Source organism: Methylobacterium iners, assembly GCF_022179305.1.
Lineage (GTDB): Bacteria > Pseudomonadota > Alphaproteobacteria > Rhizobiales > Beijerinckiaceae > Methylobacterium > Methylobacterium iners.
On record NZ_BPQP01000006.1, the window covers coordinates 114236 to 168908 of the forward strand.

At 69.4% G+C, this 54673-nt stretch carries 59 protein-coding genes, 1 tRNA gene, 1 pseudogene and 1 riboswitch (1 of these 62 only partly in view); of the genes and pseudogenes, 33 read left to right on the plus strand and 28 right to left on the minus strand.

Annotated elements, in window-relative coordinates; translation table 11 throughout:
* The 6 genes in view from ureG to MFF55_RS02370 are tightly spaced (at most 32 nt apart) and all read right to left on the minus strand, a layout consistent with a single transcriptional unit that may run on beyond the window.
* Positions 1-94, minus strand: partial view of an urease accessory protein UreG gene (gene ureG / locus MFF55_RS02345; protein ID WP_238242466.1) — the 5' end (the start) only. It extends 521 nt beyond the left edge of the window; only the first 94 of its 615 coding nucleotides appear in the window; the start codon lies at positions 92-94; its stop codon lies off the left edge, out of view.
* A gap of 13 nt (positions 95-107) precedes the next feature.
* On the minus strand, positions 108-836 hold the full coding sequence (locus MFF55_RS02350; RefSeq protein ID WP_373874696.1) for an urease accessory protein UreF: 729 nt from the start codon (positions 834-836) through the stop codon (positions 108-110).
* Positions 775-1260 carry an urease accessory protein UreE gene (locus MFF55_RS02355; RefSeq protein ID WP_238242467.1) on the minus strand — a complete coding sequence of 162 codons (486 nt, stop codon included), beginning with the start codon at positions 1258-1260 and terminating at the stop codon, positions 775-777. The genes MFF55_RS02350 and MFF55_RS02355 overlap by 62 nt, the downstream gene beginning before the upstream one ends.
* Before the next feature lie 19 nt (positions 1261-1279).
* Positions 1280-1765, minus strand: a complete 486-nt coding sequence (locus MFF55_RS02360) for a DUF29 domain-containing protein (protein ID WP_238242468.1) — start codon at positions 1763-1765, stop codon at positions 1280-1282.
* Between the two features lie 32 nt (positions 1766-1797).
* On the minus strand, positions 1798-3525 hold the full coding sequence (gene ureC, locus MFF55_RS02365; protein WP_238242469.1) for an urease subunit alpha: 1728 nt from the start codon (positions 3523-3525) through the stop codon (positions 1798-1800).
* A 3-nt stretch (positions 3526-3528) separates the two neighbouring features.
* Positions 3529-4149: an urease subunit gamma gene (locus MFF55_RS02370; protein WP_238242470.1), complete on the minus strand. Its 621-nt coding sequence runs from the start codon at positions 4147-4149 to the stop codon at positions 3529-3531.
* A 195-nt stretch (positions 4150-4344) separates the two neighbouring features.
* On the opposite strand from MFF55_RS02370, the pseudogene puuE reads away from it, so the two are divergent.
* From puuE to MFF55_RS02410, 8 genes and pseudogenes are all read left to right on the plus strand, one after another.
* Positions 4345-5247 (plus strand): annotated as a pseudogene (puuE, locus tag MFF55_RS02375) (allantoinase PuuE); the annotation flags it as partial.
* Positions 5248-5298: 51 nt separating this feature from the next.
* Positions 5299-6933 carry an HAL/PAL/TAL family ammonia-lyase gene (locus MFF55_RS02380; RefSeq protein WP_238242471.1) on the plus strand — a complete coding sequence of 545 codons (1635 nt, stop codon included), beginning with the start codon at positions 5299-5301 and terminating at the stop codon, positions 6931-6933.
* Between the two features lie 130 nt (positions 6934-7063).
* On the plus strand, positions 7064-7711 hold the full coding sequence (gene rutR, locus MFF55_RS02385) for an HTH-type transcriptional regulator RutR (RefSeq protein ID WP_238242472.1): 648 nt from the start codon (positions 7064-7066) through the stop codon (positions 7709-7711).
* 184 nt (positions 7712-7895) lie between these two features.
* Positions 7896-8990: a pyrimidine utilization protein A gene (gene rutA / locus MFF55_RS02390; protein WP_238242473.1), complete on the plus strand. Its 1095-nt coding sequence runs from the start codon at positions 7896-7898 to the stop codon at positions 8988-8990.
* 138 nt (positions 8991-9128) lie between these two features.
* Positions 9129-9866, plus strand: coding sequence for a pyrimidine utilization protein B (gene rutB, locus MFF55_RS02395; RefSeq protein WP_238242474.1), 738 nt, complete (start codon positions 9129-9131; stop codon positions 9864-9866).
* Between the two features lie 166 nt (positions 9867-10032).
* Entirely contained in the window at positions 10033-10422 is a 390-nt protein-coding gene (gene rutC, locus MFF55_RS02400; RefSeq protein WP_238242475.1) for a pyrimidine utilization protein C, read from the plus strand.
* A 9-nt stretch (positions 10423-10431) separates the two neighbouring features.
* On the plus strand, positions 10432-11217 hold the full coding sequence (rutD, locus tag MFF55_RS02405) for a pyrimidine utilization protein D (protein WP_238242476.1): 786 nt from the start codon (positions 10432-10434) through the stop codon (positions 11215-11217).
* Entirely contained in the window at positions 11218-11766 is a 549-nt protein-coding gene (locus MFF55_RS02410; RefSeq protein WP_238242477.1) for a flavin reductase, read from the plus strand. It begins immediately after the preceding gene.
* Positions 11767-11785: 19 nt separating this feature from the next.
* On the opposite strand, the gene pucL is transcribed toward MFF55_RS02410, so the two are convergent.
* Positions 11786-12625, minus strand: a complete 840-nt coding sequence (pucL, locus tag MFF55_RS02415; RefSeq protein ID WP_238242478.1) for a factor-independent urate hydroxylase — start codon at positions 12623-12625, stop codon at positions 11786-11788.
* A 133-nt stretch (positions 12626-12758) separates the two neighbouring features.
* Between pucL and uraD the strand changes: the two genes are divergently transcribed.
* On the plus strand, positions 12759-13643 hold the full coding sequence (gene uraD / locus MFF55_RS02420) for a 2-oxo-4-hydroxy-4-carboxy-5-ureidoimidazoline decarboxylase (RefSeq protein ID WP_238242479.1): 885 nt from the start codon (positions 12759-12761) through the stop codon (positions 13641-13643).
* A gap of 8 nt (positions 13644-13651) precedes the next feature.
* The gene (locus MFF55_RS02425; RefSeq protein WP_238242480.1) at positions 13652-14905 is read left to right on the plus strand and encodes an allantoate amidohydrolase; all 1254 of its coding nucleotides are present in this window, start codon (positions 13652-13654) and stop codon (positions 14903-14905) included.
* 48 nt (positions 14906-14953) lie between these two features.
* On the opposite strand, the gene MFF55_RS02430 is transcribed toward MFF55_RS02425, so the two are convergent.
* The 5 genes from MFF55_RS02430 to MFF55_RS02450 form a co-directional block, all read right to left on the minus strand.
* Positions 14954-15655, minus strand: coding sequence for a TerC family protein (locus MFF55_RS02430; RefSeq protein WP_238242481.1), 702 nt, complete (start codon positions 15653-15655; stop codon positions 14954-14956).
* A gap of 140 nt (positions 15656-15795) precedes the next feature.
* Complete coding sequence (locus MFF55_RS02435; protein WP_238242482.1) at positions 15796-17049, minus strand: molybdopterin molybdotransferase MoeA; 1254 nt, start codon at positions 17047-17049, stop codon at positions 15796-15798.
* Positions 17033-17572, minus strand: coding sequence for a molybdopterin-guanine dinucleotide biosynthesis protein B (gene mobB / locus MFF55_RS02440; protein ID WP_373874702.1), 540 nt, complete (start codon positions 17570-17572; stop codon positions 17033-17035). Before mobB ends, MFF55_RS02435 begins: the two co-directional genes overlap by 17 nt.
* Positions 17573-17577: 5 nt before the next feature.
* Positions 17578-19545, minus strand: a complete 1968-nt coding sequence (locus MFF55_RS02445) for a molybdopterin biosynthesis protein (RefSeq protein WP_238242484.1) — start codon at positions 19543-19545, stop codon at positions 17578-17580.
* Complete coding sequence (locus tag MFF55_RS02450; RefSeq protein WP_238242485.1) at positions 19542-20657, minus strand: molybdopterin-binding protein; 1116 nt, start codon at positions 20655-20657, stop codon at positions 19542-19544. Before MFF55_RS02450 ends, MFF55_RS02445 begins: the two co-directional genes overlap by 4 nt.
* A 133-nt stretch (positions 20658-20790) precedes the next feature.
* On the opposite strand from MFF55_RS02450, the gene MFF55_RS02455 reads away from it, so the two are divergent.
* Positions 20791-22074 carry a c-type cytochrome gene (locus MFF55_RS02455; RefSeq protein ID WP_238242486.1) on the plus strand — a complete coding sequence of 428 codons (1284 nt, stop codon included), beginning with the start codon at positions 20791-20793 and terminating at the stop codon, positions 22072-22074.
* A gap of 37 nt (positions 22075-22111) precedes the next feature.
* Here the strand turns inward: MFF55_RS02455 and MFF55_RS02460 are convergent, their stop codons facing one another.
* A complete protein-coding gene (locus MFF55_RS02460) occupies positions 22112-24109 on the minus strand; it encodes a 4Fe-4S binding protein (protein ID WP_238242487.1) in 1998 nt (665 codons plus the stop codon).
* 130 nt (positions 24110-24239) lie between these two features.
* Between MFF55_RS02460 and MFF55_RS02465 the strand changes: the two genes are divergently transcribed.
* Positions 24240-25010, plus strand: coding sequence for a biotin/lipoate--protein ligase family protein (locus MFF55_RS02465; protein WP_238242488.1), 771 nt, complete (start codon positions 24240-24242; stop codon positions 25008-25010).
* Between the two features lie 7 nt (positions 25011-25017).
* On the opposite strand, the gene MFF55_RS02470 is transcribed toward MFF55_RS02465, so the two are convergent.
* Positions 25018-27180 carry a transglycosylase domain-containing protein gene (locus MFF55_RS02470; protein WP_238242489.1) on the minus strand — a complete coding sequence of 721 codons (2163 nt, stop codon included), beginning with the start codon at positions 27178-27180 and terminating at the stop codon, positions 25018-25020.
* 239 nt (positions 27181-27419) lie between these two features.
* On the opposite strand from MFF55_RS02470, the gene MFF55_RS02475 reads away from it, so the two are divergent.
* Positions 27420-28277 (plus strand): type 1 glutamine amidotransferase, encoded by an 858-nt coding sequence (locus MFF55_RS02475; protein WP_238242490.1) that lies wholly within the window; start codon positions 27420-27422, stop codon positions 28275-28277.
* Between the two features lie 6 nt (positions 28278-28283).
* Here the strand turns inward: MFF55_RS02475 and MFF55_RS02480 are convergent, their stop codons facing one another.
* The 3 genes from MFF55_RS02480 to MFF55_RS02490 all read right to left on the minus strand — a co-directional run bounded on the left by MFF55_RS02480 (position 28284) and on the right by MFF55_RS02490 (position 30774).
* Complete coding sequence (locus tag MFF55_RS02480; protein ID WP_238242491.1) at positions 28284-29372, minus strand: acyltransferase family protein; 1089 nt, start codon at positions 29370-29372, stop codon at positions 28284-28286.
* Positions 29373-29505: 133 nt separating this feature from the next.
* Positions 29506-29880, minus strand: coding sequence for a restriction endonuclease (locus MFF55_RS02485; protein WP_238242492.1), 375 nt, complete (start codon positions 29878-29880; stop codon positions 29506-29508).
* A 57-nt stretch (positions 29881-29937) separates the two neighbouring features.
* Positions 29938-30774 (minus strand): alpha/beta hydrolase, encoded by an 837-nt coding sequence (locus tag MFF55_RS02490; protein WP_238242493.1) that lies wholly within the window; start codon positions 30772-30774, stop codon positions 29938-29940.
* Between the two features lie 143 nt (positions 30775-30917).
* Between MFF55_RS02490 and MFF55_RS02495 the strand changes: the two genes are divergently transcribed.
* Together MFF55_RS02495 and MFF55_RS02500 are read left to right on the plus strand one after the other, a co-directional pair.
* Positions 30918-31688 carry a site-2 protease family protein gene (locus tag MFF55_RS02495; protein WP_238242494.1) on the plus strand — a complete coding sequence of 257 codons (771 nt, stop codon included), beginning with the start codon at positions 30918-30920 and terminating at the stop codon, positions 31686-31688.
* Between the two features lie 150 nt (positions 31689-31838).
* Positions 31839-32048: a hypothetical protein gene (locus tag MFF55_RS02500; protein WP_238242495.1), complete on the plus strand. Its 210-nt coding sequence runs from the start codon at positions 31839-31841 to the stop codon at positions 32046-32048.
* 273 nt (positions 32049-32321) lie between these two features.
* Here the strand turns inward: MFF55_RS02500 and MFF55_RS27060 are convergent, their stop codons facing one another.
* Complete coding sequence (locus MFF55_RS27060) at positions 32322-32456, minus strand: hypothetical protein (RefSeq protein ID WP_373874697.1); 135 nt, start codon at positions 32454-32456, stop codon at positions 32322-32324.
* A 23-nt stretch (positions 32457-32479) separates the two neighbouring features.
* Between MFF55_RS27060 and MFF55_RS02510 the strand changes: the two genes are divergently transcribed.
* The 3 genes from MFF55_RS02510 (at position 32480) to MFF55_RS02520 (ending at position 35368) form a co-directional block, all read left to right on the plus strand.
* Positions 32480-32779, plus strand: coding sequence for a hypothetical protein (locus MFF55_RS02510; protein WP_238242496.1), 300 nt, complete (start codon positions 32480-32482; stop codon positions 32777-32779).
* Positions 32780-32806: 27 nt separating this feature from the next.
* Positions 32807-32914: riboswitch (TPP riboswitch) on the plus strand.
* Positions 32915-32981: 67 nt separating this feature from the next.
* The gene (gene thiC / locus MFF55_RS02515) at positions 32982-34874 is read left to right on the plus strand and encodes a phosphomethylpyrimidine synthase ThiC (protein ID WP_238242497.1); all 1893 of its coding nucleotides are present in this window, start codon (positions 32982-32984) and stop codon (positions 34872-34874) included.
* A 17-nt stretch (positions 34875-34891) separates the two neighbouring features.
* Entirely contained in the window at positions 34892-35368 is a 477-nt protein-coding gene (locus tag MFF55_RS02520; RefSeq protein ID WP_238242498.1) for a VOC family protein, read from the plus strand.
* A 243-nt stretch (positions 35369-35611) separates the two neighbouring features.
* Here MFF55_RS02520 and infC read toward each other — a convergent pair whose 3' ends face one another.
* On the minus strand, positions 35612-36133 hold the full coding sequence (infC, locus tag MFF55_RS02525; RefSeq protein ID WP_238242499.1) for a translation initiation factor IF-3: 522 nt from the start codon (positions 36131-36133) through the stop codon (positions 35612-35614).
* Positions 36134-36321: 188 nt separating this feature from the next.
* Complete coding sequence (locus tag MFF55_RS02530) at positions 36322-37551, minus strand: glycosyltransferase family 4 protein (protein WP_238242500.1); 1230 nt, start codon at positions 37549-37551, stop codon at positions 36322-36324.
* A gap of 158 nt (positions 37552-37709) precedes the next feature.
* Here MFF55_RS02530 and MFF55_RS02535 point away from each other — a divergent pair, with 158 nt between their 5' ends.
* Positions 37710-38483, plus strand: a complete 774-nt coding sequence (locus MFF55_RS02535) for an alpha/beta hydrolase (RefSeq protein ID WP_238242501.1) — start codon at positions 37710-37712, stop codon at positions 38481-38483.
* On the opposite strand, the gene MFF55_RS02540 is transcribed toward MFF55_RS02535, so the two are convergent.
* A complete protein-coding gene (locus tag MFF55_RS02540; protein WP_238242502.1) occupies positions 38470-38754 on the minus strand; it encodes a BQ00720 family protein in 285 nt (94 codons plus the stop codon). The genes MFF55_RS02535 and MFF55_RS02540 overlap by 14 nt on opposite strands.
* A gap of 79 nt (positions 38755-38833) precedes the next feature.
* Positions 38834-39268, minus strand: coding sequence for an Hsp20 family protein (locus MFF55_RS02545; protein ID WP_238242503.1), 435 nt, complete (start codon positions 39266-39268; stop codon positions 38834-38836).
* Positions 39269-39749: 481 nt separating this feature from the next.
* Here MFF55_RS02545 and MFF55_RS02550 point away from each other — a divergent pair, with 481 nt between their 5' ends.
* From MFF55_RS02550 to MFF55_RS02595, 10 genes are all read left to right on the plus strand, one after another.
* Entirely contained in the window at positions 39750-40208 is a 459-nt protein-coding gene (locus tag MFF55_RS02550; protein ID WP_373874698.1) for a Tat pathway signal protein, read from the plus strand.
* A gap of 32 nt (positions 40209-40240) precedes the next feature.
* Positions 40241-40933 (plus strand): MotA/TolQ/ExbB proton channel family protein, encoded by a 693-nt coding sequence (locus MFF55_RS02555; RefSeq protein ID WP_238242504.1) that lies wholly within the window; start codon positions 40241-40243, stop codon positions 40931-40933.
* 69 nt (positions 40934-41002) lie between these two features.
* Positions 41003-41470 carry a protein TolR gene (tolR, locus tag MFF55_RS02560; RefSeq protein WP_238242505.1) on the plus strand — a complete coding sequence of 156 codons (468 nt, stop codon included), beginning with the start codon at positions 41003-41005 and terminating at the stop codon, positions 41468-41470.
* Between the two features lie 4 nt (positions 41471-41474).
* Positions 41475-42608: a cell envelope integrity protein TolA gene (gene tolA, locus MFF55_RS02565; RefSeq protein WP_238242506.1), complete on the plus strand. Its 1134-nt coding sequence runs from the start codon at positions 41475-41477 to the stop codon at positions 42606-42608.
* Positions 42609-42657: 49 nt separating this feature from the next.
* On the plus strand, positions 42658-43188 hold the full coding sequence (locus MFF55_RS02570) for a metallophosphoesterase (RefSeq protein WP_238242507.1): 531 nt from the start codon (positions 42658-42660) through the stop codon (positions 43186-43188).
* A gap of 108 nt (positions 43189-43296) precedes the next feature.
* Entirely contained in the window at positions 43297-43608 is a 312-nt protein-coding gene (locus tag MFF55_RS02575; protein ID WP_238242531.1) for a hypothetical protein, read from the plus strand.
* Between the two features lie 94 nt (positions 43609-43702).
* Positions 43703-43861 (plus strand): hypothetical protein, encoded by a 159-nt coding sequence (locus MFF55_RS02580; RefSeq protein ID WP_238242508.1) that lies wholly within the window; start codon positions 43703-43705, stop codon positions 43859-43861.
* A gap of 266 nt (positions 43862-44127) precedes the next feature.
* Entirely contained in the window at positions 44128-44604 is a 477-nt protein-coding gene (locus MFF55_RS02585; protein ID WP_238242509.1) for a MarR family winged helix-turn-helix transcriptional regulator, read from the plus strand.
* Between the two features lie 355 nt (positions 44605-44959).
* Positions 44960-45418, plus strand: coding sequence for an NUDIX hydrolase (locus MFF55_RS02590; protein ID WP_238242510.1), 459 nt, complete (start codon positions 44960-44962; stop codon positions 45416-45418).
* A 104-nt stretch (positions 45419-45522) separates the two neighbouring features.
* Positions 45523-45597: transfer RNA gene (locus MFF55_RS02595), tRNA-Thr, on the plus strand.
* A gap of 99 nt (positions 45598-45696) precedes the next feature.
* Here MFF55_RS02595 and MFF55_RS02600 read toward each other — a convergent pair.
* A complete protein-coding gene (locus MFF55_RS02600; RefSeq protein WP_238242511.1) occupies positions 45697-46206 on the minus strand; it encodes a hypothetical protein in 510 nt (169 codons plus the stop codon).
* A 208-nt stretch (positions 46207-46414) separates the two neighbouring features.
* Entirely contained in the window at positions 46415-47203 is a 789-nt protein-coding gene (locus MFF55_RS02605) for a hypothetical protein (protein WP_238242512.1), read from the minus strand.
* Between the two features lie 91 nt (positions 47204-47294).
* Between MFF55_RS02605 and MFF55_RS02610 the strand changes: the two genes are divergently transcribed.
* Both MFF55_RS02610 and MFF55_RS02615 read left to right on the plus strand, forming a co-directional pair.
* Positions 47295-47504, plus strand: a complete 210-nt coding sequence (locus MFF55_RS02610) for a YlcI/YnfO family protein (RefSeq protein ID WP_238242513.1) — start codon at positions 47295-47297, stop codon at positions 47502-47504.
* A 3-nt stretch (positions 47505-47507) separates the two neighbouring features.
* Positions 47508-47720, plus strand: coding sequence for a hypothetical protein (locus MFF55_RS02615; RefSeq protein ID WP_238242514.1), 213 nt, complete (start codon positions 47508-47510; stop codon positions 47718-47720).
* A gap of 211 nt (positions 47721-47931) precedes the next feature.
* Here the strand turns inward: MFF55_RS02615 and MFF55_RS02620 are convergent, their stop codons facing one another.
* The 4 genes from MFF55_RS02620 to pedF all read right to left on the minus strand — a co-directional run bounded on the left by MFF55_RS02620 (position 47932) and on the right by pedF (position 52013).
* Positions 47932-48573: a response regulator gene (locus MFF55_RS02620; protein WP_238242515.1), complete on the minus strand. Its 642-nt coding sequence runs from the start codon at positions 48571-48573 to the stop codon at positions 47932-47934.
* Between the two features lie 112 nt (positions 48574-48685).
* Positions 48686-50455, minus strand: a complete 1770-nt coding sequence (locus MFF55_RS02625; RefSeq protein WP_238242516.1) for a PQQ-dependent methanol/ethanol family dehydrogenase — start codon at positions 50453-50455, stop codon at positions 48686-48688.
* A gap of 263 nt (positions 50456-50718) precedes the next feature.
* Complete coding sequence (locus tag MFF55_RS02630) at positions 50719-51561, minus strand: substrate-binding periplasmic protein (protein ID WP_238242532.1); 843 nt, start codon at positions 51559-51561, stop codon at positions 50719-50721.
* A gap of 23 nt (positions 51562-51584) precedes the next feature.
* Positions 51585-52013 (minus strand): cytochrome c-550 PedF, encoded by a 429-nt coding sequence (pedF, locus tag MFF55_RS02635; protein ID WP_238242517.1) that lies wholly within the window; start codon positions 52011-52013, stop codon positions 51585-51587.
* A gap of 367 nt (positions 52014-52380) precedes the next feature.
* On the opposite strand from pedF, the gene pedA1 reads away from it, so the two are divergent.
* Complete coding sequence (gene pedA1 / locus MFF55_RS02640; RefSeq protein WP_238242533.1) at positions 52381-53514, plus strand: lanthanide ABC transporter ABC transporter substrate-binding protein PedA1; 1134 nt, start codon at positions 52381-52383, stop codon at positions 53512-53514.
* Entirely contained in the window at positions 53514-54557 is a 1044-nt protein-coding gene (locus MFF55_RS02645; RefSeq protein WP_373874701.1) for a YVTN family beta-propeller repeat protein, read from the plus strand. Before pedA1 ends, MFF55_RS02645 begins: the two co-directional genes overlap by 1 nt.
* Positions 54558-54673: the final 116 nt, after the last annotated feature.

The window sequence follows — 54673 nt, forward strand, 5'->3', positions numbered from 1 at the left end:
GAAACCGCTTGCAGAGCTGCTCCATCAGCGCGGTCTTGCCGGAGCCCACGGGACCCCCGATGCCGACGCGAAGCGGGCCGTTGCGCTGTGTCATGCGGGTCTCCGGATCATGAGCGGAAGATGCGCGAGTACTGGGTCTCGTGCCGGAACGAGCCGAGGTCGAGCCGCAGGGTGGCGCTGCCGACATCGTCGAGGCTGAGGCCCGGAATGGTCGCGGCGAGCGCCGTCACCCGCGGCGCAAGGGACGCGATAAGCCGGGTGCCGGCGCTCTGGCCCACCGGCGCGAGCCGCAGGGCCGCCGAGACGAGGTTCTGCACGAAGGCGAGGCCGAAGCCGGATAGCGCCGGGGCGAGCGCCATCCCATGCGCCCCGGCCGCGAGCCCGAAGGCGACCGGATAGGCGAGCTCGCCGGGCAGGCCTTCCGCGAGGCAGGCGAGCCGCGGATGAGGCCAGGCGTTCAGCGTGGCGTCGAGGAAGCTGCGGCCCTGCTGCGTCGTCTCCAGGCGCAGCTCGCGCGAGGGCGCCAGCGCCAGGGCGAGCTCGTTCGCCGCCGCGAGTTCCGCCGCGTCGTCGCGCATCGCGGCGGCGTGGGCCGCCGCCGCCAGGATCAGGTCGTTGCGGCCCGACCCGTTCTCCAGCACGTCGGCAAGCCATTCGGCGAGGCCGCCCTCGTCGCGGACGTCGCCGGCTTCCACCGCGGCCTCGAGCCCGTGCGAATAGGCATAGGCACCGACCGGGTAGGTCGGCGACAGCCAGGCGAGCAGCCGCGCCGCCTCAATCATGGCTGTGCGAATGGGAATGGCCGTGGTGATGGTGGCCCGCCGCCTCGCCGGCATAGGCGCCGCCCTCGGGCCGGAACGGGCGCTCGACGGGCTCTGCCGTTCCGCCCAGACCCCGCACCATGTCGGCGAGCACGTGGTCGAAGCCGATATAGACCGCGTCCTCGCCGATCTCCGCCGGGATGTGGCGATTGCCGATGTGCCAGATCAGGCGCTTGAGGGCGATCGGACTCGCCGCTCGCACTTCCAGCAACGGCTCGGCCGCGGCCTCGACCCAGACCAAGCGCCCGTCCTCCAGCGCCAGCGCATCGCCGTCGTCGAGGACGGTCGCTGCGGGCAGGTCGAGCAGGAAGGCGAGCCCGCCCACACCCTTCATGGCCATGCGCCGGCGGTGCCGGTCGCCGGAATCGAGGACGATGCGGTCGACGATCTCGCCGGTTTGGAGGGCGTCACGCCGGATGACGCGGGTGGCGCGTATCATGAAGAGATACCGACCCCACTCACGATGGATTCAGAAGGTCTGGATCGCTGGGTAGGAAATTCGTGTCGAGTGCCTCGTCGAGGCTGAACGGCGGTGTTTCAGGAAAGGCGACGAGGGCGATGCCGGTCTCTCGTGAGGCCAGCAACCGGCCGGCATGGTAGCACTCGTCGAACACCTCGGCCGGATACCGCTTCAAGCTGGGGCTCGCCTTCAGAAGGCGGGCGATGCGTCGGCGTTGCTCGATGATTGTCCCAGTCCAATGGCTGTTTCGTTGTCCAGGCTGGTACATCCACTTCAGGAGATGGCCGAGCAGGATATCGAGGCGGCTCTCGATCTGCTGCTTGTCGCTCCCGCCCACGCTCGCCACCTCATCGATCAGATTCTCCAGGTCGAGTTCGTCGAACCTGCGCGCCCGCAGCAATTCCGCCTGGGCTTGGGTCCAGGCATAAAAATCCGTCGTGTAAAGATCGGCGGCCTGCGGCGGCTTCAACGCGACCTTCGACATGGAGGGCCTCCTCTGATCAGCCTCATCCTACCTCAAAACAGAAAATACCGCTGCGCCATCGGCAGCACCTCGGCCGGCTCGCAGACCAGCAATTCGCCGTCGGCGCGCACGTCGTAGGTCTCGGGGTCGATCTCGATGTCGGGCGTCGCGTCGTTGAGGATCATGCTCTTCTTCGAGATGCCGCCGCGCACGTTCTCCACCGCCACGAGCTGCTTCTGGACGCCGAGCTTTTCGCGAAGGCCATCCTCGATCGCCGCCTTCGAGACGAAGGTCAGCGCGGTCGCGAAGGGCACGCGCCCGTGCGCGCCGAACATCGGGCGGTAATGCACCGGCTGGGGCGTCGGGATCGAGGCGTTGGGGTCGCCCATCGGCGCGGTGGCGATGGCGCCGCCCTTGATGACGAGGTCGGGCTTCACGCCGAAGAAGGCCGGCGACCACAGGACCAGGTCGGCGAGCTTGCCCGCCTCGACCGAGCCGACATGGGCCGAGATGCCGTGGGCGATGGCCGGGTTGATCGTGTATTTCGCGACGTAGCGCCGGGCGCGCAGGTTGTCGTTGCCCGACGCATCGCCCGGCAGGCTGCCGCGCTGGCGCTTCATCTTATCGGCGGTCTGCCAGGTGCGGATGACGACCTCGCCGACCCGGCCCATGGCCTGGCTGTCGGACGACATCATCGAGAGCGCGCCGATGTCGTGCAGGATGTCCTCGGCCGCGATGGTCTCCTTGCGGATGCGGCTCTCGGCGAAGGCGAGGTCTTCGGGAATCGACGGGTCGAGGTGGTGGCAGACCATGAGCATGTCGAGATGCTCGTCGATGGTGTTCTTCGTGTAGGGCCGGGTCGGATTCGTCGACGACGGCAGCACGTTGGCCAAACCGGCGACCTTCATGATGTCCGGGGCGTGGCCCCCGCCTGCGCCCTCCGTGTGGAAGGCGTGGATGGTGCGGCCCTTGAAGGCGGCGATCGTGTCCTCGACGAAGCCCGATTCATTGAGCGTGTCGGAGTGGATCATCACCTGCACGTCGTGGAGGTCGGCGACGCTGAGGCAGGTATCGGTCGCCTGAGGCGTCGTCCCCCAATCCTCATGGAGCTTGAGCGCGCAGGCACCGGCCCTGATCATCTCGACGAGGCTCTCGGGCCGCGAGGCATTGCCCTTGCCGGCGAAGGCGAGGTTCATCGGGAAGCTGTCCGCGGCCTCGATCATCCGGGCGAGGTGCCAGGGGCCGGGGGTGCAGGTCGTGGCGAAGGTGCCGTGAGCCGGGCCGGTGCCGCCGCCCAGCATCGTCGTGACGCCGGAGCACAGGGCCTCCTCGATCTGCTGCGGGCAGATGTAGTGGATGTGGCTGTCGAAGCCACCGGCCGTGAGGATCTTGCCCTCGCCCGCGATCACCTCCGTTCCCGGCCCGACGACGATGTCGACGCCGGGCTGGATGTCCGGGTTGCCGGCCTTGCCGAGCTTGTGGATGCGTCCGCGCACGATGCCGACGTCGCATTTCACGACGCCCCAATGGTCGAGGATCACGGCATTGGTGATCACTGTGTCAACGGCGCCCTCGGCGTTCGTGGCCTGGGACTGCCCCATCCCATCGCGAATAACTTTGCCGCCGCCGAACTTCACCTCCTCGCCGTGGATCGTGTGGTCGCGCTCGACCTCGATCACGAGGGACGTGTCGGCCAGCCGGATACGGTCGCCGGTGGTCGGCCCGAACATGTCGGCGTAAGCGGCGCGAGGGAGGGAGGCGGGGCGCGGGCTACCGGACATGACCTACAGATTCCCCATCACTTCACCGCGAAAGCCATACACCTCCCGCCGCCCGCCGAGCGGAACCAGCACCACGTCACGCGTCGCGCCGGGCTCGAACCGCACCGCCGTGCCGGGCGCGATGTCGAGGCGGCGTCCGCGGGCCTTCTCCCGCTCGAAGACGAGGCCGGCATTGACCTCGTAGAAATGGTAATGCGAGCCGACCTGGATCGGGCGGTCGCCGGTATTGGCCACCGTGATCACGGTGCGCTCGGCGCCGTCGTTGAAGACGATGTCGCCGGGCAGCGTCGTCACCGCGCCCGGCACCTCCCTCGAGGCCGCACCGCGGATTGGGTGGTGCACGGTCACGAGCTTCGTGCCATCGGGAAACGTCGCCTCGACCTGGATGTCGTGGATCATCTCGGGGATGCCCTCCATCACCTGGGCGGCGGTCAGCACATGGGCGCCGGCCTGCATCAGCTCGGAGACCGAGCGGCCGTCCCGGGCGCCTTCGACCACGAAGTCGGTGATCAGCGCCACCGCCTCCGGATGGTTGAGCTTGACGCCGCGCGCGAGGCGGTTGCGGGCGACCTGGGCGGCCATGGCGATGAGGAGCTTGTCCTTTTCGCGCGGGGTCAGGAGCACGGGAAACCTCAGGGTTCTTTCGCTGGCGCAACCCGGCGCAGGCAAGGAGCGTGCGCGGCTCTGCCGCCCAACCCTGACAGAGTCGCCGGCGCCGCGCATCCCGTCGCATGGCTCGGGCTCGACGAACCGATTTGACAGACGGCCGATGCAGTCCGACAGGGCGGCCCCATCGGCCCTTCACCTCTACCGCCCGAGATCAATCCCGTGACCTACCCCCGCGACCTCCTCGGCTACGGCCGCAACCCGCCGCAGGCGAACTGGCCCGGTGGCGCCCGCATCGCGGTGCAGATCGTCCTCAACTACGAGGAGGGCGGCGAGAACTGCATCCTGCACGGAGATCCGGCCTCCGAGGCCTTCCTTTCGGAGCTGATCGGCGCGCAGCCCTGGCCGGGCCTCCGGCACATGAGCATGGAATCCAACTTCGAGTACGGCTCGCGCGTCGGCTTCTGGCGGCTCTGGCGCCTGTTTCAATCCCGGGGCGTGCCGGTCACCGTGTTCGGCGTCGCTACCGCGCTCGCCCGCAACCCGGAGGCGGTGGCGGCCATGCGCGAGGCGGAGTGGGAGATCGCCTGCCACGGCCTCAGGTGGATCGATTACGGCCGCTTCTCCCGCGAGGACGAGGCCGCCCACATGGCCGAGGCGATCCGCATCCACGCGGAGGTCACGGGCGAGCGCCCGCTCGGCTGGTACACGGGCCGCTCGTCGGTCCACACCCTCGACCTCGGCATCGCGGCCGGCATGACCTACCTCGCCGATTCCTACGCCGACGATCTGCCCTACTGGATCACGGAACCCAGCGGCCGCGGCCTCGTCGTGCCCTACACCCTCGACGCCAACGACATGCGCTGCGTCGCGGCCCAGGGCTTCAACACGGGCGAGCAGTTCTTCACCTACCTGCGCGACAGCTTCGACGCGCTCTACGCCGAGGGCGCCGAGAGCCCGAAGATGCTATCGGTCGGCCTGCATTGCCGCCTGGTCGGGCGGCCGGGGCGGATCGGGGCGCTGATCCGCTTCCTCGACCACGTCGCGGCCCACGACCGGGTCTGGATGGCCCGGCGCATCGACATCGCCCGGCACTGGATCGCCACCCACCCGGCCCCTTGAGCGGCCCGAATCCTGCTCGGCGCCCGCCCTTCCGGAGACCTTGAGATGACGACGATTTCCATCGACGGCCGCACGCTGCAAGCCGGCCAGGTCCTCGCGGTCGCCAGGGCCGACGCCTCCGGCACCCGCGCGCAGGCCGCGGTCGAGCCCGAGGCGCGGGCCAGGATGCAGGCGGCGCGCGACTACATCGACGCGCATTTCATGACCGACGACGCGCCGCTGATGTACTCCTTCAACACCGGCGTCGGCCTGTTCAAGGACCAGCGCGTGCGCATGGCCGAGATGCAGGAGTACCAGCGGCGCACGGTCTATGCCCACGCCACCGGTGTCGGCGAGCCCTTCGACGTCGACGTGGTGCGCGCGACGATGCTCTTGCGTGCCAATGCCTTCGCCTCGAACTATTCCGGGCCCCGCGTCGCGGTGGTCGATCGCCTGCTCGACTGCCTCAACGCCGGCCTCGTGCCGATGATCCCGCAGAAGGGATCGGTCGGGGCGTCGGGCGACCTCGCCCCGCTCGCCCACCTTGCCGGTGCGGTCTGCGGCTTCGCGGAGGCCGAGATGCTGTTCGAGGGACGGCGCATGCCCGCCCGCGAGGCGCTGCAACGCGCCGGCCTCGCGCCCGATTTCCCGCTCGAGGCCAAGGACGCCTCGGCGCTGATCAACGGCTCCACCGTCTCGCTCGCGCTCGGCGTGCTGGCGTTGGAGGACGCGACGGCGCTCCTGAAGCACGCCGACATCGCCCTCGGCCTGACCCTCGAATGCCTGCGCGCCGAGACGGCGGCCTTCGATCCGCGGCTCCACGCCGCGCGTCCTCACCAGGGACAGGCCGCGAGCGCCCGCAACGTCCTGCGCCTCCTCGAAGGCTCGCGCCGCTGCACGGAAGCGGCCCGGCTCACGATCTTCCCGGAGGAGAGCCGCGCTGCCGGCGTCGCCCCGCCGCCCCGCGTGCAGGACGTCTATTCCCTGCGCTGCGCCCCTCAGGTCCATGGGCCGGTGCGCGAGGCGCTCGCCTATATCGGCGGCATCATCGGCACCGAGATCAACGCGGCGACCGACAATCCGCTGATCTTCGACGACGGGGAGGGCGGCTATGCCTGCATCTCGGGCGGCCATTTCCATGGGCAATACGTGGCCCAGGCCATGGATCTGCTCGCCATCGCGGTGACGGATCTCGGCTCGATCAGCGAGCGCCGCCTGTTCCGGCTCATCGACCCCACGCTCAGCTACGGCCTGCCGCGCAACCTGCTGGCGGGCAAGAAGGGTCTGAACACGGGCTTCGCCACCGTACAATGCACGCTCTCGGCGCTGGTCATGGAGAACCGGACCCTCTCGATGCCGGGCTCGGTCGATTCGATTCCGGGGAAGTCGAACGCCGAGGACCATGTCTCGAACTCGACCTGGTGCGGGCGCAAAGCGCGGACGATCGTCGAGAACGCCGAGCAGATCGTGGCCGGCGAAATGCTGATGGCGGCCCAGGCCCTGACGCTCGTGGCCGATCTCGCCAAGGACCATCCGATCGGCAAGGGCACCCAGGCGGCGCTCGACGCGATCCGCGAGGTCATCCCCCCGGCGCTGGACGGCGACCGTTGGTATCATACGGAGATGGTCGATGCCCTGGCCCTGCTGCGCTCGGGCGCGGTGGTGAAGGCCGTCGAGGCGGCGGTCGGCTCCCTCGAATAGCGACGCTTCGCTTCAACGGCCCTGCCACTCGAGGAGGTGGTCCGGCGGGATTGATGCCAGCGGAGGGCCGGGAATCCATGTAGAACCGTCGCGGACGGGGCGTCGGGTCCGGCGGTAGGGGAGCAGGCAAGTGGCTGGCGCGACGAGACCCGAGCGCCGCCGCCGCAGCGACGGCGAAACCCGCCGCGCGGCGATCCTCGATGCCGCGCTCGAGATCTTCTCCACGCGGGGCCTGCACGGGGCCAGCGTCGACGAGATCGCGGAGCGGGCCGGGCTCTCGAAAACCAACCTGCTCTACTACTTCGCATCGAAGGAGGAGCTCTACGTCGCCGTGCTCCGACGAGTCCTCGACATCTGGCTCGACCCTCTTGAGGCCCTCGACGCCGAGGCCGAGCCGGCGGACGCCGTCCGGCGCTACATCCGCGCTAAGCTCGCCCTCTCGCGCGACGCGCCGCAGGCCTCGCGGCTGTTCTGCCTCGAGATCGTCCAGGGCGCGCCCTTGCTCCGGGCGGAGCTCGAAGGCCCCCTTCGCAGCCTGGTCGAAGCCAAGGCCGCGGTCATCGGCGGCTGGATCGCGCGGGGGCGGATCGCCCCGGTCGACCCGCATCACCTCATCTTCTCGATCTGGGCGATCACCCAGCACTACGCGGATTTCGCGATCCAGGTCGACGCGATCACCGGGCGCGGGCTCCAAGACCCCGACTTCTTCGCCCGCACCGTCGCGAGCACGGAGGCGCTGATCCTGGCCGGTCTCGGTCTGCGCCAAACCGACGCCTGATTCGGCGCGATCGGGCCGGTCCCGGCCGGTCGATCGCATCGCCGTTGAGCAAATCCCGCCGCTTCTTCGCGCAGAACGAAGAGAGTTTGTGCAGAGGGTCGAAAACCTTCGCCTCAGAGTTTGACCGTTTGGTCCGAAAGCATCAGCCTCGTCCTATCAAGCACCCTGGCACGGCGAGGCGGCCATGAATGTCGGCGTTTTCATCCCGATCGGGAACAACGGCTGGCTCCTCTCGGAGAACGCGCCGCAATACAAGCCGAGCTTCGAACTGAACAAGCAGATCGTCCTGAAGGCCGAAACCTACGGGCTCGATTTCGCCCTCTCGATGATCAAGCTGCGTGGCTTCGGCGGCAAGACCGAGTTCTGGGACCACAACCTCGAATCCTTCACGCTGATGGCGGGGCTCGCCGCCGTGACGAGCCGGATCAGGCTCTACGCCACCGCCGCGACGCTCTGCATGCCGCCGGCGATCACGGCGCGGATGGCCTCCACCATCGATTCCATCTCCAACGGCCGCTTCGGGCTCAACCTCGTCACCGGCTGGCAGAAGCCGGAATACTCGCAGATGGGGCTCTGGCCCGGCGACGAGTATTTTGGCCGCCGCTACGAGTACCTTTCGGAATACGCCCAGGTGCTCCGCGATCTCTGGGAGACGGGAGTCTGCGACCGCAAGGGCGAGTTCTTCCAGATGGACGATTGCCGCCTCTCGCCCCGGCCCCAGGCGCCGATGAAGCTGATCTGCGCCGGCCAGTCCGGAGCCGGCATGGAATTCACCGCGAAATACGCCGATTACAATTTCTGCTTCGGCAAGGGGGTGAACACGCCCAAGGCCTTCGCGCCCACCGTCGCGCGGCTGGAAGCCGCCAAGGCCGAGACGGGGCGCAACGTCACCTCCTACGCCCTGTTCATGATCATCGCCGACGAGACGGACGAGGCCGCTCGCGCCACCTGGGAGCACTACAAGGCCGGCGCCGATCAGGAGGCGATCGCCTGGCTCGGGGTCCAGGGCGCGGCCGACACGAAGTCGGGGGCCGACACCAACGTCCGTCAGATGGTCGACCCGACCTCGGCCGTGAACATCAACATGGGCACGCTCATCGGCTCCTACGCCGAAGTCGCCCGCATGCTCGACGAGGTGGCCACCGTACCCGGCACCGAGGGCGTCCTGCTGGTCTTCGACGATTTCCTCAAGGGGGTCGAGGATTTCGGCACCCGCATTCAGCCGCTGATGGAATCGAGGCGGCACGTGGCGGCGGAGAATATGGCGAAGGTGGCGTGAGGCGATCTTCCCTCCCCCTTGTGGGGAGGGATCGAGGGTGGGGGTGGCTGGGCGACCCTGCCGCTCACCAGGCGGAACCACCCCCACCCCTAACCCCTCCCCACAAGGGGGAGGGGACATGCTCGATCAGAGGCCGGAATGGATAAACCCGCAGGATATCGCGACGCGCAAGGCCGACACGGCGCCATCATCCTTCCCGCTCGTCCGGAGCCGATCGCCTTCGACCACGACGCCACGGCGCTCATCGTCGTCGACATGCAGAACGCCTACGCGACGAGAGGTGGCTACCTCGATCTCGCCGGGTTCGACGTCTCGACGACTGGGCCGGTCATCGAGCGGATCGCCGGAGCCGTCGCGGCGGCGCGGGCGGCGGGCATCCTTGTGGTCTGGTTCCAGAACGGCTGGGACCCGGACTACGTCGAGGCCGGCGGCCCCGGCTCGCCGAACTGGCACAAGTCGAACGCCCTCAAGACCATGCGCAGCCGCCCCGAGAAGAACGAGCGCCTGCTCGCCAAGGGGAGTTGGGATTACGCCCTGGTCGACGCCCTCAAGCCCGAACCCGGCGACATCGTGCTGCCGAAGCCCCGCTACAGCGGCTTCTACAACACGCCGCTCGACAGCATGCTGCGCTCGCGCGGCATCCGCACCTTGGTCTTCACCGGCATCGCCACGAATGTCTGCGTGGAATCGACCCTGCGGGACGGCTTCTTCCTCGAATATTTCGGCATCGTGCTGGCCGACGCCACGCACCAGGCCGGCCCGCCGAGCCTACAGGAGGGCGCGCTCGCCAACATCGAGACGTTCTTCGGTTGGGTCTCGGACGTGGCAGCGTTCGAGGCGGCGCTGGCCGGGTCGGCGGCGATGGCGGCCGAGTAGCACTTCCATCCCTATTCGCATCCGAGGCGCGCGGCGAAACTCTCGAAACCTCTAGAACCCATTGCGACCGCCGGAGCCCTCCCTCGAGGCCCGCTTTGGCGGGCACCTCAGGATCATGGGCTGGGAGATCGCACCGGTTTCACTTTGATTGGAGCACCCGAAGCCAATGCCCAAGACCGTCATCATCCCGCCCGGCACCGGCAAGCCGCTCGCGCCCTACGTGCCCGGCACCCTCGCCGACGGGGTGCTCTACGTCTCGGGCACGCTGCCGCTCGACGCCGAGGCGAATGTCGTCCATGTCGGCGACGCGGCCGCGCAGACCCGGCACGTCCTGGAGACCATCCAGAGCGTGGTCGCGGCCGCGGGCGGCAGCATGGAGGACGTCACCTTCAACCACATCTTCCTGAAGGACTGGGCCGATTACGCCGCGATCAACGCCGTCTATGCCGAGTACTTTCCGGGCGAGAAGCCGGCTCGCTACTGCATCCAGTGCGGCCTCGTGAAACCCGACGCCCTCGTCGAGATCGCCTCGATCGCCCATCTCGGCGGGCGCTGACGGCCGGGCATGGCATCGCTCCATCACGAGGTTCACGGGCGCGGCGAGCGGACGGTCCTGCTCTCGCCGGGGCTCGGCGGCTCGGCCGCTTATTTCGCACCGCAGATCCCGGCCTTGTCCGAGACGATGCGGGTCGTTGCCTACGATCATCGCGGCACCGGCCGCTCGCCCGATACACTGGAGCCTGGTCATGACATCGCGGCCATGGCCCGTGATGCGCTCTCCGTCCTCGATGCCCTCGACATCGCTTGCTGCGACGTCGTCGGGCATGCGCTGGGCGGCCTCATCGGACTTCAGATGGCACTGCTCGCTCCGGAGCGGATCGACCGCCTCGTCGTCGTCAACGGCTGGGCGAAGGCCGATCCGGCCACCCGGCGCTGCTTTGCCGCGCGCAAGGCCCTGCTGACGAAGGCAGGGCCCGAGGCCTATGTTCGAGCGCAGGCGATCTTTCTCTATCCGGCGCCGTGGCTCTCCGAGCATGCCACGCGCGTCGCCCTCGACGAGGCGGCGGCCCTGCAGCACTTTCCCGGCATCGACAATACGCTGGCCCGGATCGCGGCCCTCGAGGCCTTCGATGCATCGGACGATCTCGGCCGCATCCCTCACGAGACCCTGGTGATGGCGGCGCAGGACGACGTGCTCGTGCCCTGGACCTGTTCCGAGCGCCTGGCGGCGGGCTTGCGGAACGCCCGCCTCGACCTTTCGCCGACCGGCGGCCATGCCCACAGCGTGACGCGGGCGGACGCCTTCAACCGCACCCTCACCGCGTTCTTCGCGCAAGCAAGGCAACCCTGAATGGCTCCCACAGGCACGGACGCCGAGACCGGGATGAAGGCCGTCGAGGCCGGCGCCTACCGCGCGGCGATGGCCGGGGTGGCCAGCGCCGTCCACCTCGTCACGACGGACGGCCCCGGAGGCCGGGCCGGCTTCACGGCCTCGGCCGTCTGCAGCGTCAGCGACGCGCCGCCGACCCTGCTGGTCTGCGTCAACCGCTCGTCCTCGGCCTTTGCCGCGGTCGCGCAGAACGCGGCCCTGTGCGTGAGCACGCTCTCGGCAGGGCAGGGCGAGATTGCCGCGTCGTTCGGCGGGGGCACCCCCCAGGAGGCGCGCTTCGCCTCCGGCCGCTGGTACGAGCTCGCCACCGGCGCGCCGGCGCTCGAGGGGGCGCTCACCGCCTTCGATTGCCGGATCGTGCGCAGGACGGAGGTCGGCAGCCACGACGTGCTGTTCTGCGAGGTCGTGGCACTGTCCGAGGCGGGCACGGGCGATGCTCTCGTCTACGCGGACCGGCGCTACCACAGCATTCCCGTCGGCATGGTGCCCGCGGCGCAGGACGCGGCCTGACGGTCCGGACGGCTGCGCCTCAGCCCCGGGTGATCGTCGCCTCGATCTGGCCGCGGGGTTCGTCGGTCGGGAGGAACACCGTACCCGGATTGTCGAGCCCGAAAGGCGACAGATCGATCGGAACGTAGTGCTTGTTCGGCATCGCGAAGGCGATCTCGGCGATCTCGGGGACGCGGCCGAGCGCCGCCTCGCCCATCCGGTAGAGGCTGTCCTGCACGCTGGCGCTGTAGGTCGTCCCGAAGACCTCCATGAGCGTCGCGAGGATCGCCGCGTTCGCCGTCGCGTAGTCCTTGGGCGCCCGAGACCAGGTCCAGGTCGCGTCCATGCTGGTGGCGGCGATCCGGTCGGTGGTGTCGGCGAGCGTTCGGTAGCGATCGTCGACGAAGCCTGCCCAGCCCGATTGCGTGGTCTTCATGAAGGTGTAGCCGCGCAGGCCCGATCGGAGCCGCGACGCGTCCCGACCCATCGTCAGGCCGACATAGCCGGTGCCGTTGCCATCGAGGGTGAAGGTGTGGCCGTGCGGCGCCCCGGCGATGGCGTGGCGCCGCCAGCGCGTCTCGTGCGCCTCGACGGCGACCTCCGCCACCTGCGGATAGGTCTCGAAGAGCACGGCGGCGACGCGCTCGACGAATGCCTCGGCCCCCGCCTCGGTGTGCCGCGCGGCGGTGACGTTGACGATGTTCTTCAGGCTGTCGGTGGCGATGCAGGCCCGGTTGTCGGCCTCGGTCCAGGCCGCATCGAACGCGCCCTTGAGCATCACCTGAAGGGTGAGTTCGCGCGGGGTGTGGTGGTCGCCGTCGCGAGCGAGGCGCAGCACGCGCACCCGGGCCTTGCCGTAGCTCGATGCCGCCAAGGCCATCGTCACCTCCTGCTCGCCTTGCCCAAATCCGCAAGCCGTATGCCAGGGATCGGCAGACGGTTCCGCTGCGTCGCGGTGCGGATCCCTGCTAAGCTGGGGCGTTGCCGTCGACACGACGCCGGAGACACCGTCAATGGGGTTCACTCTCGCCGAGCTCAACGAGGCCGACGTCCCCGACTTCGTCGCGGCGCTCGGCGGGGTGTTCGAGGCGGCGCCCTGGGTCGCGGAAATTGCCGCCGCCGACCGGCCCTACGCCACGGTTCAGGCGCTCTTCGCTGGGCTGCGGGCGGCGGTCGAAGGCGTGGACGCGGCGCGGCGCCATGCGCTTCTCGTCGGCCATCCCGAACTCGCCGGCCCTGCGGCCCGGTCGCGGAGCATCGCGCCGGCCTCCATCGCCGAGCAGGAAGCGGCCGGGCTCGACCGCCTGTCCGAGGCCGAGTACGCCCGGTTCGAGGCCTTGAACCGCACCTATCGGGAGCGGTTCGGGTTGCCTTTCATCCTCTGCGTCAAGCGCCACGGCCGGGCCTCTCTCCTGCGCAGCTTCGAGGCCCGCCTCGCCTCCGATCCCGACACCGAGCGGGTGACGGCCGAAGCGGAGATGTTCCGCATCGCCGCGATCCGGCTCGACAGCCTCGTCACGGGGGAGGGCGGCCTGCGCACGACGGGGCGGCTCTCGACCCACGTTCTCGACACGGCGGCGGGCCGACCTGCCGAGGGGGTCGCGGTCGAACTCCTGGAATGGGTGTCGGAGGGCGAGGCCGCGCTCGTGACCCGGGCGGTCACCAATTCCGACGGCCGCACCGACCATCCGCTCATCGGCGGCCGGCCGGTTCCGATCGCGACCTACGAGCTGCGATTCCGCATCGGTGATCATTTCCGCCGGACCGGCGCGGGGCTGCAGGAACCGCCCTTCCTCGATATCGTGCCCGTCCGTTTCAGTGTCGGCGACCCGGAGGGGCATTACCACGTGCCCCTGGTCGCGACGCCCTGGAGCTACCAGACCTATCGCGGGAGCTGAGCCGAGCGTTGGAGGATTTCTCGCCCCTCATCATGGAGCGCCTGGACGCGCTCGCCGCCATCAGCGCCGAGGCCGGCGCGATCACGCGACTCTATCTCACCCCCGAGCAGGATCGGGCCAACACCCTGGTCATGGGCTGGATGCGAGAGGCCGGCCTCTCGGCCCGGGTCGACGCCGCGGGCAACGTGATCGGCCGCCTCGAAGGGCCTGTCGCCGGCAGCCCGGCGGTGGTGATCGGCTCCCATCTCGACACGGTGCGCGACGCAGGCCGCTTCGACGGCCCGCTGGGCGTGGTCACCGGCATCGCCTGCATCGAGGCGCTGAGGCGGGAGGGCGCCCGGCTCCCCTTCGCCGTCGAGGTGGTCGGCTTCGCCGACGAGGAGGGCACCCGTTTCGGCGCCGCCCTGATCGGTAGCCGCGCCTTTGCCGGCGACCTCGACCCCGCGATCCTGGCCCGCACCGACGCGGCCGGGATCACGGTCGCGGGCGCGCTGCGCGGCGCCGGCCTCGACCCGGCGCGGATCGGGGAGGCCGCGCGCAAGCCCGAGGAGATCCTGGCCTATCTCGAACTCCATATCGAGCAGGGTCCGACCCTGGAGCGTGCCGGGCTGCCCGTCGGCCTCGTCACCGCAATCAGCGGTGCAACCCGGCTCTCGGTCACCCTCTCGGGCGAGGCCGGGCACGCCGGCACCGTGGCGATGGCGGGGCGGCGCGACGCGCTGGCGGGCGCGGCCGAATGCGTGCTCGCCGTCGAGACCCGCTGCGCGGGTGGGCCGGACCTCGTCGGAACGGTCGGCACCCTTGCGGCGATGCCGGGAGCGGTCAACGTCATTCCCGGACGCGTCACCTTCAGCCTCGACCTGCGGTCGCCGGACGACGCGCAGCGCCGGGCGGCGCTGGCCGATATCGAAGGGCACTGGGCCGGGATCGCCGCGCGGCGGGGGCTCGCGCTCCACCACACGCTGACGCACGACGCCCCGAGCACGCCCTGCGACGAGGGGATCGGCGCCCGCATCGCGCACGCCATCGAAGCTGAGGGCCTGCCCGTGCTGCGCCTGCCCAGCGGTGCCGGCCACGACGGCATGGCGGTGGGCCGAATCGCGCCGATCGCCATGATCTTCGTGCGTTGCCGGGGCGGGATCAGCCACAACCCGGCCGAGTTCGCGAGCCTGGACGATATCGGGGCGGGCGCCCGCATCATGCTGCGGACGCTGCGCAGCCTCGCCGCCGAGGGGCTCCCGATCGGTCGGAAGCAAGCCTGACTCTGGAACGCGCCCTTCCCCGCAACAGGGAAGGGCGCTCGGCGACGATCAGGCGTCGCTCGGGGCCGTCGTACTCGCGGCGGGAGGGTTCATCCGCCTGAGCGCGTAGGCGGTGACGAGAACGAAGATCGCACCGACCGCGGCGAAGACGTAATGCGCGTTCGGGAAGGCATGGAGGCGCTCCGCGATGAAGGGGTCCGTCACGATCATCTCACCCGCGATCCAGCCGAGCAGCGCCGCGCCCGCCCAGACGATGATCGGGAAGCGCTTGAGCAGGGAGGTGATCAGGGCCGCGCCCATGACGATGAGCGGGATCGAGAGCAGCAGCCCGAAGATGAACAGCTCGGCATGCCCCTTGGACGCAGCCGAGATCGCCACGACGTTGTCCAGGCTCATGACCGCGTCGGCGATGGCGATGGTCCGCACCGCCTTCCAGAGGCTGTCGCTCTCCTCGACCGCGTGGCCATCCTCATCCTCGCCGCGGGCGAGCTTCACCGCGATCCAAAGCAGCAGGATGCCGCCGACGATACGCAGGAACGGGATCGCCAGAAGGGTCGAGATGATCAGCGCGAAGATGATCCGCAGACCCACGGCCGTGCCGGCGCCCAGGAACATGCCGATCCGCCGCTGCTCGGGCGGCAACGACCGGACGGCGAGCGCGATCACGACCGCGTTGTCACCCGACAGGAGGAGATCGATCCAGATGATCTGTAGGATCGCAGCCAGGAATTGCGGATCGGAGAAATCCATCGTCGCTTTCTTCGCTCTCGAATGCGGTGCTGCAGGAAGCAATCCTGCCACATCGGGTCAAGGGGCGGCCGTCGGAACCGCATTCTTGATGCGGGACCACATTTTGCGGGCCGGGCGCAAGTCCGATTTCCCGCTGACCCCTACCAGAGAAGGGCGTGAGGATAAATTTCTACGGTGTCGCCCGCGGCAAGCGCCGTCATCGCGTTGGGTAGCTGGGCGAGGCCGTCGCTGCCGGTGAGCGAGGTGAGGACGCCGGCCCCGTCGCGGGGGAACTTCACCGCTTCGAGCCCGCCATCCTCGGCCCGGCGCAGGCTGACCCGGACGAATTCGCGCCGGCCCGCCTTCTTGCGATAATCGAAGGCGGCGCGAACCGGGAAGCTCGCGGGCGCGACGTATTGCGCCCCGCAGAGTCGCGCGAGCAGCGGCCGCACCACGAAGAGCAGGGTGACGTAGACCGCGACCGGATTGCCGGGCAGGCCGACGAAGGGCGTGCCGCGCACGAGCCCCATCGCCACCGGACGCCCGGGCTTGATCCCGAGGCGCCAGAACACGAGCCGGCCCGACGCACCGACCGCCGCCTTGACGTGATCCTCCTCGCCCGTCGAGACGCCGCCCGAGGTCAGGATGAGATCATGCCCCTCCGCCGCCTCGCCCAGGCGCGCCGCGAGGAGGCCTGGATCGTCGCGCAGGATGCCGAGATCCCGCACGTCGGCACCGAGCCGGCGCAGGAGCGCGACGAGCATCACCCGGTTCGAATCGTGGATCGCGCCCGGCCGCAGCGTCGCGCCGGGCTCGGCGAGTTCGTCGCCCGTCGAGAACACGGCCACCCGCAGGCGCCGGCGCACCGCGATCGCGTGGTGACCGACCGCCGCGGCGAGCGCCAGATCCGGCGGGGTAAGCCGCTGGCCCGCCGCGATGATCGTGGCGCCGCGGCCGATATCCTCGCCGGCCAACCGCCGGTTGGCGCCCCGCCTCAATCCCTGCGGCAGGGCGACGTTCGCCCCTTCCGCCCGCACGTCCTCCTGCATGAAGACGGTGTCGGCGCCGGGCGGCATCGGCGCGCCGGTGAAGATCCGGATGGCGGCGCCGGCCGACGCGACGTCCTCGGCCGAGGTCCCGGCCGGGAGACGGCCTGCCACCGGCAGGATCGTCTCGCCGGACGCGGCGAGATCGGCGTGGCGCACGGCGTAGCCGTCGACGGCCGAGTTGTCGAAGGGCGGCAGGTCGATGCCGGCCGAGAGGTCGCAAGCCGCGATCCGGCCGTCGGCCTCGGCCAGGGGCACGGTTTCGACATCGGCGACCACCGGCAGGCGCTCGACGATGAGCGCCGCCGCCTCGTCCACCGACATCAGCGGCCCGCCGAAGGCGAAGCAATCGTCAGTGAGCTGGGCCATCGCCCCCGAGCCTCCCTAGCACCTCGGCCAGCGGCTCCGCGCAGGCCATCACAAGGTCGGCCACCGCCTCCACGTCGTCGAGCCCGACGACCGGGATTGCGGCCTCGGGGAAGGGAACGTCGCTGGCCACCGCGACGATGCGGAGATCCTGCGGGTGCAGGGGCGGTCGGCCGTTCTCCGCCCGAAACACTTCGAGCTTCGGATGCGCCTCGCGCTTGAAGCCCTCGACGACGGCGATGTCGCAGGGGCTCAGGCGCCGCAGGAGCTCGGGCAGGGTCGCCTCGCGGCCATCGCCGACCTCGTGGATCTGCACCCACCGCGCCGCCGAGGACACGATGACCTCGCCGGCTCCGGCCGCGCGATGCCGGTGCGAATCCTTGCCGGGCTGATCCACGTCGAAGCCGTGATGGGCGTGCTTCAGCGTCGCGACCCGCAGGCCCCGCGCCCGCAGCACCGGGATCAGCTTGGTGAGCAGGGTGGTCTTTCCCGCCCCGCTCCAGCCGGCGAGCCCGATCACGCACATCGCCATCACGCCTCCTCCCGAGGCCTGAAGCCGAGGCCGCTGAGGGTCGCGATAGTGTCAGGCTCCGCGAGCAGGGCCAGGAAGGCGGCTAGCGCCGGCTCATCCGCCCGCTCTGCCGTGTAGGCGAAATCGTAGTGCTCCTCCGTGAGGGGCAGGAAGCCCAGGCCGTAGGCACCGGCGACGGTCTCGATCGCTACGCCCCAATCGGCTCGGCCCTGCGCCACGGCCGCCGCCACGGCGTTGTGGGAGCGCGGCTGGTTCCAGAATCCGGCGGGACGGGCGCCGGCGAGCAGCCGGTCGAGGAGAAGACGGGTGCCCGAGCCCGCATTGCGGTTGACCATGATCACGTCCGGATCCTCGGTCAGCGCCCGGACCGCCGCCTCGGCCTCCCGCCCCGTGAAGCGCGGATCGCCGGGGCGGAAGACCACGCCCTGCAGGCGCCGCCAGCCCGGGGCGAGCACGAGACCCGGGGTCAGGAAGGGTGTGTTGTAGCGGCCGCTCACCTCGTCGAGGAGATGCATGGCGGCAAGGTCGCATTCGCCCCGCCGCAGGGACGCGAGCCCGCCCGACGAGCCGACCCAGATGGTCCGCGCGGCGACGCCCCTCTCGCCGAGGCGCCCGACCAGCCAGTCGAGCCCGAGGCAATGGCTGCCGATGATCGTGAGGTCCGGCGCCCGCACACCGGCGCCGAGCCGGGTCAGGGCCACGCGCTCGCCCGCCTCCAGCCCCGAGCGGGCGGCCGGCACCGCGAAGAAGCCGTCGGCCTGGGAGAAGGCGGTCACAGAGCCCGAGCCCTTCGCCAGGGGAAGGGCGACCGGCCCGGTCTCGCCGCGCGAGAGCGAGGCCATGACGAACTCGGTCCGGCCGAGCTCGGAGGCGACGCGCTGGGGCAGGAGCGCCTCGACGGCGCTCTCCTCGCGCGGGGGCAGGCCTGCCATCGCCCGGATCAGCGGCACCACGAAATCGTGGAAGGTGAACATCGCCGAGGTCGGAAAGCCCGGCAGCACCGCAATCGCCTTGCCGCCCGCCTTGGCCAGGCAGAGCGGCTTGCCGGGCTTGAGCGCGACGCCGTGGACGAGGATGCCGGGCTCGCCGAGGCGCGAGAGGATGCGATGCGAGACGTCGCCCGCGCCCTTGGAGGTGCCGCCCGAGAGCACGACGAGATCGCTCGCGTCCAGCGCTCGGCGGATCGCCGCCTCCAGCGCCGCCTCGTCGTCCGGTACGATGCCGAAGGGCACGGCCTCGCCGCCGTTCTCCGTGACCGAGGCGGCGACGATGGCGCCGTTGGAGTCGTAGATGCCGGCCAGCCCCAGGGGAGAACCCGGCGCGGTCAATTCGTCGCCGGTCGAGAGCACGCCGACGCGCGGGCGGCGGACCACGGCGACTGCCGCGAGCCCGCAGGCGGCGAGCATGCCGACCTCGCGGGCGGTCACCCTCGTGCCGCGGCGCAGGACGGTCTCGCCCATCGCCATGTCCGCCCCGGCATAGCCGACGAACTGGCCCGGCGCCGCCGGCTTCGCGCAGTCGATCGCCGCGTCCCCGCCCCCGATGAACTCGGTGGCCTCGACCATCACCACCGCGTCCGCCCCGCGGGGCAGCACCCCGCCGGTGGCGATCGGCGTTGCGGTGCCCGCCGCGACGGTGAGCCGGGGTGCCACCCCGCAGGCCAGGATCTCGCGGTTGAGGCGGAGCCGCCGCGGCTCGGCCGAATCGGCGCCGCGTGTGTCGGCGGCGCGGACGGCGAAGCCGTCCACCAGCGCTCGGTCGAAGGGCGGCACGTCGATGGGGGATGCCACGTCCGCAGACAGCACGCGGCCGAGCGCCCGGTCGAGGGCCACGGCCTCCGGCCCGAGCGCCACGTGGGGAACGGCCGACCGGAAGCGGGTCAGCGCCTCCTCCCGGGAGAGGACCGTGAGGAATTGATCTTGGCGGGAGGCCCGGGCGAGGGCCTCCGAGAAATCGTCCTGCTTCACAGCGGCATCCAGGAAACCGGCATCCCCTCCGGATAGCCCTCCCGGTCCGGCGGCACCAGCACCGCCTCGTCGACTTGAAGGAGCCGGTGCAGCGGCAATTCGGCCGAGCCCAGCGGTTCGAGGCCGTCGGACACGCGGCGGACGAACACGATCTCCGAGAGACCGATCACGGAAGAGATCTTGCGAAGGAGGGGCGCGCGCGACAGGGGCGCCGGCTCCGCTCCGGACAGGGCGTCGAGCAGCGGCCGGCCGAGCCCGAGACAGGCGGCGAGCGCCGCCTCGGGCCGCCCGGGCAGCATCAGGACGGGGCGCCCGCCGACCTCGCCGAAGCCGGCGGTTTCGCAGGGCCGCAGCGCGATCCCGTGCGCGGCGAGCGTCCCCGCCCGCGTCAGCGCCGCGGCGCTGAGATCGGTTCGACCGAAGCCGGTGCCGCCGACCATGAACACCGCATCCGCCGCGGCGGACGACAGCGCCTCGCCGATGGTCGCGCTGTCGTCCGGCACGCTCGCGACATCCGCGCTGGCGGCTCCCGCCCTCGTCAATATCTTGGCCAGCATGTGAGACACCGCCCGGGCGGGTCCCTCCGGCCCCGTCGCGAGAAGGGCGATGCGGGGCGCGCGCACCACGACGTCGCCGTGACCGGCCGCCGCGAGGGCGAGGGCAGAGAGCTCCGTGATGCGCCGGCCCGCCCGGACGACGAGGGCGCCGCGACGCAGCTCGCCGCCGGGCGCTCGCGTCCCGTCGCCCTCGGGAGCATCCGCGACGATCTGGGACCGGCCCGAGACGGCTTCCAGCGCCTCGGGCGGCAGGACGGTGTCGGCGCCCGGCGGCAGCGGCTCGCCCGCTTCGATCCAGGCCGGCTCCTGCGCCAGGAGGACGGGCGCGTAGGGGGACGCGCCGGCCATGCGGATGAAGTCCACGGCGTAGCCGTCTCGAGCGGCAACCCGCATCCCGGGCAAGTCCGCCTGGGCAAGGACATCCTCGGCGCAGACCGCTCCGACGGCCTCCCAGACCGGGACCTTGCGCGTCGCCACCGGGACGATCCCCGCGGTCAGGCGCACGCGGGCTTCGTCCAACGGCAGGAGCGCGGCGGAGGCTGTGCGCGGCGTCATGCCGGCAGCGATGGTCCAAACCCGACCCGCGATCAAGTCTCGGCTGAGACGAGACATTTCGCCCGGGGCCCTGCCCGCAGACTTTCGCCGCTGCCATCGCCTATGGTCCGCCCGCCTGGAGAACAACGTCCGCGTGCTTCGTCGCTTCCGCTTCATCCTCGCCCTGCTCGTTGCCCTCCCTGCCAGCCCGGCTCACGCCCAGTTGCGGGGGCACGGCGGGCCGGTCCGTGCGCTGGCGGTCTCGACCGACGGCAGGCTCGCGGTGTCCGGCGGGTTCGATCAGTCGGCCATCCTCTGGGCCATCGACGACGGCGCCGCGCTCGCCGTGCTGCGGTTCCATGAAGGCGCCGTCAACGCCGTGGCGACCCTCCCCGACGGCGGCTTCCTGACGGGCGCCGCGGATGGGCGCATCGCCTTGTGGCGGCCCGGCCTGCCCGAGCCCCTGCGCGTCTTCGCAGAGCATGAGGGTCCCGTCGTCGGCCTCGCGCTCTCGCCGGACGGCATGGCACTGGCTTCGGCGTCCTGGGACGGCACGGCGCGCATCAGGCCGCTCGCGGGCGGTCCGGCCCGCCGCCTCGACGGGCACACCGGGAACGTCAACGCCGTCGCCTACCTGCCCGACGGCCGCCTCGTGACGGCGGGCTACGACGCCACCCTTCGAATCTGGCAGCGGGAGGAGGGCACGCCGCTCGTCGTGCAGACGGAGACGCCGCTCAACGCCCTTGCGGTCGCCACGGATGGCGAGATCGCGATCGGTGGCGCCGACGGAACGCTGCGCATCCTGAAGGCGGACGGGGGCCTGCGCGCCTCAGTGGAGCTGCCGCCCAATCCGGTGATCGGCCTCGCCCTCTCGCCGGACGGGACGCGCATCGCCGCCGCGACCGTCGCCGGCGCCGTCGCAGTGGTGGATCGGGCCTCGACCAAGGTCCTGTTCCATCTCGTGGGGCCTGGCCTGCCGGTCTGGTCGCTCGCCTACCGTCCAGACGGCGCCGAGATCCTGACCGGCGGCGGCGACCGGCTCGTGCGACGCTGGAACGCCGCGAACGGAGAGCCGATCGGGCCGCTCGCGATGACGCGGCCGGCCGACGCGCTGGCCGCGTTCAAGGGCGATCCGGGTGCGGAGGTGTTCTCGGCCTGCGTCGCCTGCCACACCCTGCGGCCGGGGGAGGGGCACCGGGCCGGGCCGACGCTGGCCGGCGTGTTCGGGCGGCGCATCGCGACCGCGCCGGATTACCGCTTCTCGGAGGCGCTGAAGCGGCTCGACATCGTCTGGAACGCCGAGACCATCGCCAAGCTGTTCGAGGTGGGTCCCGCCCGCTACACGCCGGGCACCAAGATGCCCGAGCAGGTGATCACCAACGCCCGCGACCGCGAGGCCCTGGTGAGGTTCCTGGAGCGGGCGACCGCGGAGCCGTAGCGGCCAAAGCCTCGACGGTTGAGCGCTCTCGCCTCCTTCAGACCGGCTCGCCCGTCTGCTCGGCGCGCTCGCGCAGGTAATCCTCGGTCGTGATCGGCCGATTGCGCTCGGGGCCGGCATGGGGGTCGAAGCTCGCGTTGACCGCGGCCTCGACCCTGCAGTTCTCGCACATCATCAGCGCCCGGATGCGGGCCTCGCCGGCAGGGCCGGCGAACATCCAGTGCCGGTCCTGGAGCTTGGCGATCACCCGCTCGATGGTGCTGCGGGTGCCGAACGCCTTGCCGCAGGCGACGCAATCGAAGGGCTCCTCCTCCTTCACGATGCGGCGGGGCCGGTTCCAGGCCTCGAAGTCGATCTGCGGCTTCAGGCTGATGACGTCCTCGGGGCAGGTCGCCGCGCAGAGCCCGCACTGGACGCAGAGGCTCTCGTCGAAGCCGAGCAGGGGACGGTCGGTGCTGTCCGTCAGGGCGTGGGTCGGGCAGGCGCCGACGCAGGCGAGGCAGAGCGTGCAGGCCTCCACCCGGAAATCGAGCCCGCCGAAGGGCGCGTCGACGCCGAGCGGCACGACGGCGACCGGCGCGGGTGCCGCGGCGTGCAGCTCGCGGAAGGCGAATTGCAGGACGCCGCGCTTGGGTCCGACGGGCATGAAGGCGGCCGGGACGGGCGCCGGCGTTCCGGGCGCCGCCCCGATGAGGGCGGTGCCAAGATGGTCGGGATCGTCGGTCTCGATGATCGACACCACGGGGCCGCGAGCCGCGCCGTAGCCCAGGGCCGAAACCACCGTCTCGGAGAGGTCGACCATCCGGCGCAGGCTCTCGATGTCGTGCCGCGGCTTGGCGCGCACCAGCACGCGGACCCCGGCAGCGCCGTAGGCGAAGAGCGCGGCGACCATTTCCGGTCCGAGCTGCGTCGGCTCGTTGACCTGAACCGGCAGGACGTTGGCCGGCAGCCCGTCGCCATGGCGCGCCAGGGCCTCGATCAACGGCTCGCCGTGATCGGCATCGTGGAAGAGCACGATGCCGTCCCCGCCGCCGGCCTCACGGTAGGCGCGCATTAACGTGCGCAGGCGCCGCATCAGGGCATCGGCCGGGGGCAGGGTGTAGGCGGCGGCACCGGTGGGACAGACCGAGGCGCAGGAGCCGCAACCCGCGCAGATATAGGGGTCGATGGCCACGTGGTCGCCCGCCGACGCGATCGCGCCCGTCGGGCAGACCTCGAGGCAGCGGGTGCAGCCGGTGATGCGCGAGCGCGAGTGGGCGCAGAGCTCGGCGTGGAAATCGACGAAGCGGCTCTTCTCGAACTCGCCGACGAGGTGCGAGATCGTGAACAGCGCCCGTTCCAGGCCGGCAGGATCGCGCGGATCGGCGCGGACATAGCCGCTGTGTAGGTCGTGGGCCGGAAAGAGCGGCGTGCCGCCGGCGAGGTCGAGGATGAGGTCGCAGGTGGAGGTCGCACCGGCGCGCGGGGCTCCGAACACCAGCGCGTGCCGAGAGGAGGGCGCGGGCAGGGCGTAGTCGTCGATCCGCAGCGAGAAGGCGCCGAGGTGGCCGGAGCCGGACGCGATCGTCCCCTTCAGGACCGGGAAGTCGTTGCGGCGCGGCACCGCGACCTCGCCCGGCCGCGTCAGGAGGACCGTCACGTCGAGATGGTCGGCGAGACGGCGGCCGGCCTCGATCGCGGCCTCGTCGCGGCCGTAGACCAGCACGACGCCGCGGCTCTCCATGGTCACGGTTTGGGCGCTCGGCTGCGGCTCGGAGGCCGCCGCGAGCAGCGCCGCGATCTTCGGCGCCGCGGCCTCGGCATCCCGCGACCAGCCGGCATTCTCGCGGATGTTGACGTAGGCGACGCGGTCGGCGGCCTCGTACCCGGAGGCGACCTCCGTGAAGAGCGGCGCCTGCTGGGTGCAGGAGACGGTCACCGGCGCGCCGGTCGCGAGCGCCGCCTCGAACCGTGCCATCTCTCGGCCGCAGAGCTGCTCGGCCGTCGAGAGGGTTCCGGCGCAGGAAGACCCGATCGTCTCGGCGTCCAGCGGCACGGTCCCTTCGCAGGAGCAGGCAATCACCACCCGGTCTGACACAGCATCTTCCTGATCGGCGGGGTGCGCGGCCCCTTCGCGTTGGTCACTGCGCTCCTTATACTCGAATCATTCGAAACTGGGACCCGACATGCGGGCGCAGGGGGATTACGGCGGCCGCATGGTGTTCTCAGATTCCGACGAGGCGAGGCTGACGCTGCCGCCAGCCTTCACCGGCGTGGTCGCGCAGGAGCCCGACGACGCCTTCGACCATGCCTGCCGCATCGCCGGGCCGGAGGCGGCCGGGACCCTCGTCTGGGTCCGTCGCGAGGACGTCCTCGACGTGGCGGTGGTTCTCGCGCCCGACGAGCCGCTGGCCTCGGCCCGGCGGGCCCTCTTCGCCGGCATGACGGCGCTGGCCGATGCCATCGGCGCGCACGCGCCGCCGGAGATCCCCGTGCTGTTCGCCTGGCCCGACACCCTGACCTTCAACGCGGCACGGATCGGCGGCGCTCGCCTGGGATGGCCCGAGGGGTGCGGCGAGGACGCGGTGCCCGACTGGCTCGTCTTCTCGGCCATGCTGATCGCCTCGAAGCGCGACGCGGGCGACCCGGGGCTGACCCCCGATTCCGCCTCCCTCGAGGAGGAAGGCTTCGCCGACGTGAGCCAATCCGCCCTGGTCGAGAGCTTCGCGCGCAACCTCATGAAGGCCTTCGAGGTCTGGCGCGAGGACGGATTCGACGCGCTCGCCAATCGCTACCTGGCGCACCTTCCGCCGAGCGATGGCGGAGGGCGCCGCCACATCGAAGCGACCGGCGACGGCTTGATCGAGACGGAGAGCGGCGTCCTCCGGCTCCCGCTCCTTCCCTGCCTGACGGCCATGGCTTGGCGCGATCCGGCGACGGGCAAGCCGCGCCTGTAGCGCCGCCTCACTCCCCTAGGCCGAACAGCTTCTCCAGGAAGTTGCGATCGTCCGCGCTCGGCGCGCGACCCCGCTGGGTCGTCGCGACGCGCGGACGCGGCGGCTCCGGCTCGCCGAGCAGGGCGCCGAGGAGGCCGCCGGGCGTGCTGGCGGTGGCCACCGGCCCGTCCGAGCCGCGGTTGCGCCAGCGGCCGGCGCCGGGCAGGGCCGTCGGGCTCTGGCCCTTGAGCGCGGTCGTCATGTAGGCCTTCCAGACCTCGCCGGGCAGGTTGCCGCCCGAGACCTTCTTGGTCGATTCGCCGTCGTCGTTGCCGAGCCAGACGCCGGTGACCAGCGTCGCGGAGTAGCCGAGGAACCAGGCGTCGCGGAAATCCTGGCTGGTGCCGGTCTTGCCGGCCAGGTCCCAGCCGGGCACCTCCGCCTTCTTGGCGGTGCCGCTGACGAAGGTCTCGTGCATCATGGCGTTCATCATCGAGACCGCGTTGGCATCGATGACGCGGCCCAGCCCGCCCTCGCTGCGCTTGTAGAGCACCTTGCCCTCCGCGCTCTTCACGCCCGCGATGACGTAGGGGATCACCCCGGTGCCGCCGTTGGCGAAGGCCGCGTAGGCGCCGACGAGCTCCAGCGGCGTCACCTCCGAGGTGCCGAGCGCGATCGAGCCGTTGGCCTGGAGCGGCGAGGAGATCCCGAGGCGCTGGGCCGTCTGCACCACCGCCTTGGGGCCGACCTCCTGGCCGAGCCGGACCGCCACGGTGTTGAGCGAGAGCGCCAGCGCCTCGCGCAGGGTCACCGCGCCGCGATAGTCGCGCGAGTAGTTCTCCGGGCTCCAGCCCTTGATGTTGACGGGCGAATCCTCGCGCACGCTGTCGGGCGTCAGGCCGCGCTCCACCGCCGCGAGGTAGACGAAGGGCTTGAAGGCCGAGCCGGGCTGCCGGCGCGCCGTCGTGGCGCGGTTGAACTGGCTTTGCGCGTAGTCGCGCCCGCCGATGAGTGCGCGGATGGCGCCGTCCGGGCGCATCGAGACGACGGCGCCCTGAGCGACGTTGTAGCGGCCGCCCTTCAGGTTGAGCTCGTCCACGAGCGCCTTCTCGGCCGCCGCCTGGAGCCCGGTATCGACGGTGGTGGAGACCACGATGTCGGTCTCGAACTTCGGCAGGAAGTCGTCGAGCACGTCCATGACGAGGTCGGCGACGTAGTTCGCCGAACCGCCGCCGCGCGCGCCGGCGGGGCGGGCCGGGGTGGCCAGCGCCAGCTTCACGTCGGCGGGCTTGGCGAAGCCGAGATCCTCCATGGCGGCGAGCACCATGGCGGCGCGCGCCTGCGCGGCGGGCAGGTTGCGGTTGGGCGCGAGCCGCGAGGGCGCCTGGACGAGGCCGCCGAGCATCGCGGCCTCGGCCAGTGTTACGGCCTTGGCCGGCTTGCCGAAATAGCGCTGGGCGGCCGCCTCGACGCCGTAGGCGCCGGCGCCGAAATAGACTCGGTTGAGGTAGAGCTCGAGGATCTCGTCCTTCGAGTATTTCTGCTCCAGCCACAGCGCCAGGATCGCCTCCTGGATTTTTCGCGAGGCCGAGCGCTCGGGGGTGAGAAACAGGTTCTTGGCGAGCTGCTGCGTCAGGGTCGATCCGCCCTGGGCCAGGCCGCGCCGGGTGAGGTTCTGCGTCATCGCCCGGGTGATGCCGACGGGATCGATGCCGAGATGTGAATAGAACCGCCGGTCCTCGATCGCCACGAAGGCGCGGGGCAGGTGAGGCGGCAATTCCTTGATGCTGACGACCCGGCCGCCCGTCTCGCCGCGGTTGGCGAGAAGCGAGCCGTCGCTGGCCAGGATCGCGATGTTCGGCGGCCGCTTCGGCACCGCGAGCTGATCGATCGGCGGCAGCTGCGAGGCATGGTAGGCGACGAGGCCGGCGACCGCGATGACGCCCCAGAGCGAGAGGACGAGCCCGGCATAGATCAGCCGTCCCAGCAGCGGGCGCCGCGCCTTCCGCTTGGGCTTCGAGGCCCGGCGCGGCGCCTCATTCCTCGTCCGTGTGCCCGTCTCGCGTTTTGCCACGCCGCCTCCTGCGCGATCGGCTCCGGACAGGCGCAGGTCGAGTTCGGCCGGATCTGCGGCGCGCCCCTCGGGCACGTCGAAGTTCGGCTCCCTCCTGCCTCCGCGTCCGTTCGCCATCTGGTCTTCCGCCCCTGGGCCGCGCTCGCCGCGAGGCCCGGTTCAGCACGGTAAGTGCGGCGGGTTTAAGGGTTCCTAAAGCATGGGACGACGGCGCCCCCTCGGGCGCGCTCGCGACGGCCCCTGCATGCGTCCACGCGTCCCCGACCTCGGCCGGAACAGGACGTGCCGGGGCAGGTTCCCCCTCCCTTTTCGGCCGCTCGGCGCGTTTCGGGCGCCTGGCGCATGGGACCCCGCAGATGCTCCATCTTCTCGTCGCGGACGGCAACGACCGCGAGGGCCGTGCGCGACGTGCGCAAGCCACGGGGGAGAATTCGGCCGAGGCCTATGCGGGGATCCTTCGCGAAGTGGCGCCGGACGCGGTCTGCACCCTCGTCGAGCCGGCGGATTCCGACGCGGGCCTTCCGCCGGGGGAGGGCCTCGGCGGGTTCGATGGCGTGGTCTTCACCGGCTCGACGCTCCACGTCACCGATGACCTGCCCGCCGTCCGGCGCCAGATCGAGCTGATGCGGGTCTGCCTGGACTCCGGCCTTCCCGTCTTCGGTTCCTGCTGGGGCGTGCAGGTCGCCGCGGCGATCGCCGGCGGCCGGACCGGGCGGAATCCGCGCGGGCCGGAATACGGCTTCGCCCGCGACCTCTCGCCGACGCCGGCGGGGCTGGCCCATCCGCTCCTGGCCGGACGCCCCTCGTCCTACGACGCGCCGGCCATGCACCTCGATGCCGTGATCGAACCGCCGCCGGGCGCCGTCGTGCTCGCCGGGAACGCGCTCCTCGACGTCCAGGCCATCGAGATTCGCCACGGTGCCGGTCTCTTCTGGGGCACGCAGTACCACCCGGAGCTCGACCTCGACGATCTCGCCGCGATGCTGCGGCTGAGTGCCGGCGAGGTAGTCGAGGCGGGTGTCCGGCCGGACGCGGCGGCCGTGGGCGCCTACGCGGACGAGCTCTGCCGCATCGCCGAAGCGCCTGAAGGATCGCCCGAGCTCACGCAGCGCCACGAACTCGGACCCGAGATCCTGGAGGACGCGCGCCGTCGCCGCGAGATCACGAATTTTCTGGACGTCCTCGTGCGGCCGCGGGCGCAGGCGATGCGCTGAAGGCCGTCAGGCGGGCGTCAGCGCGCTCCGCGCCTCGGGCCGGGGGCGCTCGGCCACGTGGAGGAACCCGGGCCGGCGGAACAGGAAGGAGAGGGGGCCGTGCCGGACGAGCCGCTCCAGGGCGAGCGGGACCAGCACCGCCACCGCCGTGACGACGAGGCTCGCCACGCCGACGTCCACGATCGTGTCCGTCTTCACGATCAGCGACCGCGTGAGCGCCATGGGCAGGAAGAAGGCGAGGTAGATCGCGATCGATCGCTCGCCGCAGGTCCGCAGCGCCGCGGTGAGGGGACCGCCGGCCCGGGTCAGCAGCGCCGCGGTCGCGACGATCGCCAGCGACCCGGCCCCACCGAGGACGAGGCTGATCCCGGGCAGGCCGGCCAGCGTCGGGTAGGCCGGGAACCCGGACGGGGTCAGGGCGGCGATGCCGTTGACGACGGCCCAGAGGGCGAGGCCCGCGAGGGCCAGGCCGGCATGGCGGCGCGTGCGGTCGGCGAAGGCGAAGATCCGTTCCGCGAAGAGGTAGCCGGCGACGAACCAGACGTAGCGGGCGCAGAACTCCTCGACGAGGTACGAGGAGGTCTCCAGCGGGAAGGTCTGCAGGAAGGCCGCGAAGGCGAGGAGAAGGGGTCTGCTCACCGGGCGGAGCAGCTTCGTCACCACCGAGAACACGGCGAGCAGGTAGATGAACCACAGGGTCGAGTAGGGCTCGACGAGCGCCTCGACGAGGTGGCCGAGGAAGGCGCCCGGGCCCCCATCCCCAGCGATCTGGCCGTACTTGGCGAGCGACTGCAGCACGACCCAGAGCAGGTAGAAATAGGCGAAATGCACGACGCGGCGGTCGGCGAAGAGGCGCCAGTCGCGGTCGATCACCCGCCCCAGGAACAGGCCCGAGAGCAGGAAGAAGTCGGGAATCCGGAAGGGCTTGGCGAAGGCCACGACGGTGTGCAGGAAGCCCTCGCCGCCCATCGCCTCGCCGGTGCCCAGCGTCGAGTGCATCATCACGACGAGGACGATGCAGAGGCCCTTGGCGACGTCGACCCAGGCGAGCCGGCCGGCTTCCCGCATGCTGAGCGATGGCTCCTGAGCCGTCATGGTCCCGTCCCTGCGCGATGGCAGCGGGCACCCTCGCGCGGCGATCGTGAAGAGGCCGTATGCGCCGTCGTCGAGGCGGCGCCTTATCGCCTGTCATGCGGAACGCGGCGTTAACGGAGCGGCGCCAAATGCCTCAATGCGGCTTGCGCCTGGCGTCGCGCCGGCCGCGGGTCATGCGCGTGGCGGCGTGGAAGTCGTCGGGCTTGGTGCGGACCCAGGCGAGGAAGCGGGCGATCTCGGGGTCCTCGCGGAGCGCATCGACGTCGGCGAGGCGGCGGGCGATCTCCGCCTCGCTGTAGCGGGCATGGATCGCCGAATGGCAGATCTGGTGCAGGCGCACCGTGCCGGCGCGGGCGCCGCCCTTCAGCTTCGGCGTGAGGTGATGCAGGCTGGATTTCGCGCGCTTCGGGATGGGGCGCTCGCAGAGCGGGCAGACGATCGTCGCCTCGCGGGCCGGGCCGTGCGTGTCGGGGTCGTCATCGCGCCAGAGCCGGGAGCGTCGTCCCAAGAGCCTGTCCTCCACCGCTCCGGTATATGGGAGCGGTGCCGGCGGGCGGGAAGCGCGTCAGCGTGCGCCGGCCTGCGTGGCGGTGGCGCATCCGGCCCTCGCCGCGGGCCGGAACCGGCGCTCCGCCTCGATGTCCAGGGTCCCCAGGATCGAGACGTGGTCGCCCGTCAGGACCGAGAGGCGGGCGGCCGGACCCGCCGCCTCCGCGAGCTTGCGGGCGAGCTTGAGCGGAATGACGGGATCCTTCGTCCCGTGGACGATGAGGACCGGGGCGCTCGCCCCCGCGATCCGCAGGTCGGACCGGAAGGTGTCGCGCAAGAGCCAGCCCGGCGCGAAGGGAACCAGCAGGCGCACGAGGTGGGCGAGCGAATCGAAGGGCGCCTCGAGGTAGAGGCCGAGATGCGGCCGGCTCTCGCCGACCGCGACGGCGACCGCCGCGCCGAGCGAGTGGCCGTGCAGCAGGATGCCGGCCCCGGGCGCCCGCCGCGCCACCTCGCGATAGGCGGCCTCGCCGTCGGCGATGAGCCCGGTCTCGCTCGGGCGTCCGGTCGATCCCGGATAGCCCCGGTAGGCGATGGCGAGCACGCCCCAGCCCTGCGCCGCCCAGGGCGCTTCGAGGAAGCGCTTCGCGTGCGCGTCGGGGCGGGAGGCGTTGCCGTGGAAGCTGAGCACGACGGCGCAGCCGGGCTCCGGCGCCCGCCAGAGGCCGAACAGGCGCTCGCCGTCCGCGGTCCCGATCGCGACCGGCTCGGTGCCTGCCGGGACCCGCGGGCTCACCTGGCGCAGGGCCGCCTCGTAGGCGCCGGGATAGATGAGGCGGCGCTGGGAGGCCGCGAGCCCGAGCAGGGCGGCGGCGACCAGCCCGACCAGGACGAGGGGGATCAGGAGGCTCATGCACGCTCGATGGGACAGCCGGTGGTGGAACACCGAGACCTCTTCGCGGGTGGAATGTGGCGTGGCCACGGTGGTAAGGGGGCGGACCATCGGTGTCACGAGCGCGGTTCCGCCGCACTTGGCAGAAGGGAAGGGGCGGTCGCTTGATCGAACCGAGTGAGGCGCGCATCGCCAGCCCCGTCCAGGGGCCGAGCATCAACTTCCTGCTGATCGCCCTGATCTTCACGGCCCTCGGCGTCGCCATCGGCACCGGCTCGGCCGCGGGCTCGGGGGCGGCCTTCGTGTTCGTCATGGCCGGATGGGTGCTGAGCCTGTGCCTGCACGAGTTCGGCCACGCCTTCGTGGCCTGGCGGGGCGGGGACACCGACATCCCCGCCACCGGCTATCTCAGCCTCGACCCGCGGCTCTACGCCGATCCCCTCAGCACTATCGTCCTGCCGCTCGTCTTCACCATCCTCGGCGGGATCGGGTTTCCGGGCGGGAGCGTCTTCGTCAACCGCGAGCGCCTGCGCGGCCGGGTCTGGCAATCGGCGATGTCGGCGGCGGGGCCGGCGATGAACGTCCTGTGCCTGCTGTTCCTGATGCTGCTCTATCGTCTCTCGGGCGAGGATTCCGACACCCTGCGGGCGGTCATCGCCGTCTCGGCCCTGTTCCAGGGGACGGCCATCGTCCTCAACCTCCTGCCGATCCCAGGCCTCGACGGCTACGGCATCCTGCGGCCCTGGCTGCCCGCGGCGGTGGTCGCGTCCGGGGACCGGCTGGCCCTGTATTCGGGGCTTGTTCTGACGGGGCTGTTCCTGTTCTCCAGCGCCTTCGGCCGGACGCTGCTGCGCGCGAGCCTCTACCTCACGACGCTCCTCGGCTTCGGGAGCGCGGATGTCGGTGCGGGATACAATCTGATCCGGCTCTGGTGAGGCGACATCGCTGGACGCGCCGGCCGGCTTTCGCCGGTCGTGTCGCAGTCTGAAATCCGAGGCTGATTGAGCGCGGTCAGCGTTCCCGCCTCGTTCCCTCGCACCGCTCCGTCGCCTCACGTATGCTTAGCGTCAAGCATGGGACGGACGATGCACACGTACAAGGTGACGGTTCGAACGCCTTCGGGTGAACTCTCGGTGCGGCGCGACACGATCGAAGACGCTGTGGAAACGGCGCTCGTTCTGCAAAAGGAAGGGTTGGGGCAGATCACCATCACGCCGCCGGGTGGGCCTGCAATGGAGCTTGCCGCGCTCGCCGTTACTCCGCCTGAAGGCGGCAACGAGGCCAACTGGGCCTGAAGGCGAGAAGCGCCCAGCCGACGTTATCCGCGATGACGCGACGGCTCTGTTCCTCAGGCGTCAGCTTCTCGGCGCCGATCTCGGGAGCCCTGAGTTTGCTGGATGTCGTTGTCGCCATCGGGGCGGCCCTCGCGTTGCGTGGAGTGTAAGGCGACGCGATGCAGTCAGCGAAAAGCCGTCGGAGCGCACCCCGACGGCCAGGACTGTCTAGAAGTCGATTACGTCACCCGCCGACCGCATCACGCTAGCCTTCGGGCAACCTCCGCGCCGACGCTAGGTCGGCAAGCTGCGGAAGTGGCCGCAGACGTGTTCGAGCTGGCCGAACCGCCGGCGGACCGTGTCGGGGCACAGATCGTCCACGACGACGGAGCGGGCCTGCCCCGTGTCACGGTCAACAAGGCTCAGCACCTTGATCTTGCGATGATATGAGCTTGCCGCGCTCGCCGTCGCTCCGCCTCAAGGCGGCAACGGGGCCGACCGGGCCTGGAGGCGAGAAGCGCCCCACCGACGTTATCGGCAACATCTCGAAGGTGACGCGCATGCTCACGGAGGAGGAGCTGGAGGATCAGGGCGCCGCGCCTGCCGAGGATGAAGCTGCGACGGCGATGGGCCGTGAAGGGGCGGCGGCTCGCGCGGCGAAGATGGCGCCAGAGCGTTGGGCTACCGCAGGGCCGAGGGCCGAGCGGCCCGCACTTCAAACTCAGACGCTCCCCTTCCACCCGGACGATTGACAAACGGCGCCCGGCATCCGAGCCTGGAGCCATTCCGAGGGGAGCCCCGCACCGGGGGCTGAGATTGGGCACGGCGCCCTGACCCTTGAACCTGATCCGGTTCGTACCGGCGGAGGGACGGAAAATCTCGGTCGCAGGGTGCGCCGCTCCGCTCGACGCTCAGGCACGATCCGGGTCGCCTGCAACGCCAGGAGCCAAGCCCATGAACGCGCCCGTCCTCCCCAAAGACCTGCCTCACGGCCGCCCCCAGGCGGTGACCACCGGACCCATCGCCGGCTCCCGCAAGGTCTACGCCGCCTATCCGGGCCGGGAGGACATCCGGGTGCCGTTCCGCGAGATCGGCCTGAGCGACCCGAAGGAGGCGCCCGTCCGCGTCTACGACCCCTCGGGGCCCTACACCGAGACCGACGCGGCCATCGACCTCAGCGCCGGGCTGCCCAGCCTGCGCGACCCCTGGATCGCCAAGCGCGGCTACCCGGCCGTGGCGCCCCGCGCGGTGAAGCCGGAGGACAACGGCTTCGTGCCCGAGGACAAGCTCGTCGCCCCCTGTCCGGCCGAGCGCGCGGTGCGGAAGGCCGAGCCCGGCCAGATGGTGACGCAGTACGAATTCGCGCGCGCCGGGATCGTCACGGAGGAGATGATCTACGTCGCGCATCGCGAAAATCTGGCGCGCGAGAGCATGATCGCGGGCGCCGAATTGATCATCGCCGACGGCAACAGCTTCGGCGCCGCGCTGCCGCCCTTCATCACGCCGGACTTCGTGCGCGAGGAGGTCGCCCGCGGCCGGGCGATCATCCCGGCCAACATCAACCACACCGAGCTCGAGCCGATGGCGATCGGGCGCAACTTCCTGGTCAAGATCAACGCCAATATCGGGAATTCGGCCGTCACCTCCTCGGCCGCCGAGGAGGTCGAGAAGCTCGTCTGGGCGACGCGCTGGGGCGCCGACACGGTCATGGACCTGTCCACGGGCCGCAACATCCACAACATCCGCTCCTGGATCGTGCGCAACTCGCCCGTCCCGATCGGCACCGTGCCGATCTACCAGGCGCTGGAGAAGGTCGGCGGCGATCCGCTCAAGCTCGACTGGGAGGTCTTCAAGGACACGCTCATCGAGCAGGCCGAGCAGGGGATCGACTACTTCACGATCCATGCCGGCGTGCGCCTCGCCCACGTGCCGCTGACCGCCCGGCGCGTCACCGGCATCGTCTCGCGCGGCGGCTCGATCATGGCGCGCTGGTGCCTCGCGGGGCACCGGGAGAGCTTCCTCTACGAGCGCTTCGACGAGATCTGCGACATCATGCGGGCCTACGACGTCTCGTTCTCGCTGGGCGACGGCCTGCGCCCCGGCTCCATCGCCGACGCCAACGACGCGGCGCAGTTCGCCGAGCTTGAGACGCTGGGCGAGCTCACCAAGATCGCCTGGGACAAGGGCTGTCAGGTCATGATCGAGGGCCCCGGCCACGTGCCGATGCACAAGATCAAGATCAACATGGAGAAGCAGCTCACCGAATGCGGCGAAGCGCCCTTCTACACCCTCGGCCCGCTGACCACCGACATCGCGCCGGGCTACGATCACATCACCTCCGGCATCGGCGCGGCGATGATCGGCTGGTTCGGTTGCGCGATGCTCTGCTACGTGACCCCGAAGGAGCACCTGGGTCTTCCCAACCGCGACGACGTCAAGACCGGCGTGATCACCTACAAGATCGCGGCCCACGCCGCCGATCTCGCCAAGGGCCACCCGGCCGCCCAGGTGCGCGACGACGCGCTCTCACGCGCCCGCTTCGACTTCCGCTGGGAGGACCAGTTCAATCTCTCCCTCGATCCGGACACGGCCCGCGCCTACCACGACGAGACCCTGCCCAAGGATGCCCACAAGGTCGCGCATTTCTGCTCGATGTGCGGGCCGAAATTCTGCTCGATGAAGATCACGCAGGATCTCCGCGCCGAGGTGCTCGCGATGGAGGAGGCGGGCCAAGTGCTGGGCGAGGCCGAGCCGATGAGCGCCGAGGCGCGCGAAGCAGGGATGGCCGCGAAGTCGGCGGAGTTCCTGGCGGAGGGCGGCAAGCTCTACGTCGACGCCGCGGAGTAGCGCAGGGGAGCGCGGACATGGCGAAGGTCAGCACCTGTCTCTGGTTCGGCAAGGACGCGGAGGCGGCCGCTCGCCTCTACGTCTCCCTCGTGCCGGACTCGCGCATCGACCACATCCAGCGCTCGCCGGGTCCCTGGCCCGCCGGGGACACGGGCGACATCATCTTGATCGCGTTCACGCTCGGCGGGCAGAGCTTCCAGGCGCTGAACGGCGGCAGCCAGGCCGATTACGGCACGGCGGCCTCCATCTCGGTCACCTGCGCCGATCAGGCCGAGGTCGATCGCCTGTGGTCCGCACTCACGGCGGACGGCGGATCGGAGATCATGTGCGGCTGGCTGCGCGACCGCTGGGGCGTGCCCTGGCAGATCGTGCCGGAGATCATGCTGCGACTTTTGGCCGATCCCGACCCTGCCGTCGCGAGCCGCGCCTTCGCCGCGATGCAGGGGATGGTCAAGCTGGATGTCGCGGCCCTGGAGCGGGCGGCCGCGGGATGACGTCTGGCTATGAGTCCTGGTTTTTCGTAGCTGGGCACGCCCGCCCCGCTATTGCCTCAGTCATTCCGGGGCACCGAAGGCGAACCCGGAATCCATAACCGCCGAGAGCGATCCCGTCTGCCACGTCAGCGGTTCTGGATTCCGGGTTCTGCTAAGCAGCCCCGGAATGACGGTGATTGGCAGGAATTCGATCTTCGCCAAGTCTTCCCGGTTGCCGTCGCGCCCCGAACGGAGCAGGAACCCTCACCGAGGGGCCAAGATCATGATCATCTGGCGGCCCTCCAGCATGGGCTCGCTCTCGACCTTGGCGATCTCCTGCGTCTCGTTCTTGACGCGCTCGAGCAGGCGCAGGCCGATGTCCTGGTGGGCCATCTCGCGGCCGCGGAAGCGCAGGGTCACCTTGACCTTGTCGCCCTCCTCGAAGAACCGGTGCACGGCCTTCATCTTGGTATCGTAATCGTGCTTGTCGATGCCGGGGCGGAGCTTGATCTCCTTGACCTCGACCGTCTTCTGCTTCTTGCGCGCCTCGTTCTGCTTCTTCTGCTCGTTGAAGCGGAAGCGGCCGTAATCGAGAAGCTTGCAGACGGGAGGGACGGAGTTGGGCGCGATCTCGACGAGGTCGAGGCCCACTTCTTCCGCGAGCGCGAGGGCATCGAAGAAGGGGACGACGCCGCGGTTCAGGCCGGTATCGTCGATGAGCTGCACGTCGCGGACGCCACGGATGTCCCGGTTGGCGCGCGGCCCGTCCTTCTGCGGGGCCGGCATAGCTCTCATTGGTCTACGAATGGCTTTGATCTCCTGATGAAACGACGAAACGGCAGCCGATGGACGGCACCCTCACGGGCTGGTCCTGGCCACCAATCGCTCCCGGCCTCCGGGCCGATGTACCTTGGCTGAGATTGGCGACAAGTCAACATTCGTCGCGTGGTTTCGTTCGGTCGACCAGTGTCGCGTCAGCGCGATGGCGGGCCGGACAGCAACTCGGCATAGATCGCCAGGGTATCGGCGATCATGCGCTCGAGGGAAAAATGCGCCTCGACATGCGCCCGAGCGCGGCGCGCAAGGGCGTCGCGGGCGCTGGCGCCGAGGCCGAGCGCCTCGATGATCGCGTCGGCGAGCGCGGGCGCGTCGCCCGGCGGGACCCGCCAGCCCGTGCGCTGACTCGGCGCCGTGTCCGGCGGCGCCAAAACGGTCTCGGGCACGGCCCCGAGGTCCGAGACGACGACGGGGGTGCCGAGCGCCTGCGCCTCGACGGCCGAGCGCCCGAAGGCCTCGGGCTCGACGGAGGGCACGGCGACGACGGAGGCGGCGCGGAACGCGGCGGGCATGTCGGTGCAATGGCCGACGCGCCGGACTACGCCCTCGAGCCCGCGGGCGGCGATGAGAGCGTCGAGCTCGCGTTCGTAGGCGGAGCGTCCCTGCGGGTCGCCGGCCAGCACGATGGCGAGGTCGTTGAGCCCACGGTCGCGCATCAGGGCGGCGGCCTCGATCAGCACGCGCTGGCCCTTCCACGCGGTCAGTCGCGCGGCGAGCAGCACGACTCGTTCATGGGGCGCGACGCCCCAGCCCCGGCGAAGCGCCTCGACTCGACCTGCGCCGACGGCGGCCGGCGTGAACAGTGCGAGGTTCGTGCCGCGATGGATGACCCGGACCCGGTCGCCGGCCTGCTCGGGATGGAGCGCGCGAATGAGGCCTGCGGTGTAGTGCGAGTTCGCGATGACGACGTCGCCGCGCGCCATCACGGAATTGTACAGGACCTTGACCCCGGTCCGGCCCGAATAGCTGCCGTGATAGGTCGTCACGAAGGGAATGCCGAGGCGCCGCGCCGCGCCGAGCGCCACCCAGGCCGGAGCCCGTGAGCGGGCATGCACCACCTGGACGCCTTCTCGCTGACAGAGCCGGGCGAGGCGCGCCACGTTGAGGGCCATCGCGAGCGGATTCTTGGAGGCGGCTGGGAAGGGCAGCCAGACCCCGCCCTTGGCTTGGAGTTCGCCGACGAGGCGCCCGCCCTCCGTGGCAACGAGCGACCGGGCGCCCGCTGCGGCGAGTGCGGCGGCGACATCCACGGTGGTGCGCTCGGCTCCGCCGGCGTCGAGGGCCGGCACGATCTGCAGGATGGCGGCACCCGCGAGCGGGGCGGCCTCGCTGCGGAACCCGCCATTCGTGCGCATCTCGCCGGTCATGGCGTTTCCTTCCGCCCATGGCGCCCGGGTCGGCGCGAGCGGCTGTTGCCTGTGCTTGCGATCATGCCCTCAGCATCGCCCCGGCGCTTTACGGTTCGGTAAACGAAATGCGAAGGCGGCGCATCGAATCGGGCGATGCGCAAGGAAGAGGAGCCGGCATGGGCGAAGAGGCGATCCGGCTGACGGTCGGCACCGGTGCGGCGCAGCGGGAGATCGCGGTGAGGCTGCGCGCAGGGGAGGGGCCGCCCGTAGTCTGGCTCGGTGGGTTCCGCTCCGACATGGGTGCGACCAAGGCGCTCGCCCTCGACGAATGGGCGCGCGCGCGGGGACGCGCCCTCGTGCGGTTCGACTATACGGGGCACGGCGAGTCGGGCGGGCGCTTCGCCGATTCCACGATCTCGACCTGGCTTGAGGATACGCGCGCGGTCCTCGACGCCTTCGCGCAGGAACCGGCGATCCTCGTCGGCTCGTCGATGGGCGGCTGGATCGCCTGCCTGGCCGCGCTGTCGGCCGAACGGCCGCCGGCGGGCCTCGTACTGATCGCCCCGGCACTCGATTTCACCGAGGCGCTGATGTGGGCGCAGTTCCCGTCTGAGATCCGTGCGACCATCGAGCGAGAGGGCGCCTGGATGCGTCCCTCCGAGTACAGCCCCGAGCCGGTCCCGATCACGCGGGCCCTGATCGCCGACGGGCGACGGCACCTGCTTCTCGATCAGCCGATCGACCCCGGATGCCCGGTCCACATCCTCCAGGGGATGGCGGACCCCGACGTGCCATACGCGCACGCCCTACGGATCCTTGAGCGTCTGCCTGCGGCGGGCAGCGTCCTCACTCTGATCAAGGACGGCGACCACCGCCTCTCCCGGCCGCAGGACATCGCGCGGCTGGTGGGGGCGGTGGATTCGCTCGCTCGAGGGATCAGTGCAGGCTGACCGGCAGCAGATCGTTGGCCGTCGCGTTCGCGACAATCACGTCGCGGGAATCCGCGAGAAGGATCGGGGCGCCGCTGGCGGAGAGGAGCGCGAAGAGGTGGAGGCCCGGCGCGAGCTCCGGCGCCTGCGGAAAGAGGCGCTTCACCTCGTCCGAGCGGATCGGCCGGACATAGGCGATGTGGCCCTCGCCGAGAGCGGCGAGGTCGGCAGCCTCGAACTCGGCCGGATCGAGGTCGGCGCCGGTCAGCGGGTTGTGATTGAAGTCGGTCATGTCATGCCCTCCTTTCGAGGCAGAGCGTCATGTGAGGGAAAGCCCCGGCCCGCGGCGGCGTTCCCGAAGGTGCAGCGGGTCAAAGGTCGCGCGAGGCGATGGCGATCTTCCGTATGATCCGTTCCGGCTCCGGCCGGGTGAGGTCGATGGAGAGGAGACCGTTCGACAGGTCCGCCCCCATCACCTCCATTCCGTCTGCCAGCAGGAAGGCGCGCTGGAACTGCCGCGCGGCGATGCCGCGGTGGAGGTACTGACGCGTCTTCTCGTCGACTTGCCGGCCGCGGACGACGAGCTGGTTCTCTTCCAGCATCACGTCGAGCTGGTCGCGAGTGAACCCTGCCACGGCCAAGGTAATGCGGAGCCGCTCCGGCTCGTCCTCGGTGCGCGGCACACGCTCGATATTGTAGGGTGGATACCCGTCGTTTGCGGCTTTCGAGACCCGGTCGAGCGCCTGTTCGATCTCGTCGAAGCCGAGCAGAAAGGGATGCCCGAACGGAGAGGGTCGTGTCGTCAAGTCCGTGGTCCTTCGCGAAGCCCTTGAAAACCCGCCCTGGGGCGGCGCTCTCAGTCGAGGCACTTCGGTGTTCGGAGCCCGCCGATGCAGCACCCCTTCCGGCGATCGCTCGCCGGCCCGCTCGATATGGAGGTGGCCGCTGAGGGCATCAAGGGGAGCCTTGATGCTCCCTGCTGGTTGCCGAATGGGCATTTTCGGCAATCGGATCTGGGTGCATCCGGCAAGATCGCCATGAAGCCACTCCGGCAGCCCATGGTAACAGTTTGGAACTGCTCTCATTTCCAGCGGGCACCTTGATCTGCCGACCTCAAACCGGATACTCCACGGCGCGAGCGGCAGACACAGCCCCGAGCTTCGGCGACACGGCGCGCGGCCGTTCTTTCCAGGCTGAGCGAGGCTTCCGGTCAGGTCCCGAACCGGTTCGATCCGGGGAGCCTCTGGGCAGAACCTGGCCGCGCAGCATCGCGGGCGGGGAACGAGAATGGACGAGGGACGAGACGTGATGGGGATGCGAACCGGGCTTGCTGCCGGCCTGCTGGGCCTTGCCCTCTCTGCCACTCCCGGCTCCGTCCTGGCGCAGGAGAACAAGGTCCCCGTTCTCAAGCTCGAACTGAACCGCCTCGAGACTGCGGGCGAGGCCTGCCGCACCTACCTGCTCGTGGACAACAGCCGTGGTCCCGGCCTGAAATCGCTCAAGGTGGATCTCTTCGCCTTCGATACCGAGGGTGTGGCGCAGAGGCGGCTCGCCGTCGAACTCGGGCCGATCCAAGAGAAGAAGACCATGGTGCGGCTGTTCGACTTCCCGGCGCTCGCCTGCCCGAAGATCGGGCGCGTCCTCCTGAACGATGTCCTCACCTGCGAAGGGGGCGAGGCGAGCCGCGAGAATTGCCTCGAGCGCGTGGAGACCGAGAGCAAGGCCTCCGCCCCCTTCACGCGCTGAACCTATCCGCGATTCCTCACCCAGGAGCCGACATGGACCCGACCTCCGCGCCCGCAGCGGTCGCGCACGATCTCTCCTTCGTAGGTCTGTTCCTGCAGGCCGATCCGATCGTGAAGGGCGTGATGCTGCTGCTCGCCATCGCCTCGGTCGCCTGCTGGACAGTGGTCATCGAGAAGGCCGTGCGGCTTGCCAGCGCGAAGCGGCAGGCGCGCGCCTTCGAGGCCCTGGTGCGTTCGGGCGGGAGCCTCGAGACGGGCAGCGAGGGTATCGCCTCGCGCGTGGTCAAGGCCGCTCTCGACGCCTGGCGCGACCAGGACGCGAGCGAAAGCAGGGCGGAACGCCGCGAACGGATCGAGCGCGCGATGCGTGCCGCGCTCACGGGCGAGGTCAAGCGTCTGCAGAGCGGCCTCCCGCTGCTCGCCACATCAGGCTCGACCGCGCCCTTCATCGGGCTGTTCGGCACGGTCTGGGGCATCATGAACTCGTTCTCGTCGATCGCGAGGAGCCAGGACACCTCCCTCGCGGTCGTCGCGCCGGGTATCGCCGAGGCGCTTTTCGCCACCGCCATCGGCCTCGTCGTCGCGATCCCCGCGGTGATGGCCTACAACAAGCTGACGAATGACCTGGGCCGCATCCAGTCGGCTTTCGTCTCCAGCATCGGCGTCCTCGGCAACCGCCTCGCCCGGGACCGCAGCGTTCACGGCCGAGCGGCCGCGGCAGAGTAATTCGAGGAACCGGCACTCCCTCCCGACAGGAGGTGGAGCGCAGCGGCCCCGGGAGGGCGTAAGTCAGCGATGGCAATGGGTTCAATCCGCTCCACGGGCGGCGATGACGAGGACGGCCTCGATACGACGCCGATGTCCGAGATCAACGTCACGCCGATGGTCGACGTCATGCTCGTGCTGCTGATCATCTTCATGGTGGCGGCCCCCCTGATGACCACGGGCGTGCCCGTGCAGCTGCCCAAGACCAGCGCGGCGAAGGTCGCCCAGGCGAAGAAGCCGCTCGAGATCTCCATCGACAAGGACGGCAACCCCTTCCTCGCCAAGGAGGCCCTGAGCCCGGAGACGATCATGGCGCGGCTGCGGGCGCTCGCGGCCGAGGACCCGAGCCAGGTCATGCTGGTGCGCGGCGACCGCGACGTACCCTACGGCAAGATCATGGAGGTCATGGGCATCGTCGGGCAGGCCGGCTTCACGAAGGTCTCCCTGATCGCGCAATCGCCCGGCGGGCCGGCGCCGGCAGCGGGCGCGACGCGATAGCATCATGAGCGCGCTCGCCTTCAACGACGATCCCGGGGATCGACCCTCCGGGCTCGGCCCGGCCCTTCTCGTCGCGCTCACTCTCCATGTTGCGGCCATCACCGGGCTCGCGCTCTACACGCCGACGCCGACGGCGCCTCCCGGCGAGAGCGTGGTCTCGATCGACCTCGCCCCGCAGATGATCGAGGCCGGCAACCAGGCACCTGCCGAAGTTGCGCGCTCCGAGGCCATACCGGAGACCGCCAAGCCCGAGGGCGAGCCGGAGGCCGTGAATCCGGTTGAGGCGCCCGAGGAGACGAAACCTCCGCCGCCGGCGGAGACGGCCGAAATTCGTCCGGACGAGGCGGCACCGCCTCCGCCTACGGAAATGACCCAGGTCATGCCCGAGGAGGCGCAGCCGCCACCGCCGCCGGAGACGGTGACCGAAGCGGTGCCCGACACTCCGCCGCCTCCCCCCGATGAGCAGGTGATCACCTCTCAGGCTCAGGAATCCGAGCCGCTCGCCCCTCCGCCGCCCGTCGTCGCCAAGCCGCCGGAGCCGCCCAAGCCCGTGGAGATCGCAAAGCCGAAGCCGCAATTGCCCGATCCGGCGAAGCTCGCCGCCGAGCAGGAGGCGCGCCGCCGAGCGGCGATCGAGCGGAAACGGGAGGCGCAACGTGAGCAGCGCCGCCTGGAGGCGATGACGGAGAAGCGCGAGGCCGAGCGCGAAGCCAGGATCAAGGCCGCCGCCAAGGCCAAGGCCGATCGCGACGCGGCACGGCGCGCGCAGGCGGCCGTCGAGGGCAATTCGCAACGCAACGCGGCGGCAAGCTCGCGTCAGAACAGCAGCGGGGCCGCCGCGAGCGGCAACGATCCCAACGCCCTGCGGGTCTGGCAGGGCGCGCTCAGCTCCGCCATCCAGGGCCGTATGAACCGGAACGCGGCAGCCGGCACCCCCGGCGGCCTCGCGGTCGTGCGCTTCACGGTCTCACGGACGGGCCAGGTTCTCAGCGCGAGCCTCGCCAGCGCGAGCGGCATCGGTGCCATCGACAATGCGGCCCTTGCGGCGGTGCGTGGCGCATTGCCGGCCGCGCCGGCCGGCTTCGCCGGCAGTTCGCTCGCGGTCACGGTTCCCCTGCGCTTCAGTCCTGGGCGCTGAAGCGGCCTCAACGGCGTTGTCCCGCCAACGGAGGAGGGCGCGCAGCGGCATGGCGATCTGGTTCACGAGCGACACGCATTTCGGCGACCCGCGCGTGTTGCGCATCGATCGGCGGCCTTTCCCCGACCTTCCGAGCCATGACGCCGCGCTTGTCGCGAACTGGAACGCGGTGGTCGCGCCGGACGACGAGGTCTGGCACCTCGGCGATTTCGCGCTGGGCCCCTCGGAGGAGCGGATCGCGGAGCTGCTCGGAGCGCTCCACGGCATCAAGCACCTCATCATCGGCAACAACGATGGGCCCCGAACCCTTGTCGCGGCCGGCTGGGCGTCGAGGGCGCATTACGCCGAGATCGTCGTCGACGAGCATCGTCTCGTCCTCTGCCACTACGCCTTCCGGACCTGGAACCGGATGGGCCGCGGCGTCATCGACCTGCACGGTCATTCACACGGCAAGCTGAAGCCGATCCCGCGCCAGTACGACGTCGGCGTCGACGCGCACGCCTTTGCTCCGGTGAGTTTGCCTACAATTCTCGCTTCGCGACGCTCGACGAAACTCGCCAGGGACCGGGTGGAACCTTGAGCTTCGGTCGGCCGTTGCTCGGACCTGAATGGACGACAATGACGGGGTCTCGCCGACATCTTGTCGGCGGTGCCTCTCACCCTTCGGGACATCCAGACCGGTTCCGTCATGCGTCATGCAAGCCGCCTCACCGCACTCACGCTTGGCCTGGTGGCTCTCGCGCTGCCCGCGATCGCTGCGCCCTCATGCCTGATGGCACAGCGGAAGGTCGATGAGGCGCAGGCCTTGCGCTTCCAGGCTCGCCAGGAAGCTCGGATCGGTGATCGCGACCGGGTCTGCGAGACTCTCGACGAGGTGGGCGATCGTTATGCCGACGCTCGCGATGCGTTCGAGGATTGCGGCGCAGGGATCATCGCGATCGATCTGCGCAGTGAATCGCGAGCCCTGCGCGTGGCGAAGAAAGTGAACCACTGCGACTAAACAGGTGCGGACCTGCACAGCGGCTCGGCTGCGGCGAGTGCACAGATAGTATCACACACCGCGAGCAACCCGCGGCCAGACAAGGTCAGATGCCATGAACACCGGTGCCGTCTCCCACGACATCTCCCTCGTTCCGACCAGCCAGGACGATCGCATGGCGGTATCCGGGCCGTCTTTCGGCGCGGCCCTCTGCGGCTTCGTGAGCACGACCGTCGCGACCACAATGGTCATGTTCCTGCTCAACAGCATCTAAGCCGTCTTCCGGCCGTATCGGCTGCGCAACGTTCAAGACCAGGCTCGCCGTGTGCGGCCGCATGCATCCGCGATGCGAGCACGTTTCCCGACCCTCTTGGGGCAAGTCCAAAATCTTCGTATCGTGGTCCAAATTATGCCTGGGCAGGCGCGGCCGCGCATTGCATGATGCATAAACCGGAGGTGGTGGGCCGCCCTTGCGTCAAGGCCTCTGGACAGTGAGCGCCCCGTCGGCTGTTCTACCGGCCGGGTCAGAGAACGAATGGCATGGTGTGCGTCGTGGATGCTCCGGTCGAGAAGACGACAGCGCTCGTCGATCCGCTCCTCCTGGACAATCAGCTCTGCTACGCTCTCTACGCGGCGGCTCACCGGATGACGAAGTCCTACCGCCCGGTGTTGGAGCGGATGGGCCTGACCTATCCGCAATACCTCGTTCTTCTCGTGTTATGGGAGACCGACGGGGTCACCGTCTCGGAGATCGGACGACGCCTGCGTCTCGATTCCGGAACCCTGACGCCGGTGCTCAAGCGCTTGGAGAGCGCCGGCTTCGTGCTGCGGAGCCGACGCCAATCGGATGAGCGGGAGGTCGAGATCGCCCTGACGCCTCACGGGACCGCGTTGCGCAGCCAAGCCGTGGCTGCGCGTGAGTCCGTGATGTGTCAACTCGACATGTCGGAGCCCGAGGTGCAGGCGTTGCGCGCGGATCTGAACGCGGTGATCCGGAACCTCACCGCGGCGGGCTGACGGCCGCACACCATCGAATTCCGTCGCTCGTCTTCGGTGCGGAATCCGAAGACGCTCGCGCGCGGCGCAAGCGTCACGGCTTTGTCGAATGAGGCGGCTAAATCTTCTCGGCCAGGACGATCGGCACCCGATTGGTTTGCCGGATAAGTTCTTCTCCGGTAGAGCCGGTACGCACCGTCTGCTTCGCGCGGCGGCACCGTTCGTCCTGATCCGGAGATGGCTTGGACGTGAATTTCGGCGGGCAGCGACAGTTTCCGAGTAGCACGTCCAAGGCAAGGCGCTGCTCGCAATTCAGGGCTGCCCCGCGCTTCACAGACTCGACCGAACCTCATCCCCACAGACGCGTTTTTAGCCGATGACCTTAGGCGTGCCAGAGAGCGACCGCGAGGCGCGCCGTCAGGTCGGTGCGCTCCCGTTCCGACGGACATCCCACGGCGGGTTCGAGATCTTGCTGGTCACGTCGCGCGAGAGCCGGCGGTGGGTCATTCCGAAGGGCTGGCCGATGAAGGGCCGCAAGCCCTACGAGGCGGCCGCACGCGAGGCCTACGAGGAAGCGGGGCTCGTTGGCCAAGTCGGCAAGCGGCCGCTCGGCTTCTATCTCTACGAGAAGCGCCTGAAGAGCCGCGACTTCGTGCTGTGTCAGGTGAAGGTTTTTCCGCTCGAGGTCCGCAAGCAGCTGAAGCACTGGCCGGAGCAGCACGAGCGGGAGGGCCGCTGGTTCTCACCATCCGAAGCCGCCGAGGCGGTGGCCGAGGCAGGATTGTCCGGCATCATCCGCTCGGTGACCAAACGAGAGCTCCACTTCGCCAAGTGAGGCGCGATGCGGGTGCGCCCGCCTGCGATTGCCAAGGCAGACGCGATCCGCTAATGCCCGTCCCGGTCCGGTGCAGCGCCTCGTTCAGGCCCCCGCGACCGTAAGCTGCTGTAGCTCAGTGGTAGAGCACTTCATTGGTAATGAAGAGGTCGACAGTTCAATCCTGTCCAGCAGCACCATCTCTTTCAATGACTTAGGTCGGATTGAGAGACGGACTGCACCCCGAGACGAACGATTGGGGTGCAGTGGGGGTGCAGCGGCTCACACGCTTCTCCCAATCATGCCATCGGGCTAAAGCTTCGGCTTCGGGCGGCCTTGAGCAGAGCAATGACGTTCCGGTACCCGGCCGCGTCGTTCATGGCCGCTGTGTTCACCCCCAGAGCCGTGAAAGTTGCGCTCTCCAGAGCAAGGCGACGCTCGGCCTCGTCCTCGGTGATCGTCTCGTCTTCCCAGTACCCGATGACGCGCTCGATCGCGCCGTCGAGGCTCCAGGCCACGGCCTCGTTGCTGTCGACCGGAACCGGATGACCAAGCGCGTTCCGAGCCGCCGCGGCTCGGGCCCAATGATCCGGTACGGCAAGCAGGGAAAGAACGCCGTCTAGGACAGCAGGAACGGTGCTAAAGTCGGGCATTGCGTTTCCTAAAAGCGGTATCACTTTTAGGAGATGGATTTGACCGAAGAGGCTGAGAAGGCTCGGGCTGGGCGAAAGAGCTTCGTGGGTGACGTCATGACGGCCCGATTCAAGGCCGGAGTGTTCGCGCGTATCGATGCTGTTGCCGGCAAGCACCGACGAGCCGAGTTCATTCGCGAAGCCGTCGAGCGCGAGCTGGCACGCTGCGAATCTGTCGAACCAGCCTCAGATGCTGGGGGCCCGCATCGATCTTGAACGGAAACATGCCGGGAGCTTGGTTGGGGCTGCGCACCTCATCCGCTCATCGATGTGGTCTAGTCGCCTTGCCTAAGCAGAGCGACGCCGCTCGAATTTTGGTCCGCTGTTAGAAGGACGGGACGACGACCTGATCGCGGCTCACGCCAGCCGCCGCCATACCTTCAGTCCGACCCTTGCCTTCCCAGAAGGCGATCAGCTCGGCCGCCAATTGGTCGAAGCGGTCGGTCGCAGGATTGTAGGGCTTTCCGCAGACCAAATTCTTCTTGTGGTAGGCGAACCGGACAGCGCCCTCCATGATCCGATCCTGATCCGTCACGACCTCGTAGGCGGTCGGCACGTCCTCGGGCAGGACCTCGTACGGCAGGACGCCGTCGACGAAGTAGACCAGTGCCGAGCGGTGGACGCGGGCGACGACGACGGTCGGATGAGGCCAGCCGCAGGCGAAGAAGGCGGCGCCGTCGAACGGGTCCGACCCAGGACAACCGATTCCCCAATGCATCCCGGCCGCGTTCTCTTCCGGGGTGCAGTTGACGGTGCCGCGAGCGATCGTGACGTCACCCTCGGGCAGGTAGGCCGGCAGTTCGAACTCCGCTCGCCGGCACCACTCCGCGAAGCCCCGCCGCCCGCCTGCCAGCTTGACCAAGCCAGGAAGCGACTTGTGGTCGAAGAGCACAACGCCCCGAATGGCTTGGCGTAGGAACTCCGCCGGAGCCCCGGCCTCGATCAGGACCGGGACCAAGCGCGCCGTGTGGGCGGCTCCGAGGTAGTCGACAAAGGCGCCGGTCGCGTCGGGGCGGCCTTCGACGATCAGACGCAGACCGACCTGAAGAGCGATCCTCTGACCGATGCTGCAGGGCACCGTAGCGATGAGTCTTGCGAGGGCTTGCACGTTCACGAGATCGGCCCTTCGGCTCCCCGAGCTGATATCGACTATTTAGGTGATATCATCTATATCTACAATAGATGATATCACTTTGGAGGCGAGTTTGACGGGATTGATGATATCAGGCACGAGCCCTGGTGTGGGCCGCGTTCAAATCAACCATGAGCAGACTCCCGCGCGCTTCGCCGAGGGCACCTTGGCAAGGATCGACGCGGTATTGGCGCCGAAGGAGAAGCGGGCGGACTTCATCCGCGAGGCCGTCGAGCGCGAACTCAAGCGTCGCGAGCGGCAGCGGTCGACCAAAGCTGACTAGGCGATGGAGGACGCACCGCACGACCGGCTCGCCGGCCTCGACCGCCTCATCCGCGAGACCGAGGAACGCCGCGTCGAGCAGATGCTCCACATCGCCTTCCTGATGGCCGACGAGGCGGACACGACCGAGTCTGAGGAGAGCCTACGTCAGATCGAGGCGTTGCTGGCCAGGATGCGGGTGCAGCGGGTCATGCTTCAGTCCGGCTCATCGCCATGAAACCACGCTTATTCGCACGGGGCTCGAACGAGGTCTGTGTTGCCGGTGCGGTCAGGATCATTCAGCTCGACAGCCGGCGGACCGCTTAGGGTGGAAAGCGGACTTTGGCCGTTCTTCCCGAAGCGGACGTTCCGATGCCGACCCGACTTTGCCGTAAGAAGCAGTTCGTAGTTTCTTCGCAAGCAGCCATTTGTCACTTTATAGATGCCATCTATACCTGCACGAAGGTCAGCGGTTCGGTCTCGATGACGATCTGAGTGCGGCTGATCACCTCGAGCTTGCGCAACAGCTCGGAGACATGCGCCTTCACCATTGAATCACCCACGCCGAGCTCGTGGGCGATCTGCTTGTTGAGCTTGCCCTGGCGGATCATCGTCAGCACCCGCAGCTGCTGCGGCGTGAGCCGCGCCACGCGCTCGGCCAGCGGCGCCTTGCGACCGGCGCTCGCCAGCTCAGGCGCGCGGGCGAGCGCGGGCGGCGTGTAGAGCGCGCCGCTGAGCACGGTGGCGATGGCCTGGGTCAGGGTGGCCTTGTCGACCGCTTTCGGCACGAAGCCGGCCGCGCCGTGGTGGAGGGCCTCGCGCATGATGCGCGGGTCCTCGTGGCCCGACACGATCAGGATGGGCAGGCGGGGGAAGCGGGCGCGCAAGGTCAGCAGGCCGTCGAAGCCGGTGACGCCTTGCATGGACAGGTCAAGCAGGATGAGCTCGATGCCCCGGCAGGCGGCGAGCACGTCGAGGGCGCTGCCGATGCCGTCGGCCTCGTGCAGGGCGGCGTCCGGGTAGGCTAAGCGGATCGCGCTGCCCAGCGCGTCCCGAAACAGCGGATGATCGTCAACGATCAGGAGATGCATGGGCGCGTACCCTAATCTCCGGGAGCCTAGCATCCCCATCATCCGAGTGCCACGCCGTTGCGAAAACGCGACCGCCGGAGAGCGCCTGGCTCCCCGGCGGCCGCTCTCGCACTCAGCGAGAGGCGACCGTCTTCGGCAGCTTGAAGGCCCAGAAGCTGCCGCCCTGGTTGATGCCGGCCGTGGACTTCGCCACCTCGCCGCCCCAGAGCGGAACCGCGCCGCCCCAGCCCGCCGTGATGCCGACCCACTGCTCGCCGTCCTGCTCCCAGGTAACGGGCGAGGAAACGACGCCGGTGCCGACCTGGAACTTCCAGACTTCTTCGCCGGTCTTGGCGTCGAAGGCCTTGAGGAAGCCTTCGGGCGTTCCCGTGAAGACAAGGTTGCCGGCCGTCGTGAGCACGCCGGCCCAGAGCGGCGCCTTGTTCTTGTACTCCCACACCGTCTTGCCTGAGGTCGGGTCAATGGCCTTGAGCGAGCCGATATGGGTGTCGAACACGGGTTTGATGGTGAAGCCGGCGCCGAGATAGGCCGCGCCCTTCTTGTAGTTCACCGGCTCGTTCCAGAGGTCCATGCCCCACTCGTTCGAGGGGACGTAGAACAGCTTGGTTTCCGGGCTGTAGCCCATCGGCATCCAGTTCTTGCCGCCAAGGAAGCTCGGCACCGCGAACACGGTGGAGCCCTTCTTGCCGTCCTGAGACTTCGACGGATCGGAGGGGCGGAAGGCCGGGTCGTAGATTGGGCGGCCGTCCTTATCGATCCCCTTGGCCCAGGAGATCTTGTCGACGAACGGCGTCGCCGAGATGAACTTCCCGTTTGTCCGGTCGAGGACATAGAAGAAGCCGTTGCGGTCAGCGGTGGCGCCGGCCTTCACGGTCTTGCCGTCCTTCTGCATATCGAAGGGCACGAACTCGTTGACGCCGTCGTAGTCCCAGCCGTCGTGCGGCGTGGTCTGGAAGCCCCAGACGATCTCGCCGTTCTCCGGGTTGAGGGCGATGCGCGACGCCGACCACTTGTTGTCGCCCGGCCGCATGGCCGAGTTCCACGGGCCCGGGTTGCCGGTGCCGAAGTAGAGAAGGTTGGTCTCGGCATCGTAGGTGCCGCCCAGCCACGTGGCGCCGCCGCCGAACTTCCACATGTCGCCGGGCCAGGTTTCGTTGACCTTGCCGGTCATAGTCGAGGGCTTGCCGTTGAGCTCGCCCATGTGGCCTTCGATCACGGGGCGTTTCCAGATCACCTCACCGGTTTCGGCATCGCGCGCCTCGACGCGGCCGACCACACCGAACTCGCCGCCCGACACGCCGGTGATGATCTTGCCATTCACGATCAGCGGCGCGGCGGTGTAGCTGTAGCCGGCCTTGAAGTCGTCGATGTCCTTGCGCCACACGACCTTGCCGGTCTTGGCGTCGAGTGCCACGAGCTTGGCGTCGAGGGTGCCGAAATAAACCTTGTCCTTCCAGAGCGCGGCGCCCCGGTTCACGACGTCACAGCAGGGCAGGATGCCCTCGGGCAGGCGGGCATTGTACTCCCAGAGCTTCTCACCGGTGCGCGAGTCGAGGGCGTAGAGACGCGAGTAGGAGCCGGTCACGTAGATGACGCCGTCCTTGACCAGCGCCTGGCTCTCCTGGCCGCGCTGCTTCTCGCCACCGAAGGAGAAGGAATAGGCCGGAGTCAGGCCCTTGATGTTGTCGCGGTTCAGCGTTTTTAGCGGGGAAAAGCGCTGGGCCTGGAGGCCAAGGCCGTAGGTGACGACGTCGCCAGTGGTCTTGGCGTCGTCGGCGATATCCTGTTCGCTGACGCCCGCGGCCAGGGCTGGCATCGCCGCGGCGCCGACGAGGAGCGCGACCGCTCCCACCGCCGCCAGAAGATGGTCTCGCACGCTCATGGGTGTCCTCCGTTTTGGTTGCGCGGCGCCGGTTCTCCGGCGCCGTCAGGGTCGAAAGCCTCCGTTGCTCGGATTGCGCCCCTTGGCATCGATAGTAATAGGCACGCAGGGCAGTTTGATATTGCCCATTAGTCGAACTCGATCTTTAAGAAACAAAAAATCGCCAAGATCTCGCAAGCAAGGCTGCGCCAACCGCCGAGTCAAATGCTCGGCGTCTTGCTTATCAAACCGTACCGGTGCGACGCGGCGGTGCCGACGCCCCGCTAATAGCCTTTCGGTGCGATGAAGCTGACGCCGTGCGCCTCGCATATCGCTTTGAGACGCCCTTCCGAGGTGAGGGCTGTGAGGGCGTCACTCACCGCATAGGCGAGGTCGCGGGAATCGGTCCGCACCGCGCCGCCGAGGTCCCAGCGGGACTTCACGAGCCCCGACAGAGCGATCTCGACGATCCGGTTGTCCTCGCGCGAGGCGCCCGCCGCGTGGAGCGCCGCCTCGATCGCCGGGCGCGTGCCGGCGAGGATCGACGTTTCACCGGCGAGGTAGGCCTTGGCCGCTTCGTCGAAGTTCCGGAAGTGCTTGAGCGCGGAGCGATAGCGACCGCCCTCGGCGAGCAGGAGCTGCATGTCGGAAGCGCTGGCGCCTTCCACCGCAACCTCGCGGCCCTCGATGTCGCCGAAGGTCTCGAAGGCCTCGACCTTGTCGCGCCGGAAGGCAAAGGCGAGATGCTGGTCGAAATAGGGGTTCGTCAGGAAGATCTGCTCGTTTCGCGTCGCCAGGATCTTATCGTGCGGCACGTGGAGCATGAGGTCGGCGAGCGGAGAGCCCGCGAGGTCACCGCGCCAGAGGTTCAGCCGGAAATCGCCGTCGACGTTCTCGCCCGCATCCACCAGGCGTAGGTTGAGGCGCACGCCGAGCTTCTCCGCAATGGCATGGGCCAGGTCGACCTCGATGCCGCGCTGGCGGCCCGCCTGCTCCTCGGAGAAGGGCGCGTTGTCGCTGTAGAGCGCCACACGGATCTCGCCTGCCGCCTTCACCTCGTCGAGCGGCCGGGGAAAGGCCGGTCCGGCGAGGATCAGTCCCAGGGCGATGAGGACCGAGCGGCCCATCCTGATGGCGGACGGCACGCTGGCTAGCTCTCGTGCTTGGCTTCGAGGTAGGTGCGGATCGCCCAGAGAGCTTCCTGCGAGAGGGTGCCCTCGAAGGAGGGCATCTTGGTCACGCCGTTGATAATGGCACCCTTGCGCACCCGCTCCAGGTACCAGGTGTCACCCTCCTGACCCTTGTCGAGGTAGCGCAGGTCCGGCGCGAGGCCGCCCGAGACGACCTGGAGGCCGTGGCAGCGGGCGCAGTTCTGGGCGTAACCTGAGGTGCCGATCTCGATGGCCTTCGGGTTGTCGCGGTAGGGGTTCGCGTCCTTCCACTCGGTGCCGAGGGGTTCGAGGCCGGTCGTGTCGACAGCCTGGGGCTGCACGTCGCCGTGGCCGCGCACGCCCTGTACCGAGAGGCCCAGCGCGAGCGCGATCATCGCAATGCTCGCAAGGGTGGGGACCTTCCGCATACCGTTTCCTCCTGATCTTGAGGGATGGTTAGCAAGTGCTCGAGTCCAAACCCATTGTGCTTTGGTACACCTCGTCCGATTGCTGCAGCGGCTCGCTGATAGAAGAATTCGCGGGTGCTCGTCTGCGAGCTCGCAGGGACTCTTCTGGTATACCGCACCGCCTGCACGTCGATGGTTGGCTGGGCTATGCACCTTGGTCCAATACGCTGCGTAGGCTGTTCCCGCCTATCATCCGACCAACAAAGACGATGGGGCGGAAACGGGATCGGCCGCGATGCAGGCGCCGGCGAAACAGGGAAGCGGCGGAGGTCGGCGATCCGCCATGTGGGCGGCCGCTCTGTGTCTCTGCGCGACGTTGCTGCTGCCGATGGCTGCGACGGCTGAAGCGCCATCTCCGGTGACGATCCATTATCTCGAACGGCGCATCGAGCGGCCAACCCCCCTCAATAACGAGGACCCGATCCCGGAGGACGAAGGCCTAAGGGGTGCGGAGCTCGGCCTGCGGGATGCCAACGCCACTGGCCGATTCCTGTCCCTCGCCTTTGCGCTGAAGCCCACGGTGGTCGAGCCGGGCGGGGATCTCATCGCCGCGTTCAATGCACTTAATGCGCCGCGCTTCGTCCTCCTCAACATGCCAGCCGACGACGTGCTGGCCTTGGCCGACCTACCGGGCGCCAGGAACACGATCTTCCTCAACATCGGCGCGCCCGACACCCGCCTTCGTGACGGCGATTGCCGGGCGCGGCTGATCCACGTCCTGCCCGCCCGAGACATGCTCGCCGATGCTCTCGTTCAATTCCTCGCTTTCAAGCGCTGGGGGCGCATCTTCCTGATCTCCGGCCCGGGCGACGGCGATCGCCTCTACGCCGAGGCCCTGCGCCGGAGCGCCCGCAAGTTCGGCGTGCGGATCGTCGCCGAGACCAGCTTCGACGTTCGGGGCGCCGACATCCGGGATTCAGCCCTGCGCGAATTTGCGCTGATCACCCGCGGTCCCGAGCACGACGTGGTCGCGGTGGCCGACGAGACCAACGAGTTCGGCGCGAACCTCGTCTACAACACCGCGGCAGCCCGCCCCGTCGTTGGCACGCACGGCCTCAGCCCGGCCACCTGGGGGCGCCCGGTCGAGGCCTGGGCGGGGGTGCAGCTTCAGGGCCGCTTCCGCAAGCTCGCGAGCCGCGCGATGCGGCCGATCGATTATGCGGGCTGGCTCGCAGCCCACGCGGTCGGGGAGGCTGCGGTGAAGCTGCGGAGCGCGGAGTCGGCGGCGATCCAGCGACTGATGCTGTCGCCCGCCTTCGAGGTCGGAGGCTTCAAGGGCCGGGCGCTCAGCCTGCGACCCTGGAACGGCCAGATGCGCCAGCCCGTCTTCCTGCTCTGGCCCGGCGCAGTGGTCGCCGCCGCGCCAATCGATGGCTTTCTCCACCACCGCACCAATCTCGACACGCTCGGCCTCGACCAGTCCGAGAGCGCCTGCAAGGCCTTCGTTGGAAGGGCCGAGTGATGCCTCGCACTCTGAAACGTCGTGCGCGCAACCCCTCGTTCCTTGGGGATGGCAGGGCATGGATAGCCCTCCTCCCCTTGGCCTTCGCGTCCGCCTCGGTCCTCGCCGACGAGGTCTTCGTGTCGAACGAGCGCGACAACACGATCTCGGTCATCGACACGGCGAGCCTTGAGGTCACCCGCACCTTCGCGGTCGGCCGGCGGCCGCGCGGCGTGATCTTCTCGCGCGACGGGAAGCGCCTCTTCGTCTGCGCGAGCGATTCCGACGCCGTCCAAGTGGTCGATCCGGATACCGGCAAGCTCCTGCACGACCTGCCCTCGGGCGAAGACCCGGAGCAGTTCGCCCTGGCACCGGACGGCCGTACGCTCTTCATCGCGAACGAGGAGAACGCCACCACCACGGTGGTCGATGCCGAGAGCCGCAAGGTGCTCGCGCAGATCGATGTCGGGATCGAGCCCGAGGGCATGGCCGTCAGCCCCGACGGGCGCATCGCGGTGACGACATCCGAAACCACCAACATGGTCCACTGGATCGATGTGCCGAGCCTGAAGGCGATTGACGCGACGCTCGTCGAGCAGCGCCCGCGTCACGCCGAGTTCAGCCGAGACGGGACCAAGCTCTGGGTCTCTTCCGAGATCGGCGGCACCGTGGCCGTCATCGACGTGGCCACTCGCAAGGTCATCGAGACCATCGGGTTCGCGATCAAGGGCATCGCGGACGACCGGATCCAGCCCGTCGGGATCGTCCTGACGCGGGACGAGCGCTTCGCCTTCGTGGCGCTGGGACCCTCGGACCGCGTCGCAGTGGTCGATGCCAAGAGCTACAAGGTGCTTGGCTACATTCTCGTCGGCCGCCGGGTCTGGCACCTCGCGCTGACCTCGGACGAGACCCGACTTCTCGCCACCAACGGCGTCTCGGGCGATGTCTCGGTAATCGACGTCGCGAGCCAGCGCGCGATCAAGAGCATCAAGGTCGGTCGCTTCCCCTGGGGCGCCGCCGTGCGACCAGCGCCCGAAGCGAACGCCACGGGCTCCACGAGGTGACCCATCACCGTCTCGCACGGACCTCGACGGGCTCCCTCTCCCAGGGGAGAAGGGACCCAAGCTCCGTTCGCCGAGCATTCCGGTTGCGCTCGCGAGGCCTACCGACCGGCAAGCAT

Bases quoted from the DNA above. Each gene is read 5' to 3' on its own strand.
- MFF55_RS02585 (WP_238242509.1), top strand. From the start codon at position 44,128: ATGGTGTGCGTCGTGGATGCTCCGGTCGAGAAGACGACAGCGCTCGTC.
- MFF55_RS02470 (WP_238242489.1), bottom strand. From the start codon at position 27,180: ATGGCGAACGGACGCGGAGGCAGGAGGGAGCCGAACTTCGACGTGCCC.
- infC (WP_238242499.1), bottom strand. From the start codon at position 36,133: ATGCCGGCCCCGCAGAAGGACGGGCCGCGCGCCAACCGGGACATCCGT.
- tolR (WP_238242505.1), top strand. From the start codon at position 41,003: ATGGCAATGGGTTCAATCCGCTCCACGGGCGGCGATGACGAGGACGGC.
- mobB (WP_373874702.1), bottom strand. From the start codon at position 17,572: ATGTGCGTGATCGGGCTCGCCGGCTGGAGCGGGGCGGGAAAGACCACC.
- MFF55_RS02480 (WP_238242491.1), bottom strand. From the start codon at position 29,372: ATGACGGCTCAGGAGCCATCGCTCAGCATGCGGGAAGCCGGCCGGCTC.
- pucL (WP_238242478.1), bottom strand. From the start codon at position 12,625: ATGGCCTTGGCGGCATCGAGCTACGGCAAGGCCCGGGTGCGCGTGCTG.
- MFF55_RS02575 (WP_238242531.1), top strand. From the start codon at position 43,297: ATGCGTCATGCAAGCCGCCTCACCGCACTCACGCTTGGCCTGGTGGCT.
- MFF55_RS02435 (WP_238242482.1), bottom strand. From the start codon at position 17,049: ATGGCCCAGCTCACTGACGATTGCTTCGCCTTCGGCGGGCCGCTGATG.
- MFF55_RS02360 (WP_238242468.1), bottom strand. From the start codon at position 1,765: ATGTCGAAGGTCGCGTTGAAGCCGCCGCAGGCCGCCGATCTTTACACG.
- MFF55_RS02540 (WP_238242502.1), bottom strand. From the start codon at position 38,754: ATGACCGACTTCAATCACAACCCGCTGACCGGCGCCGACCTCGATCCG.
- rutA (WP_238242473.1), top strand. From the start codon at position 7,896: ATGAATGTCGGCGTTTTCATCCCGATCGGGAACAACGGCTGGCTCCTC.
- MFF55_RS02380 (WP_238242471.1), top strand. From the start codon at position 5,299: ATGACGACGATTTCCATCGACGGCCGCACGCTGCAAGCCGGCCAGGTC.
- MFF55_RS02570 (WP_238242507.1), top strand. From the start codon at position 42,658: ATGGCGATCTGGTTCACGAGCGACACGCATTTCGGCGACCCGCGCGTG.
- uraD (WP_238242479.1), top strand. From the start codon at position 12,759: ATGGGGTTCACTCTCGCCGAGCTCAACGAGGCCGACGTCCCCGACTTC.
- pedA1 (WP_238242533.1), top strand. From the start codon at position 52,381: ATGGCTGCGACGGCTGAAGCGCCATCTCCGGTGACGATCCATTATCTC.
- MFF55_RS02410 (WP_238242477.1), top strand. From the start codon at position 11,218: ATGGCTCCCACAGGCACGGACGCCGAGACCGGGATGAAGGCCGTCGAG.
- MFF55_RS02450 (WP_238242485.1), bottom strand. From the start codon at position 20,657: ATGACGCCGCGCACAGCCTCCGCCGCGCTCCTGCCGTTGGACGAAGCC.
- MFF55_RS02350 (WP_373874696.1), bottom strand. From the start codon at position 836: ATGCCGGCGAGGCGGCGGGCCACCATCACCACGGCCATTCCCATTCGC.
- MFF55_RS02520 (WP_238242498.1), top strand. From the start codon at position 34,892: ATGGCGAAGGTCAGCACCTGTCTCTGGTTCGGCAAGGACGCGGAGGCG.
- rutD (WP_238242476.1), top strand. From the start codon at position 10,432: ATGGCATCGCTCCATCACGAGGTTCACGGGCGCGGCGAGCGGACGGTC.
- MFF55_RS02615 (WP_238242514.1), top strand. From the start codon at position 47,508: ATGGAGGACGCACCGCACGACCGGCTCGCCGGCCTCGACCGCCTCATC.
- MFF55_RS02550 (WP_373874698.1), top strand. From the start codon at position 39,750: ATGGACGAGGGACGAGACGTGATGGGGATGCGAACCGGGCTTGCTGCC.
- MFF55_RS02625 (WP_238242516.1), bottom strand. From the start codon at position 50,455: ATGAGCGTGCGAGACCATCTTCTGGCGGCGGTGGGAGCGGTCGCGCTC.
- MFF55_RS02630 (WP_238242532.1), bottom strand. From the start codon at position 51,561: ATGGGCCGCTCGGTCCTCATCGCCCTGGGACTGATCCTCGCCGGACCG.
- MFF55_RS02535 (WP_238242501.1), top strand. From the start codon at position 37,710: ATGGGCGAAGAGGCGATCCGGCTGACGGTCGGCACCGGTGCGGCGCAG.
- MFF55_RS02580 (WP_238242508.1), top strand. From the start codon at position 43,703: ATGAACACCGGTGCCGTCTCCCACGACATCTCCCTCGTTCCGACCAGC.
- thiC (WP_238242497.1), top strand. From the start codon at position 32,982: ATGAACGCGCCCGTCCTCCCCAAAGACCTGCCTCACGGCCGCCCCCAG.
- MFF55_RS02500 (WP_238242495.1), top strand. From the start codon at position 31,839: ATGCACACGTACAAGGTGACGGTTCGAACGCCTTCGGGTGAACTCTCG.
- MFF55_RS02490 (WP_238242493.1), bottom strand. From the start codon at position 30,774: ATGAGCCTCCTGATCCCCCTCGTCCTGGTCGGGCTGGTCGCCGCCGCC.
- MFF55_RS02620 (WP_238242515.1), bottom strand. From the start codon at position 48,573: ATGCATCTCCTGATCGTTGACGATCATCCGCTGTTTCGGGACGCGCTG.
- MFF55_RS02555 (WP_238242504.1), top strand. From the start codon at position 40,241: ATGGACCCGACCTCCGCGCCCGCAGCGGTCGCGCACGATCTCTCCTTC.
- ureC (WP_238242469.1), bottom strand. From the start codon at position 3,525: ATGTCCGGTAGCCCGCGCCCCGCCTCCCTCCCTCGCGCCGCTTACGCC.
- pedF (WP_238242517.1), bottom strand. From the start codon at position 52,013: ATGCGGAAGGTCCCCACCCTTGCGAGCATTGCGATGATCGCGCTCGCG.
- MFF55_RS02590 (WP_238242510.1), top strand. From the start codon at position 44,960: ATGACCTTAGGCGTGCCAGAGAGCGACCGCGAGGCGCGCCGTCAGGTC.
- MFF55_RS02475 (WP_238242490.1), top strand. From the start codon at position 27,420: ATGCTCCATCTTCTCGTCGCGGACGGCAACGACCGCGAGGGCCGTGCG.
- MFF55_RS02645 (WP_373874701.1), top strand. From the start codon at position 53,514: ATGCCTCGCACTCTGAAACGTCGTGCGCGCAACCCCTCGTTCCTTGGG.
- rutC (WP_238242475.1), top strand. From the start codon at position 10,033: ATGCCCAAGACCGTCATCATCCCGCCCGGCACCGGCAAGCCGCTCGCG.
- MFF55_RS02430 (WP_238242481.1), bottom strand. From the start codon at position 15,655: ATGGATTTCTCCGATCCGCAATTCCTGGCTGCGATCCTACAGATCATC.
- MFF55_RS02530 (WP_238242500.1), bottom strand. From the start codon at position 37,551: ATGACCGGCGAGATGCGCACGAATGGCGGGTTCCGCAGCGAGGCCGCC.
- rutB (WP_238242474.1), top strand. From the start codon at position 9,129: ATGGATAAACCCGCAGGATATCGCGACGCGCAAGGCCGACACGGCGCC.
- tolA (WP_238242506.1), top strand. From the start codon at position 41,475: ATGAGCGCGCTCGCCTTCAACGACGATCCCGGGGATCGACCCTCCGGG.
- MFF55_RS02465 (WP_238242488.1), top strand. From the start codon at position 24,240: ATGCGGGCGCAGGGGGATTACGGCGGCCGCATGGTGTTCTCAGATTCC.
- MFF55_RS02355 (WP_238242467.1), bottom strand. From the start codon at position 1,260: ATGATACGCGCCACCCGCGTCATCCGGCGTGACGCCCTCCAAACCGGC.